This window comes from Cyanobium sp. NIES-981 (assembly GCF_900088535.1).
Classification (GTDB): domain Bacteria; phylum Cyanobacteriota; class Cyanobacteriia; order PCC-6307; family Cyanobiaceae; genus NIES-981.
In genome coordinates this window covers 1,153,424-1,207,830 of sequence record NZ_LT578417.1, presented here as the reverse complement: position 1 = coordinate 1,207,830, position 54,407 = coordinate 1,153,424, and the positions used below count along the sequence as shown (strand labels likewise).

At 70.7% G+C, this 54,407-nt stretch carries 57 protein-coding genes and 1 tRNA gene (2 of these 58 running past the window's edge); 30 read left to right on the top strand and 28 right to left on the bottom strand.

Going from position 1 to position 54,407, the window contains the following annotated elements; translation table 11 throughout:
• The 5 genes from CBM981_RS06090 to CBM981_RS06070 form a co-directional block, all read left to right on the top strand.
• On the top strand, positions 1-611 hold the 3' portion of the coding sequence (locus CBM981_RS06090; RefSeq protein WP_087067692.1) for a PspA/IM30 family protein. It extends 169 nt beyond the left edge of the window; 611 of the gene's 780 nt are visible here — the last part of the coding sequence; its start codon lies off the left edge, out of view; it ends in the stop codon at positions 609-611.
• A gap of 61 nt (positions 612-672) precedes the next feature.
• Positions 673-993 carry a thioredoxin gene (gene trxA / locus CBM981_RS06085; RefSeq protein ID WP_087067691.1) on the top strand — a complete coding sequence of 107 codons (321 nt, stop codon included), beginning with the start codon at positions 673-675 and terminating at the stop codon, positions 991-993.
• Positions 980-2,176, top strand: coding sequence for an aminotransferase class I/II-fold pyridoxal phosphate-dependent enzyme (locus CBM981_RS06080; RefSeq protein WP_087067690.1), 1,197 nt, complete (start codon positions 980-982; stop codon positions 2,174-2,176). The genes trxA and CBM981_RS06080 overlap by 14 nt, the downstream gene beginning before the upstream one ends.
• Positions 2,173-2,895, top strand: a complete 723-nt coding sequence (locus tag CBM981_RS06075; RefSeq protein WP_157665348.1) for a biotin--[acetyl-CoA-carboxylase] ligase — start codon at positions 2,173-2,175, stop codon at positions 2,893-2,895. Before CBM981_RS06080 ends, CBM981_RS06075 begins: the two co-directional genes overlap by 4 nt.
• A gap of 59 nt (positions 2,896-2,954) precedes the next feature.
• On the top strand, positions 2,955-4,151 hold the full coding sequence (locus tag CBM981_RS06070) for a M23 family metallopeptidase (RefSeq protein WP_225867557.1): 1,197 nt from the start codon (positions 2,955-2,957) through the stop codon (positions 4,149-4,151).
• Positions 4,152-4,184: 33 nt separating this feature from the next.
• Here CBM981_RS06070 and CBM981_RS06065 read toward each other — a convergent pair whose 3' ends face one another.
• Together CBM981_RS06065 and CBM981_RS06060 are read right to left on the bottom strand one after the other, a co-directional pair.
• Positions 4,185-4,865: an ABC transporter ATP-binding protein gene (locus tag CBM981_RS06065; protein ID WP_087069237.1), complete on the bottom strand. Its 681-nt coding sequence runs from the start codon at positions 4,863-4,865 to the stop codon at positions 4,185-4,187.
• 5 nt (positions 4,866-4,870) lie between these two features.
• The gene (locus CBM981_RS06060) at positions 4,871-6,454 is read right to left on the bottom strand and encodes an NAD(P)H-quinone oxidoreductase subunit N (RefSeq protein ID WP_369801672.1); all 1,584 of its coding nucleotides are present in this window, start codon (positions 6,452-6,454) and stop codon (positions 4,871-4,873) included.
• A 125-nt stretch (positions 6,455-6,579) separates the two neighbouring features.
• On the opposite strand from CBM981_RS06060, the gene topA reads away from it, so the two are divergent.
• From topA to CBM981_RS06035, 5 genes are read left to right on the top strand one after another with little or no spacing between them, the layout of a single operon-like run.
• A complete protein-coding gene (gene topA / locus CBM981_RS06055; protein WP_087067686.1) occupies positions 6,580-9,303 on the top strand; it encodes a type I DNA topoisomerase in 2,724 nt (907 codons plus the stop codon).
• Positions 9,304-9,311: 8 nt separating this feature from the next.
• Positions 9,312-9,815, top strand: a complete 504-nt coding sequence (locus CBM981_RS06050; RefSeq protein ID WP_197686671.1) for a hypothetical protein — start codon at positions 9,312-9,314, stop codon at positions 9,813-9,815.
• Positions 9,815-10,471, top strand: a complete 657-nt coding sequence (locus CBM981_RS06045; RefSeq protein WP_087067685.1) for a DUF2232 domain-containing protein — start codon at positions 9,815-9,817, stop codon at positions 10,469-10,471. The genes CBM981_RS06050 and CBM981_RS06045 overlap by 1 nt, the downstream gene beginning before the upstream one ends.
• 1 nt (position 10,472) lies before the next feature.
• Entirely contained in the window at positions 10,473-11,591 is a 1,119-nt protein-coding gene (gene cobT, locus CBM981_RS06040) for a nicotinate mononucleotide-dependent phosphoribosyltransferase CobT (RefSeq protein WP_087069236.1), read from the top strand.
• 9 nt (positions 11,592-11,600) lie between these two features.
• Entirely contained in the window at positions 11,601-12,629 is a 1,029-nt protein-coding gene (locus tag CBM981_RS06035; protein ID WP_087067684.1) for a twin-arginine translocation pathway signal, read from the top strand.
• 3 nt (positions 12,630-12,632) lie between these two features.
• On the opposite strand, the gene CBM981_RS06030 is transcribed toward CBM981_RS06035, so the two are convergent.
• Together CBM981_RS06030 and CBM981_RS06025 are read right to left on the bottom strand one after the other, a co-directional pair.
• Positions 12,633-13,781, bottom strand: coding sequence for an aldo/keto reductase (locus CBM981_RS06030; RefSeq protein WP_087069235.1), 1,149 nt, complete (start codon positions 13,779-13,781; stop codon positions 12,633-12,635).
• A complete protein-coding gene (locus CBM981_RS06025) occupies positions 13,768-14,349 on the bottom strand; it encodes a bifunctional nuclease family protein (protein ID WP_087067683.1) in 582 nt (193 codons plus the stop codon). The genes CBM981_RS06030 and CBM981_RS06025 overlap by 14 nt, the downstream gene beginning before the upstream one ends.
• Positions 14,350-14,416: 67 nt before the next feature.
• Here CBM981_RS06025 and CBM981_RS06020 point away from each other — a divergent pair, with 67 nt between their 5' ends.
• Together CBM981_RS06020 and CBM981_RS06015 are read left to right on the top strand one after the other, a co-directional pair.
• Positions 14,417-15,073 carry a riboflavin synthase gene (locus CBM981_RS06020; RefSeq protein ID WP_087067682.1) on the top strand — a complete coding sequence of 219 codons (657 nt, stop codon included), beginning with the start codon at positions 14,417-14,419 and terminating at the stop codon, positions 15,071-15,073.
• A gap of 26 nt (positions 15,074-15,099) precedes the next feature.
• Positions 15,100-15,696, top strand: a complete 597-nt coding sequence (locus CBM981_RS06015; RefSeq protein ID WP_087067681.1) for a DUF308 domain-containing protein — start codon at positions 15,100-15,102, stop codon at positions 15,694-15,696.
• Here CBM981_RS06015 and CBM981_RS06010 read toward each other — a convergent pair.
• The 4 genes from CBM981_RS06010 to CBM981_RS05995 form a co-directional block, all read right to left on the bottom strand.
• Positions 15,693-16,172 carry an AbrB family transcriptional regulator gene (locus CBM981_RS06010; protein WP_225867632.1) on the bottom strand — a complete coding sequence of 160 codons (480 nt, stop codon included), beginning with the start codon at positions 16,170-16,172 and terminating at the stop codon, positions 15,693-15,695. The two genes, CBM981_RS06015 and CBM981_RS06010, sit on opposite strands and share 4 nt — an antisense overlap.
• 141 nt (positions 16,173-16,313) lie before the next feature.
• Positions 16,314-16,937, bottom strand: coding sequence for a cytochrome c oxidase subunit 3 (locus tag CBM981_RS06005; RefSeq protein ID WP_087067680.1), 624 nt, complete (start codon positions 16,935-16,937; stop codon positions 16,314-16,316).
• On the bottom strand, positions 16,934-18,556 hold the full coding sequence (gene ctaD, locus CBM981_RS06000) for a cytochrome c oxidase subunit I (RefSeq protein ID WP_087067679.1): 1,623 nt from the start codon (positions 18,554-18,556) through the stop codon (positions 16,934-16,936). Before ctaD ends, CBM981_RS06005 begins: the two co-directional genes overlap by 4 nt.
• Positions 18,557-18,607: 51 nt before the next feature.
• Positions 18,608-19,486: a cytochrome c oxidase subunit II gene (locus CBM981_RS05995; protein WP_087067678.1), complete on the bottom strand. Its 879-nt coding sequence runs from the start codon at positions 19,484-19,486 to the stop codon at positions 18,608-18,610.
• Between the two features lie 322 nt (positions 19,487-19,808).
• Here CBM981_RS05995 and CBM981_RS05990 point away from each other — a divergent pair, with 322 nt between their 5' ends.
• Genes CBM981_RS05990 through CBM981_RS05965 form a run of 6 tightly spaced genes read left to right on the top strand, consistent with a single transcriptional unit; the run spans position 19,809 to position 25,229 of the window.
• Positions 19,809-20,771 carry a heme A synthase gene (locus tag CBM981_RS05990; protein ID WP_225867556.1) on the top strand — a complete coding sequence of 321 codons (963 nt, stop codon included), beginning with the start codon at positions 19,809-19,811 and terminating at the stop codon, positions 20,769-20,771.
• On the top strand, positions 20,765-21,724 hold the full coding sequence (locus CBM981_RS05985) for a heme o synthase (protein ID WP_087067676.1): 960 nt from the start codon (positions 20,765-20,767) through the stop codon (positions 21,722-21,724). Before CBM981_RS05990 ends, CBM981_RS05985 begins: the two co-directional genes overlap by 7 nt.
• Before the next feature lie 39 nt (positions 21,725-21,763).
• The gene (locus tag CBM981_RS05980; RefSeq protein WP_369801689.1) at positions 21,764-22,780 is read left to right on the top strand and encodes an ATP-binding cassette domain-containing protein; all 1,017 of its coding nucleotides are present in this window, start codon (positions 21,764-21,766) and stop codon (positions 22,778-22,780) included.
• Positions 22,781-22,786: 6 nt separating this feature from the next.
• Positions 22,787-23,665, top strand: a complete 879-nt coding sequence (locus CBM981_RS05975; protein WP_172820835.1) for an ABC transporter permease — start codon at positions 22,787-22,789, stop codon at positions 23,663-23,665.
• Between the two features lie 14 nt (positions 23,666-23,679).
• Positions 23,680-24,543, top strand: coding sequence for a hypothetical protein (locus CBM981_RS05970; protein WP_087067674.1), 864 nt, complete (start codon positions 23,680-23,682; stop codon positions 24,541-24,543).
• Between the two features lie 2 nt (positions 24,544-24,545).
• On the top strand, positions 24,546-25,229 hold the full coding sequence (locus CBM981_RS05965) for an N-acetylmannosamine-6-phosphate 2-epimerase (protein WP_087067673.1): 684 nt from the start codon (positions 24,546-24,548) through the stop codon (positions 25,227-25,229).
• Between the two features lie 13 nt (positions 25,230-25,242).
• On the opposite strand, the gene groL is transcribed toward CBM981_RS05965, so the two are convergent.
• Positions 25,243-26,898: a chaperonin GroEL gene (gene groL, locus CBM981_RS05960; protein ID WP_087067672.1), complete on the bottom strand. Its 1,656-nt coding sequence runs from the start codon at positions 26,896-26,898 to the stop codon at positions 25,243-25,245.
• A 137-nt stretch (positions 26,899-27,035) separates the two neighbouring features.
• Here groL and CBM981_RS05955 point away from each other — a divergent pair, with 137 nt between their 5' ends.
• Complete coding sequence (locus tag CBM981_RS05955; RefSeq protein WP_087067671.1) at positions 27,036-27,275, top strand: hypothetical protein; 240 nt, start codon at positions 27,036-27,038, stop codon at positions 27,273-27,275.
• 33 nt (positions 27,276-27,308) lie between these two features.
• Here the strand turns inward: CBM981_RS05955 and fabG are convergent, their stop codons facing one another.
• Together fabG and CBM981_RS05945 are read right to left on the bottom strand one after the other, a co-directional pair.
• Complete coding sequence (gene fabG / locus CBM981_RS05950; protein WP_087067670.1) at positions 27,309-28,061, bottom strand: 3-oxoacyl-[acyl-carrier-protein] reductase; 753 nt, start codon at positions 28,059-28,061, stop codon at positions 27,309-27,311.
• 52 nt (positions 28,062-28,113) lie between these two features.
• A complete protein-coding gene (locus tag CBM981_RS05945; protein ID WP_087067669.1) occupies positions 28,114-28,947 on the bottom strand; it encodes a glycosyltransferase family 9 protein in 834 nt (277 codons plus the stop codon).
• A 70-nt stretch (positions 28,948-29,017) separates the two neighbouring features.
• Here CBM981_RS05945 and ispD point away from each other — a divergent pair, with 70 nt between their 5' ends.
• Positions 29,018-29,725: a 2-C-methyl-D-erythritol 4-phosphate cytidylyltransferase gene (ispD, locus tag CBM981_RS05940; protein WP_087067668.1), complete on the top strand. Its 708-nt coding sequence runs from the start codon at positions 29,018-29,020 to the stop codon at positions 29,723-29,725.
• On the opposite strand, the gene CBM981_RS05935 is transcribed toward ispD, so the two are convergent.
• The gene (locus tag CBM981_RS05935) at positions 29,709-30,638 is read right to left on the bottom strand and encodes an LD-carboxypeptidase (protein WP_087067667.1); all 930 of its coding nucleotides are present in this window, start codon (positions 30,636-30,638) and stop codon (positions 29,709-29,711) included. The two genes, ispD and CBM981_RS05935, sit on opposite strands and share 17 nt — an antisense overlap.
• The gene (locus CBM981_RS05930) at positions 30,635-31,567 is read right to left on the bottom strand and encodes a 4-hydroxybenzoate polyprenyltransferase (RefSeq protein ID WP_087069233.1); all 933 of its coding nucleotides are present in this window, start codon (positions 31,565-31,567) and stop codon (positions 30,635-30,637) included. The genes CBM981_RS05935 and CBM981_RS05930 overlap by 4 nt, the downstream gene beginning before the upstream one ends.
• A gap of 79 nt (positions 31,568-31,646) precedes the next feature.
• On the opposite strand from CBM981_RS05930, the gene CBM981_RS05925 reads away from it, so the two are divergent.
• A complete protein-coding gene (locus tag CBM981_RS05925; RefSeq protein ID WP_225867555.1) occupies positions 31,647-33,260 on the top strand; it encodes a Ppx/GppA phosphatase family protein in 1,614 nt (537 codons plus the stop codon).
• Here CBM981_RS05925 and CBM981_RS05920 read toward each other — a convergent pair.
• Together CBM981_RS05920 and CBM981_RS05915 are read right to left on the bottom strand one after the other, a co-directional pair.
• Positions 33,241-34,044, bottom strand: coding sequence for a helix-turn-helix domain-containing protein (locus tag CBM981_RS05920; protein WP_087067665.1), 804 nt, complete (start codon positions 34,042-34,044; stop codon positions 33,241-33,243). The two genes, CBM981_RS05925 and CBM981_RS05920, sit on opposite strands and share 20 nt — an antisense overlap.
• Before the next feature lie 187 nt (positions 34,045-34,231).
• Positions 34,232-34,303: transfer RNA gene (locus CBM981_RS05915), tRNA-Val, on the bottom strand.
• 140 nt (positions 34,304-34,443) lie between these two features.
• Between CBM981_RS05915 and CBM981_RS05910 the strand changes: the two genes are divergently transcribed.
• Complete coding sequence (locus CBM981_RS05910; protein WP_087067664.1) at positions 34,444-35,946, top strand: FAD-dependent oxidoreductase; 1,503 nt, start codon at positions 34,444-34,446, stop codon at positions 35,944-35,946.
• Here the strand turns inward: CBM981_RS05910 and cobM are convergent.
• The 4 genes from cobM to petC form a co-directional block, all read right to left on the bottom strand.
• Positions 35,908-36,678 (bottom strand): precorrin-4 C(11)-methyltransferase, encoded by a 771-nt coding sequence (gene cobM / locus CBM981_RS05905; protein WP_225867554.1) that lies wholly within the window; start codon positions 36,676-36,678, stop codon positions 35,908-35,910. The genes CBM981_RS05910 and cobM overlap by 39 nt on opposite strands.
• Entirely contained in the window at positions 36,675-37,532 is an 858-nt protein-coding gene (gene lgt, locus CBM981_RS05900) for a prolipoprotein diacylglyceryl transferase (RefSeq protein ID WP_087067663.1), read from the bottom strand. The genes cobM and lgt overlap by 4 nt, the downstream gene beginning before the upstream one ends.
• 83 nt (positions 37,533-37,615) lie before the next feature.
• The gene (gene petA, locus CBM981_RS05895; protein WP_087067662.1) at positions 37,616-38,551 is read right to left on the bottom strand and encodes a cytochrome f; all 936 of its coding nucleotides are present in this window, start codon (positions 38,549-38,551) and stop codon (positions 37,616-37,618) included.
• A 37-nt stretch (positions 38,552-38,588) separates the two neighbouring features.
• Entirely contained in the window at positions 38,589-39,137 is a 549-nt protein-coding gene (gene petC / locus CBM981_RS05890; protein ID WP_087067661.1) for a cytochrome b6-f complex iron-sulfur subunit, read from the bottom strand.
• A gap of 171 nt (positions 39,138-39,308) precedes the next feature.
• Here petC and CBM981_RS05885 point away from each other — a divergent pair, with 171 nt between their 5' ends.
• Complete coding sequence (locus tag CBM981_RS05885; RefSeq protein ID WP_369801671.1) at positions 39,309-39,638, top strand: DUF3067 family protein; 330 nt, start codon at positions 39,309-39,311, stop codon at positions 39,636-39,638.
• On the opposite strand, the gene tatC is transcribed toward CBM981_RS05885, so the two are convergent.
• Both tatC and CBM981_RS05875 read right to left on the bottom strand, forming a co-directional pair.
• Positions 39,635-40,456 carry a twin-arginine translocase subunit TatC gene (gene tatC / locus CBM981_RS05880; RefSeq protein WP_197686670.1) on the bottom strand — a complete coding sequence of 274 codons (822 nt, stop codon included), beginning with the start codon at positions 40,454-40,456 and terminating at the stop codon, positions 39,635-39,637. The genes CBM981_RS05885 and tatC overlap by 4 nt on opposite strands.
• Positions 40,453-42,177, bottom strand: a complete 1,725-nt coding sequence (locus tag CBM981_RS05875) for an NFACT family protein (protein WP_172820834.1) — start codon at positions 42,175-42,177, stop codon at positions 40,453-40,455. The genes tatC and CBM981_RS05875 overlap by 4 nt, the downstream gene beginning before the upstream one ends.
• Before the next feature lie 60 nt (positions 42,178-42,237).
• Here CBM981_RS05875 and gmk point away from each other — a divergent pair, with 60 nt between their 5' ends.
• Positions 42,238-42,786 (top strand): guanylate kinase, encoded by a 549-nt coding sequence (gene gmk, locus CBM981_RS05870; RefSeq protein WP_087067658.1) that lies wholly within the window; start codon positions 42,238-42,240, stop codon positions 42,784-42,786.
• Between the two features lie 103 nt (positions 42,787-42,889).
• Here gmk and psaJ read toward each other — a convergent pair whose 3' ends face one another.
• Both psaJ and CBM981_RS05860 read right to left on the bottom strand, forming a co-directional pair.
• Positions 42,890-43,006 carry a photosystem I reaction center subunit IX gene (psaJ, locus tag CBM981_RS05865; RefSeq protein WP_087067657.1) on the bottom strand — a complete coding sequence of 39 codons (117 nt, stop codon included), beginning with the start codon at positions 43,004-43,006 and terminating at the stop codon, positions 42,890-42,892.
• A gap of 81 nt (positions 43,007-43,087) precedes the next feature.
• Entirely contained in the window at positions 43,088-43,585 is a 498-nt protein-coding gene (locus tag CBM981_RS05860) for a Photosystem I reaction center subunit III (RefSeq protein ID WP_087067656.1), read from the bottom strand.
• 108 nt (positions 43,586-43,693) lie between these two features.
• On the opposite strand from CBM981_RS05860, the gene tsaD reads away from it, so the two are divergent.
• Both tsaD and CBM981_RS05850 read left to right on the top strand, forming a co-directional pair.
• Positions 43,694-44,749, top strand: a complete 1,056-nt coding sequence (gene tsaD / locus CBM981_RS05855) for a tRNA (adenosine(37)-N6)-threonylcarbamoyltransferase complex transferase subunit TsaD (RefSeq protein ID WP_087067655.1) — start codon at positions 43,694-43,696, stop codon at positions 44,747-44,749.
• Between the two features lie 42 nt (positions 44,750-44,791).
• The gene (locus CBM981_RS05850) at positions 44,792-45,001 is read left to right on the top strand and encodes a high light inducible protein (protein WP_087067654.1); all 210 of its coding nucleotides are present in this window, start codon (positions 44,792-44,794) and stop codon (positions 44,999-45,001) included.
• 77 nt (positions 45,002-45,078) lie between these two features.
• Here the strand turns inward: CBM981_RS05850 and CBM981_RS05845 are convergent, their stop codons facing one another.
• Positions 45,079-46,149 (bottom strand): type IV pilus twitching motility protein PilT, encoded by a 1,071-nt coding sequence (locus tag CBM981_RS05845; RefSeq protein WP_087067653.1) that lies wholly within the window; start codon positions 46,147-46,149, stop codon positions 45,079-45,081.
• 195 nt (positions 46,150-46,344) lie between these two features.
• On the opposite strand from CBM981_RS05845, the gene wecB reads away from it, so the two are divergent.
• Complete coding sequence (wecB, locus tag CBM981_RS05840; RefSeq protein ID WP_087067652.1) at positions 46,345-47,478, top strand: non-hydrolyzing UDP-N-acetylglucosamine 2-epimerase; 1,134 nt, start codon at positions 46,345-46,347, stop codon at positions 47,476-47,478.
• A 13-nt stretch (positions 47,479-47,491) separates the two neighbouring features.
• Here wecB and CBM981_RS05835 read toward each other — a convergent pair whose 3' ends face one another.
• Positions 47,492-48,601 (bottom strand): efflux RND transporter periplasmic adaptor subunit, encoded by a 1,110-nt coding sequence (locus CBM981_RS05835; RefSeq protein ID WP_225867631.1) that lies wholly within the window; start codon positions 48,599-48,601, stop codon positions 47,492-47,494.
• 173 nt (positions 48,602-48,774) lie between these two features.
• Here CBM981_RS05835 and ychF point away from each other — a divergent pair, with 173 nt between their 5' ends.
• Together ychF and CBM981_RS05825 are read left to right on the top strand one after the other, a co-directional pair.
• Entirely contained in the window at positions 48,775-49,866 is a 1,092-nt protein-coding gene (ychF, locus tag CBM981_RS05830) for a redox-regulated ATPase YchF (RefSeq protein WP_087067650.1), read from the top strand.
• A gap of 81 nt (positions 49,867-49,947) precedes the next feature.
• Positions 49,948-50,169, top strand: a complete 222-nt coding sequence (locus CBM981_RS05825; RefSeq protein WP_157665347.1) for a hypothetical protein — start codon at positions 49,948-49,950, stop codon at positions 50,167-50,169.
• Here the strand turns inward: CBM981_RS05825 and CBM981_RS05820 are convergent.
• On the bottom strand, positions 50,141-51,313 hold the full coding sequence (locus CBM981_RS05820) for an MFS transporter (protein WP_087067648.1): 1,173 nt from the start codon (positions 51,311-51,313) through the stop codon (positions 50,141-50,143). The genes CBM981_RS05825 and CBM981_RS05820 overlap by 29 nt on opposite strands.
• Positions 51,314-51,435: 122 nt before the next feature.
• Between CBM981_RS05820 and CBM981_RS05815 the strand changes: the two genes are divergently transcribed.
• Entirely contained in the window at positions 51,436-53,010 is a 1,575-nt protein-coding gene (locus tag CBM981_RS05815; RefSeq protein ID WP_225867553.1) for an alpha/beta hydrolase, read from the top strand.
• 37 nt (positions 53,011-53,047) lie between these two features.
• On the opposite strand, the gene CBM981_RS05810 is transcribed toward CBM981_RS05815, so the two are convergent.
• Together CBM981_RS05810 and CBM981_RS05805 are read right to left on the bottom strand one after the other, a co-directional pair.
• Positions 53,048-54,079, bottom strand: coding sequence for an ABC transporter permease (locus CBM981_RS05810; RefSeq protein ID WP_087067646.1), 1,032 nt, complete (start codon positions 54,077-54,079; stop codon positions 53,048-53,050).
• A protein-coding gene (locus CBM981_RS05805) for an ABC transporter substrate-binding protein (protein ID WP_172820934.1) crosses the window boundary here: on the bottom strand, positions 54,076-54,407 show its final stretch. The gene runs 1,258 nt beyond the window's last position; only the last 332 of its 1,590 coding nucleotides appear in the window; its start codon lies off the right edge, out of view; the stop codon is at positions 54,076-54,078. Before CBM981_RS05805 ends, CBM981_RS05810 begins: the two co-directional genes overlap by 4 nt.

The following is a 54,407-nucleotide window of genomic DNA, read 5'->3' as shown; positions in this document are numbered from 1 at the left end:
TCCAGAACCAGGCCGAGCAGGCCGAGAGCCAGTCGAAAACCTGGTACCAGCGCGCCGAGCGGGCCCTGCAGAAAGGCGAGGAGGACCTGGCCCGTGAGGCCCTCACCCGCCGCAAGACCTACGACGACACCGCCACGGCCCTCAACACCCAGCTGAAGAGCCAGGCCGGCCAGGTGGAGGCTCTCAAGAAGAGTCTGGTGGCCCTGGAGGCCAAGATCGCCGAGGCCAAGACCAAGAAGGACATGCTCAAGGCCCGGGCCCAGGCGGCCCAGGCCCAGGAGCAGCTGCAGAGCGCCGTGGGCAACCTCGGCACCAACTCCGCCATGGCCGCGTTCGAGCGGATGGAGGAGAAGGTGCAGACGCTCGAGGCCCGCAGCCAGGCCGCGGCCGAGCTGGCCGGGGCCGACCTCGAGAGCCAGTTCGCCGCCCTCGAGGGCAGCGATGTGGACGATGAACTCGCCGCCCTCAAGAACCGTCTGTCCGGCGCCGCTGGCCCGGCCCCGGTCGCCTTGCCCAAGGACAGCGATCCCGTGCCCCAGCTGGCGCCGGTCAAGGTGGCCGAGGTGGACGCCGAGCTCGAGGAGCTGAGGCGCTCGATCGACAAGCTCTGAACCGGGCGCCCTGCCGTTCACCCCCCCTTCCCAAACCCGCTCTCCCCTTTCCGCAGCCGCCGTGTCCGTCGCTGAGCTCACCGATGCCAACTTCCAGTCCGAGGTGCTGGAGTCCTCCGGCCCCGTGCTGGTGGACGTGTGGGCCCAGTGGTGCGGCCCCTGCCGCTTGATGGCGCCCCTGATGGACTGGGCCGCCACCACCTATGCCGGGCGCCTGGTGGTGGGCAAGCTCGAGGCCGATCCCAATCCCGCCAGCCGTGACCGGCTCCAGGTGCAGGGTCTCCCCACCCTCGTGCTGTTCAAGGCCGGGGCCGAGGTGGCCCGCCACGAGGGCGCCATGGCCCAGGCCCAGCTCAAGGCCTTCCTGGATGCCCATCTCTGAGCGGCTGGCGCAGCTCGGCAGCGGGGTCTTCGCCCGCAATGACGTCCGCAAGGCGGCCTACGCGGCCCGTGCCGCTGCCGCCGGCCTGCCGCCCCTCCTCGATCTCTCCCTGGGATCCACCGATCTGCAGCCGCCCCCGGCGGTGGTCAGCGCCATGCAGCGGGCGATGGAGCAGCCCGCCAGCGCGGCCTACTGCCTGCACGCCGCCACCGGGCCGTTTCGGGAGGCGGTGGCCGCCTGGGCCCAGCGCCGCTTCGGGGTGGCGGTGGATCCGGCCCGGGAGGTGCTGCTGCTGGTGGGATCCCAGGAAGGCACCGCCCATCTCCCCCTGGCGGTGCTCAACCCCGGCGATCGGGCCCTGCTGCTCGATCCCTATTACCCCTCCCACATGGGGGGGCTGCATCTGGCTTCCGCCCGCCCCCAGCTGCTGCCGCTCGATCCAGCCGAAGGCTGGCGGCCGGACTTCGGGCGTCTGGCCCCCTCGCAGTGGGATGCCCTCAAGCTGATGGTGCTGGGCTTTCCCCACAACCCCACCGCCACCACCGGTGAGCAGGCCTGGCTGGACGCGGCCATGGACAAGGCTCTGCGGCACGATCTCGTGCTCGCCCACGACAACCCCTACGTGGATCTGGCCCTGGAGGGCGAGGCCCCGGCCCTCCTGCGTCATCCCGGCTGGCGCAAGGGCGGCATCGAGTTCTTCTCCTTCTCCAAGAGCTGGTGCCTGGGGGGCTACCGCCTCGCCTTCGCGATCGGGGCGGAGTGGCTGATCACGGCGCTGCGGCAGCTCAAGGGCGTGGTGGACTTCAACCAGTCCCTGGCCCTGCAGGCCGGGGCGATCGCGGCGCTGGAGCAGGCTCCCGACTGGCCGGCGCGCCTGCGCGCCACCTACCGGCAGCGCCGCGACCGGATGGCCACGGCCCTGGAGGCCGTGGGCTGGCCCGTGCGGCGGCCCAGCATGGCGCTCTACCTCTGGCTCCGGCTGCCGCCGCCGTGGCGGGAGCAGGGCTCCGAGGCCTTCTGCGCCGCCCTGCTGGAGGGCACGGGAGTGGCCCTCACCCCCGGCAACGGGTTCGGGCCGGGTGGGGAGGGCTGGGCGCGGCTGGCGCTGGTGCATCCCGCCGGGGAGCTGGAGCAGGGGGCCGCCCGCATCGGCCCCTGGCTGGCTGCGGCACCGGAACCTTGAGCGGCTGGCGGATCCGCCGTCTGCCGGTCTGCGGCAGCACCGAATGGGAGCTCGAACGCTGGCTGGGCGGCCTGCTTCCCCCGCAGGAGCCGTTGCGGCACCGCCTGGCGGTGGTGGCCCGCCGCCAGTGCCATGGCCAGGGTCAGCGCGGCCGCCCCTGGGTGTCACCCGCCGGAGGGGTGTGGCTGACGGCGGCGTTTCCCTGGCCGTCTCTCGAGGGGGCCAACCTGGGCCTGGCCGTGGCGGTGGGACTGACGCGGCAGCTGGAGGAGCTGGGTCTGCCGGTGCAGATCAAGTGGCCGAATGATCTGCTCCTGCATGGCCGCAAGCTGGCCGGCCTGCTGCCACGGCTGCGGCTGCGTGGCGCGCAGGTGCGCTGGGCCCAGGTGGGGATCGGGCTGAATGGCCTCAATCGTGTGCCGCCTGGAGCCGTGTCCGTGGGCCAGGCGCTGGCGCGGCCGGGGCGGCACCGGAGCGGCCGGCATCCCTGGGCCTCTCCCCGGCGCCTCGAGCCAAGGGTGTGGGCGGCCCTGGACTGGGCCCGGCAGCAGGCCGGCGCCCCCGAGCTGGTGCTGGGCCAGGCCGAAGCGCGCCTGTGGCGCCCCCCGGACGGTCTGCGGCTCGGCCATGAGGTCTGGAAGGTGGCCGGTCTGGAGCGGGATGGCCGGCTGCGCCTCGAACGGGGCACGGCGCAGACCTGGCTGCCCAGCCGCTTCTGAGCAGACCGTCTTCTGGAGGGGCCCGATCCTTCCCCGCCGCCCTTCTTAAGATCCCCCGCATGGCTCGATCGTCCCTGCTCCGCGCGTTACCCCTGGCCCTGGCCGCTTCGGCGCCCCTGCTGGGGCTCGTGGGTCTTGGCGTCGCCCAGGAGCGCGCCGCCATCGATCCTCCTTCCCCCGCCCCGGCTCCGGTTCCCGCGGCAGCGCAGCCTGAGCCGGCCGATCCCCCCGCCCGTCCTGCCGCTCCGGCTCAGGTCCAGGCCCCTTCGCTCCGCCCCGGCGTCCCCCCCGTGGCCCCGGCCCGTAGCCAGCGCCCGGCTTCGCCTCCCCAGCCAGGCCCCGAGCCCACCCGCTTCGATCGCTCCCTCGATGCTCTCGTACGCGATGGCATCGTCACCCCGGCCGAACGTGATCGCGTCCGGGCTGGAGCCCGTTCCACCCCCTTCGACGTCCCGGCCCATGCCAAGGCCTGCAGCAACGGCGCTCTCTCGGCCCAGGAGTGCCGTAGCGGCGTGGTGGTGCGCTGGCGCGGCCGTCCGGGTCCGGATGCCGGCCTGGCGCCAGGAGGCATGGCGGGAAACGCAGGGCAGGGGCTGATCGCCGGCCGAGCGCTCGCCACCCCCCTCACCGTGCCGGTGTCGGCACTGCTGGCCGGAGCCGGTGGCGGCTTCCGCCTGGCTGATGTGTTTTCGGTCACGCCACGGCCGGCCCCGATCAGCGGCAACGGCAACCGCACCCTTCTGTTTCCCTTGATCGGCTCGGCGATCACCAGCAGCGGGTTCGGCTACCGGTTGCATCCGGTTCTGGGCAGCTGGCTGATGCATGCGGGCCGCGATTTGGCTGCTCCGGAGGGAACACCGGTGGTGGCCGCCCTCAGCGGAACCGTGATCAGCAGCGGCGCGGCCGGTGGTTACGGACTGGCGATCGAGCTTGAGCACCCACGCCCCCGGCGGCGCACCCTCTATGGCCACCTCAGCGAGTTGTATGTCAAGCCCGGTGATCGGGTGCTCCAGGGGGAAGTGATCGGACGGGTGGGCAGCACTGGCCTGAGCACGGGTCCCCACCTGCACTTCGAGTTGCGCGTGCCGGGTGAGGGCGGCTGGCTGGCGGTGGATCCCGGCGATCTCGATCCCGGCCAGGCCGCTGCCGGCAGCGATGCCATCGCTCTGCTGATGGGACAGCTGCTCCAGAGCCTCGAGCGTCCTGTTTCGCCGCTCCTCCGCCCGGCGCAGCCCGCCGCCGCGAGCGCCGGCTGACGTGACCGTGGTGGTGCGTTAGTCGGTGGTGCGCTAGTCGGTGGTGCGGCCGTCGCGGAAATGCACCACCTGATCCGCCCGGGCGGCCACATCGTCCTCGTGGGTCACCATCACCACCGTCATTCCGCCGCGGTGGAGTTCGTCGAAGATGGCCAGCACTTCTTCGGTGGTGCGTGAATCGAGGGCGCCGGTGGGCTCGTCGGCGAGCAACAGGGCGGGGCGGTTGATGATCGCCCGGGCGATGGCCACCCGCTGCTGCTGGCCGCCCGAGAGCTGGTTGGGCCTGTTGTGCAGGCGCTGGGCCAGCCCCACCCTGGCGAGCGCCTCCTCCGCCCGGCTCCGCCGTTCGGCCGCGGGCACACCGGCGTACACCATCGGCAGCATCACGTTCTCCAGGGCGGTGAGCTGCGGCAGCAGATGGAACTGTTGAAACACAAACCCCAATTCGCGGTTGCGCAGATCCGCCAGCTGGTCGTCGTCGAGTTCATTCACCAGCGTGCCGTTCAGCCGATAGCTGCCGCTGCTGGGGCGATCCAGGCAGCCGATGATGTTCATGGCGGTGCTCTTGCCGGAGCCCGAGGCCCCCATCACGGCCAGGTAATCCCCCCGGTGCACCGTGAGGCTGAGGCCATCGAGGGCACGGACTTCGGTGTCCCCCGAGCCGTAGATCTTCTCGATGGCGTGCAGTTCGGCAACCGGTTCCGCTGAGACCATCAGCGTCAACCCACCGGGGGAATGGCCGCGCTGGCGATGGCCTGCTGGAGGATGGGCGTGCCTGCGACGGCCTCACTGGCCCACGTGAACAGGGGGCTGGAGAGAATGCCGCCCACGGCCGTCACGATCACACAGCCCACCAGGGCGGTGCGCAGGGCCGGCAGGCCGGTCACGGCCCAGGTGATGGGGGGGTAGGCCTTCACCACGTCGGAGGCCTCCTGAGGCTCCTTCACCACCATCATCTTGATCACCGAGATGTAGTAATAGATCGACACCACCGAGGTGATCAGGCCCACCACCACCAGCAGGTACTGGTGGTCGGCCCAGCCGGCGAAGAAGAGGTAGATCTTGCCGAAGAACCCCAGCATCGGAGGAATGCCTCCTAGCGACAGCAGGCAGAGGCTCAGGCCCAGGGTGATCAGCGGATCCTTCTGATACAGACCGGCGTAGTCGGCGATACGGTCGCTGCCGGTGCGGAGCGAGAAGAGGATGATGCAGGCGAACGCCCCGAGGTTCATGAACAGGTAGGCCGCCATGTACAGCACCATGGCGGCGAAGCCCTCCTCGGTGCCGCACACCAGGCCGATCATCACGAAACCGGCCTGGCCGATCGAGCTGTAGGCCAGCATCCGCTTCATGGAGGTCTGGGCCAGGGCCACCACGTTGCCCAGCACCATGCTCAGCACCGCCAGCACGGTGAACAGCAGCTTCCACTGGGCGTCGAAGCTGTCGAAGCAGCCCACCAGAATCCGCACCGCCAGGGCGAAACCGGCCGCCTTGGAGCCCACCGAGAGGAAGGCCACCACAGGGGTGGGAGAACCTTCGTAGACGTCCGGGGTCCACTGGTGGAAGGGCACGGCGGCGATCTTGAAGGCCACCGTGGCCAGCACGAACACCAGGGCCAGGGCTGTCACGGGAGAAGCGCTCGTCTGGAGGGCCACCGCCACGGCGTCCAGGCCGGTGGCTCCGCCGGTGAGGCCATAGAGCAGGGAGGCGCCGTAGAGAAACACCGCCGCGGCCGCCGAGCCCACGAGCAGATACTTGAGTGCCGCTTCCGAACTGCGGGCATCCCGCTTCATGTAGCCCGCGAGCAGGTAGCTCGACACCGAGAGCGTTTCCAGGGAGATGAAAATGCTCACCAGATCGGTGGCGCCGCAGAGGAACATGGCGCCCAGGGTGGCGGCCAGCAGGATGGCGGCGTACTCCCCCACCGGCGTGCCGCTGCGCTCCACGTAGCGCCAGCTGAGCAGGAGAGAGATCAGGGTGGAGGCCGCCACCACGCCACGGAAGGCGATGGCCAGGTTGTCGGCGAGGAAGGAGCCGAGGAAGGAGGGCTCCAGCAGGGGGGTGTTCCACTGCAGCGCCAGCAGCACCAGGGCCCCTCCCAGGCCGGCGTAACAGAGCGGCGGCACCCAGCGGCTGGCGGCCCGCTCCCCGGCCAGATCCACCAGCAGGCAGGCCACCAGCGCCAGCAGCACCGACACCTCGGGGGCGATGGCGCCGGCATTCAGCTGGAGAGCCAGACCCGCTGGAGCGAGCGCTGCCTCCTGGGCATGGACCGCCATGGGAAGTGCAGTGGGCAGAACCATCACAGCGGCACTGGAGCCAGATTTGCTGGCGCGACTGTAGCGGTGATGAACCCGGGTTCTTCGCCACGGAATGTGCGCTGGTGACCGCCGATGCGATAAAGAGGGAACCGGTCGTTCGCCTGTCTGTGGGTCACACCCTGGTCATCGTCGAGAGCCCCACCAAGGCCCGCACCATCCGTGGATTCCTTCCCAGGGACTTCCGGGTGGAGGCCTCCATGGGCCATGTGCGCGACCTCCCCAACAACGCCAGTGAGATCCCCGCCGCCCACAAGGGCGAGAAGTGGGCCAATCTCGGCGTGAACACCGCCAGTGCCTTCGAGCCCCTCTACGTGGTGCCGAAGGACAAGAAGAAGGTGGTGAAGGAACTCAAGGACGCCCTCAAGGGTGCCGACCAGCTGCTGCTGGCCACGGACGAGGACCGGGAGGGGGAGAGCATCAGCTGGCACCTGCTGCAGCTGCTGCAGCCGAAGGTGCCCGTCAAGCGGATGGTGTTCCACGAGATCACCAAGGAGGCCATCGGCCGGGCCCTGGACCAGACCCGGGATCTCGACATGGAGCTGGTGCACGCCCAGGAGACCCGGCGCATCCTCGATCGCCTGGTGGGCTACACCCTCTCGCCGCTGCTGTGGAAGAAGGTGGCCTGGGGCCTCTCCGCCGGGCGGGTGCAGTCGGTGGCGGTGCGGCTGCTGGTGCAGCGCGAACGGGCCCGCCGGGCCTTCCGCAGTGGCAGCTACTGGGATCTCAAGGCCCAGCTGGAGCACGCGGGCAGTGGCTTCGAGGCGAAGCTCAGCCATCTGAAGGGCGAGCGCATCGCCGGCGGCTCCGACTTCGACGAGACCACCGGCGGCCTCAAGAGCGGCAGTCGGGTGAAGCTGCTGGCGGAGGAGGAGGCCCGCCACCTCCAGGCCGCTGTCCAGGCGGCCCCCTGGACCGTGGCGGAGGTGGAAGCCAAGCCCACCACGCGCCGCCCGGTGGCTCCCTTCACCACCAGCACGCTCCAGCAGGAGGCCAACCGCAAGCTGCGCCTCTCCGCCCGCGAGACGATGCGGGCGGCCCAGGGCCTCTACGAGCGCGGCTTCATCACCTACATGCGCACCGACTCGGTGCACCTCAGCGACCAGGCCATCCAGGCGGCCCGCAGCTGCGTGGCCCAGAAATACGGGCAGGACTACCTGAGCCCCTCGCCGCGCCAGTTCTCCACCAAGGCCCGCAACGCCCAGGAGGCCCACGAGGCGATCCGCCCGGCGGGGGAGAGCTTCCGCGCCCCGGCCGACACCGGCCTGGAGGGCCGGGACCTGGCGCTCTATGAGCTGATCTGGAAGCGCACGGTGGCCAGCCAGATGGCCGAGGCCAGGCTCACGATGCTGGCGGTGGATCTGGATGTGGACGGCGGCGCCCTGGGCACCGCCCGCTTCCGGGCCACCGGCAAGCGGATCGACTTCCCCGGTTTCTTCCGCGCCTACGTGGAGGGCAGCGACGATCCGGAGGCGGCCCTCGAGGGCCAGGAGGTGCTGCTGCCCTCCCTGGCGGTGGGGGATGGCCCGGCCTGCCGGGGGGTGGAGGCCCTCGGCCACCAGACCCAGCCCCCGGCCCGCTACAGCGAGGCCGCCCTGGTGAAGATGCTGGAGAAGGAGGGCATCGGCCGCCCCTCCACCTACGCCTCGATCATCGGCACGATCGTGGACCGGGGCTACGCCACGCTCCAGAACAACTCCCTCACCCCGAGCTTCACGGCCTTCGCCGTGACGGCGCTGCTGGAGGAGCACTTCCCCGACCTGGTGGACACCGGCTTCACCGCGCGGATGGAGCAGACCCTCGACGAGATCTCCCACGGCCAGGTGGAGTGGCTGCCCTACCTGGAAACCTTCTACAAGGGCGAGGAGGGCCTGGAAACCCAGGTGCTGCAGCGCGAGGGCGACATCGATCCGGGCGTGTCCCGCACGGTGGAACTGGAGGGCCTGCCCTGCGTGGTGCGGATCGGCCGCTTCGGGGCCTACCTGGAGACCAAGCGGGTGGCCGATGACGGCAGCGAGGAACTGCTCAAGGCCACCCTGCCCCAGGAGATCACCCCCGCCGACCTCGATGCCGCCAAGGCCGAGCTGCTGCTGCGCCAGAAGGCGGAGGGTCCGGAGTCGATCGGGGAGGACCCGGAGACCGGCGAGCAGGTGTACCTCCTGTTCGGCCAGTACGGCCCCTACGTGCAGCGGGGCCAGGTGAGTGACGACAACCCCAAGCCCAAGCGGGCCTCGCTGCCCAAGGGCCAGAAGCCCGAGGAGCTCACGCTCGAGGATGCCCTGGGGCTGCTCCGCCTGCCCCGGGCCCTGGGCGACCACCCCGACGGCGGACGGGTGGAGGCGGGCCTCGGCCGCTTCGGCCCCTACGTGGTGCACCACAAGGGCAAGGGCGAGAAGGACTACCGCTCGCTGAAGGCCGAGGACGACGTGCTCACCGTGCCGCTCTCCCGGGCGCTGGAGCTCCTGGCCATGCCCAAGCGGGGCCGCGGCGGCCGCACGGCCCTCAAGCATCTGGGCGTGCCCGAGGGGGCGGACGAGCCCGTGCAGCTCTTCGACGGGCCCTACGGCCTCTACGTGAAGCAGGGCAAGGTGAACGCCTCCCTGCCGGAGGGCACGACCGCCGACACCATCACCCTGGAGCAGGCGATCGAGCTGCTGGCGGCCAAGGCCGCCACGGGCAAGGGCAAGGCGGGCTCTCGGGCCACCGGTGCGAAGTCCTCCGCCAGCAAGACACCTGCGGCCAAGAAGCCCGCGGCCAAGAAGCCCCCCACCACCACCAAGACCGGCCGGTTGCGGGCCAGCGCCGTGCGGGTCATCAAGGCGGCCGACAGTTGAATCCCGCCGTGCGTGCCGCTGGCTGGCTCCGCGCCCCCGCGCTGCTGGTGCTGCTCGTGGTGGCAGGCCCGCTGGCCGGCTGCAGCGGCACGCCCTTCGGCGACCAGCTGTCCCGCAGCTTCTCCAGCCCCACCACCGCCGAGCCCGCCCCTGCCCCCGCCGGCCAGTCCACCGGCGGGGCGGCCGCTCCCGGGGTGCCGCCGGGAGCGCCGGCACCGGCCCAGACGGCTCCCCAGACCCCGGCCCAGGCAGCCCAGCGCCCGCCGCGGGCGCCGGTGCTCTCGCCGGCCCCCTACCGCATCACGATCAAGCTGGTGGGCGCCGATCCCGCCGCGCCCGCGGAGGCCGTCACCGAGGCGCTGCGTGCGGCCGGGGTGCCGTTCGAAGTGGAGATGATCGAGCGTGTGCAGGGGGCGGTGGTCACGCCGCCGGCCACCCCGGCTCCCGCCCCTGGCGCTTCGCAGGCTCCGGCGTCGGCACCGGCTGCCACCCCAGCTCCGGAGCCCCGCTGATGGGGCCGCAGGCGAACCGAACCCTCAGCCGCCGCCAGGCGCGCCAGCTGATGGACACCGCCTACCTGGCGGCCGCCACGGGGCTGCTCTGGCTGGCGCTCTACTACCTGCCGGTGGGCAGCCCCCTCTTCCGCCTGGCCTTGCCCCTCCCCCTGGCGTTGCTGCAGCTGCGGCATGGCTGGCGCTGCGCCGTGGAAGGTCTGATCGTCGCCTCGCTGCTGGGCGTGGCGCTGATGGGACCGATCCGCGGCCCCCTGCTGCTGTTCCCCTACGGATTGCTGTCGCTGTGGCTCGGCTGGTGCTGGCGGCGGCGCCTCAACTGGTGGCTCAGCTGGTCGGTGGGCAGCGTGATCGGCGCGGCGGGGTTCCTGGTGAGGGTTGCGGTGCTCTCGGTGCTGGTGGGGGAGAACCTCTGGGTGGTGATCACCACGGCGGCAGCCGGCCTGCTGGAGCGGTTCGCCGGGCTGGTGGGCCTGGGGGCCGGCATCGAACTCAGCCAGGTGCAGGTGGCCGCCGTGCTGCTGGTGTGGGTGCAGAACGTGATCGTGGTGCTGGCCCTCCACGCCGCGGCCTACTGGATCTTCCCCCGGCTCCAGGCGCCGATCGGTGAACCACCCGCCGCCCTGCGGGCCCTGGTGGCCCTCGACCCGCTCTGAGGTGTCCGGGCCGTCCGCCGTGGAGCCGCTCTGGCAGGCGGTGCGACCCGTGCTGCTGCTGGCCGCCACGGCCACGGCGGCGGTGGAGGGCATCTCCGCTGCCGGGTCCACGCCGGCGTCCCGCCGGTCCACGGCGGCGGCCGACGCCGAACTGCTGGTCCAGGGTCCGCTGGGGCCCCGTCCCCATGCCCTGCCGCCGCTGCCCGCCGGGGTGAGCCCGGCTCTGATCAGCCGGGTGGTGCTGGAGTCCCTCGGGCTGCTCGAGCGCCTGCTGGTGGTGGATCTGGGTTGCCCGATCGCACCGGCGGTGCCCCACCTGCGCCTGCCGGCCGCGGAAGGCGCCGGAGCGGCCCATTGCCTCAGCAGCGGCCGCGCCCTGCCGCCCCAGAGGGTCCGGGCGCTGCTGGCGCGGGGCGCGCTGTGGGGATCGCGGCTGCCGCCGGCCCAGCCGCTGCTGCTGGCCGAATGTGTGCCCGGGGGAACCACCACGGCCCTCGGGGTGCTGCGGGGCCTCGGTGTGGAGGCCGACGGCCTGGTCAGCGGGAGTCTCCGCCTCAGTGCCCACGGCCTCAAGGCCAGGCTGGTGCGCCAGGGCCTGGCCGCCGCGGGCCTCGCCGCGGGCTGCCCTGGCCCCGGGCATGAGGGCAAGCGGGATCCGATCCCGGTGCTGGCCGCTGTGGGCGATCCGATGCAGCCGCTGGCCGCCGGCCTGGCCCTGGCGCTGGCCCGCCGCGGCGGCACGGTGCTGCTGGCCGGCGGCAGCCAGATGGCGGCGGTGCTGGCCCTGGCGCTGGCCCTGGCAGCGCCGGAGGAGCGAGCCGGCCTGGCCGCCCGGATCGTGCTGGCCACCACGGCCTGGGTGGCGGAGGAAGCGGAGAGTGATCTGGCCCTCCTGCTGCAGCGCATCGGTGCCCACTGGGGCGTGACGCCGCGGCTGGAGGTGGCGGGGCTGCGGTTCACGGCCTGCCGCAGTGAAGCCCTGCGGGACTACGAGCGGGGCTACGTGAAGGAGGGCGTGGGGGCGGGGGGGTTCGCCCTGCTGTGGCAGCGCCTGGGCCACAGCCCGGAGGCCCTGGCCCGGGCCTGCGATGCAGCATGCCGGCAGCTGCTCGGTGCCTAGGGTCGCGCCATGGTCATCCCCCCCGTGACGCTCTCCCGTCGCCGGCTCCTGCGGCTGGGCCTCACCGCCGGCATGGCTGTGGGGCTTCCGCCGCTGCTCGGAGGCTGCGGGACCTCCTCCAGGGCCAGCCTCGCCTTCACCAGCGGCTCCCTCCCCTCCCGCTGGTTCAAGGCCCTGCCGGCCGGCTGGCGGGCCCGTCAGTTCGAGCAGCCGTCCGCCGTGCTCGCGGCGGCATCGGCACCGATTCCCCCCGCCCTGGTCAGTCTCAGTGACGGTTGGGCCGGTGCCGCCGCCCCCACGCTCTGGCAGCCCCTGGAGGCCCCCCGGCTGCTCGACCGGCTGGCCGAGGCCGCCGGGCCGGCCAGCCGCCTGTTCGCTGCCGCGGGCTCTCCCCGCGTGGCCTTTCCCTGGGCCTTCTCCCCGTGGGTGATCCTGCTGCGTTCCCGGCCCGATCTGCTCAGGCGGGCGGCGGAGGGTTGGTCGCTGCTGCTCGATCCCAGCCTGCGCCGCCGCCTCGTGCTTCCCTCCAGCCCGCGGGTCTGCATGGCCCTGGTGGGAGACGACGTCGCCAAGCTCCGGGCTCTGCGCCTGCAGGCCCTGGCCCATGACGATCGCGATGGGCTCAATCTGGTGCTGAGCGGCAGCGCCGAGGCTGCCGTGCTGCCCCTGCGCCGCCTGATCCCCCTGCTGCGTCGCGACCAGCGCCTGGCGGTGGTGCTTCCCCAGACCGGGGCTCCGCTCAGCTGGCAGATGCTGCTGCGGCCGACCGGGTCGCGGGAGCCTCTGCCGCTCGACTGGGTGGCCGAGGCGCTCGAGGGGCCTGTGCTGGCGGCGTTGCTGGGGGCTGGCTGGGTGCCGCCACTGCCGCGAACGGTGCTGCAGCCGCTCGTGGCGCGCTTCCCGGCGCCTGTGGCCCGCCTGCTCCTGCCGGAGCCGGGGGTGCTGGAGCGCTGCTGGAGCCTGCCACCCCTGGATGGCGCGGCCCGCCTGGCGCTGCAGAGCCGCTGGGACGCGGCGGCACCCCGCACCGGCGCCTGAGGCTCAGCCCCAGAGCCGGCGGCGGGGCGCCGCGGCCAGTCGACGGTGGGTGTCGGCAAGCAGGGTGGGAATCGGCAGACCGTGTGGACAACGCGGCAGGCAGGCCCCGCAGGCCTGGCAGGCCTCCGCATTGAGCGTTTCCCACCAGTGGCCGGCGCGACCGATCAGGTTGTAGCGCTCCTGGGCGAAGGCCTCCATGCCATGGCCCACCGCCAGATTGCGCAGCCGCAGCAGCTCGGGAATCGGTACGCCGTTGGGGCAGGGCAGGCAGGCACGGCACTGGCCGCAGCGGTCGGCGCCGAGCCGCTCGGCCCCGGCCCTGCCCAGCCGTTCCAGGGCAGCCGCCAGCCTGGGGCGGCTGGCGCCGTCGCCCGCCAGGGCGCCGCGCCACCACCGCTCCGCCCAGACCAGATCCGCCGGCTGGGCCGCCCCCAGGCTCAGGGTGGAGATCCCCTGGTCGAGCAGAAACCGGTAGGCCAGTTCCAGCGGGTGGAACGGGGCGCAGTCCGCCAGCAGCTGGGGGGGCGGGTCATAGAGACGGCCGCCCTTGTCGGCGGGCGAGATGGCCAGAACACCGATGCCGGCATCCAGGGCGGCGCGGGCCAGGGGCAGGCGGGTCTGGTCGAAGAGGTGCACGTGCAGGGAGCAGAAGCGGAAGCGCCCCGTGGCCAGAGCCTCGGCGATCAGGGCGGGACTGCCGTGGCTCGTGAAGCCCACCTGGGTGGCCAGACCCGTGTCCAGGGCCCACTGCAGCAGATCGGCCCCTGGGCCGCGGTCCGCCCAGATCAGGTGCTCCGGGGTGTTCAGTCCATGCACCGCCAGCCCATCCAGCCGGGCCACGCCCAGCCGCCGCAGGCTGGAGCGCAGCTGCTCCTGCCCCGCGGCCAGATCGCAGCCGGGGAGGATCTTGCTGGTGATCAGCCAGCCGCCCTCCGGTGCCAGCCCCTGGCTCTGCAGCTGCCGCAGGGCCTGGCCCAGGAAGGGTTCCGCCGGGCCGTAGGCGGGTGCGGTCTCCAGGTGGTTGATGCCGGCGCCCATGGCCGCGCCCAGCACCGCCGCCATGTGGTCCGGGCTCTCCAGGGCCCGCATCGTGCCCAGGGTGAAGGCCGACACCGGCGGACCGGAGCCGAAGGGCCGCCTAGCCGGGCGCACGGGGAGGGTCGGCATCCGGGTCCGCCCTGTCCTCCTCCTCCGGAGCCGCCGCCGGGCTCTCGGCCCGGGCTTCGGAGAGATGGCGCACCAGCTCGGCTGGGCTCACCTTGTCGAGAAAGCGGCGGAAGTGCTCCTGGTCGGCGGCATCCGCCTCGGCGTCGACGGGGATCGAGGCATCGGCCACCACTTCCTCCAGCATCCAGATCGGGCTGTCGGTGCGCACCGCCAGGGCGATGGCATCACTGGGGCGGGCATCCACTTCCAGGCTGCGTTCCTTGCCGTTCTCGCCGCTGCGCAGTTTCAGGGCGGCGCGGAAGGTGTTGTCCTCGATCGCATGGATCACCACCCGCTCGAGCCGCAGGCCGCCGGCCTCCAGCAGCGCCACCATCAGGTCGTGGCTGAGCGGACGCGGCGGGATGTCCTGCCCCAGGCCGGCCAGGATGTTCTGGGCCTGGGCCTGATCGATCCAGATCGGCACCTGACGCCGTCCGGAGGGATCGCGCAGCAGCACGATCGGGCTACGGCTGGCTGCATCCAGCGCGATGCCGGCGACACGCATTTCCACCATGGTCAGCTCCGCCCTTCGGCAGGTGTGCGCCTGTGCACGATTATGGCCAGCAGGCCGAGGCGCGCGGATGTTCACCGGACTGGTGCAGGCCATCGGAACCATCGAGCGCTCACCGGGAGGGGTGCGGCTGCGCTGGCGGGCCGGAACCGGCGGCTGGGGGCCAGACAGCCTGGAGCTGGGGGAGAGCGTGGCCGTGGATGGCGTGTGTCTCACGGTGGCGGAACGGCTGCACGACGGCTTCCGCGCCGCCGTGAGCGACGAGACCCTGCGCCGCAGCACCCTGGCCGGCCGGGCGGACCGCCGCGCCGCCGTGAATCTGGAACCCGCCCTGCGGCTGGCCGACCGCCTGGGGGGGCATCTGGTGAGCGGCCATGTCGATGGCCTGGGCACCGTGCAGGCCATCACGCGGGAGAGCGGTTCCTGGCGGCTGGAGGTGGCCTGGATGGATTCCACCTACGGCCGCTACGTCTGCGACAAGGCCAGCGTGGCGGTGAACGGCATCAGCCTCACCGTGGCTGGCTGCAGCCCTGATGGCGCCTGCTTCTGGGTGGCCGTGATCCCCCACACCTGGGAGGAAACCACCCTGCAGAGCCTGCGGGCCGGAGATGGGGTGAATCTGGAGGCCGATCTGCTGGCCAAATACACCGAGCGGCTGCTGGGATCCGCCCGGCACTCCCAACCGCTCGATGGAGCCTGGCTGGCGGAACACGGTTGGCAGGCCTAGGGTCCGATCAGCAACGCAAGGGCGTGATGGGCCCGCCTGGCCTGGCCAACGACGCGGGTTCCCTGCGGACCCTGACGCTGTTCGAAGGCGTCTTGATGCTGGTGCTGGGCGTGCTGGCGCTGCTCTTCCCCCTGGCGGCCTCGGTGTGGGTCACGGCCATGGTGGCGGTGCTCTTCCTGGTGGGCGGGCTGTTCGGCTGGATCAACAACCTCACGCGCGCCCGCCTGCTGGGCCGCTGGCTCGCCTTCTGGCGTCTGGTGGTTTCCACCCTCTTCCTGGTGGCCGGCCTGTCGATGCTGCTGCAGCTGGGGGCGGGTCCGAGCCAGGCGGCGGCACCGATTGCGGCCCTGGCTCTGGCCATCGGCCTGGTGTTCCTGGTGGAGGGTGGGGTGGCGCTGGTGGTCTCCCTGGCCCACCGGCACATCCGCGGCTGGGGCTGGGGTCTGGTGAACGGGGCGGTGACGCTGCTGCTGGGCGCCCTGATCCTCACCCTCCCCGCCGCCGTGCTGTTGCGCGTGCTCGGACTGCTGGTGGGAATCAGCTTCCTGTTCAGCGGGCTGGATCTGCTCAGCTTCAGCGCCAGTTTTCACGGGCCGGCCCCCGCATCCGAGTCCGACCGCTAGCAGTCGCCGGCCTCCTGTCCGCCGGCCTCCTCCCCGCCGGTCTGCTCGTCTGCGGACTGGTGGCGCGGGGCTTCGCCGCTGCCGGCCTCTGCTGAAGCGGGTTCCTGGTTGGAGGATTCCTCGAGGGGCAGCAGCCAGATCGCCCCCGTTTCCCGATGCAGCTCGATCCGGAACTCCTGCCCGGGTTCCAGTCCGAGCCGGCGGGTGTAGGCGTGGCCGATGAGCAGATTGCCGTTGCCGTGCACCCGGGTGCGGAACTCCGCCTGGCGTCCCTTGGCCTGGCCGCCGCTTCGATCGCTGCGCCCGGCGGCGGATTCCGGCACGGCATAGCCCTTGGCTGCCACCAGAGCCCGGTAGAAGCTCTTGCGCAGCACCCGGCCACTGGGGCCCACGTAGCCGCAGGCTCTGGCGATCTGATCCTCGGGCTGATTGCTGAGGGCCCGCGCCTTGTCGAGCAGGGCCTGTCCCTCCAGCATCACGCCGGGACCACCGCCACTACTGGGAGCCATGGCAGGAGATCCACGAAATACAGCACACCTGTGATTGTGCCCAGTGGTGCTGGCCATCGGCAAGCAGCCGCTGGTGGGCGGCGGCGGCTCGGGGATCCGCTGCAGGGCTCAGAGCACGTAGAGGAGGCCATAGAGCACCACCCAGATGCCGTCCACGAAGTGCCAGTAGAGCTCGGCGGCTTCCAGGCCGAAGTGGTTCTGGGCGCTGATTCTGCCCCCGGGCCTGCACTGCAGGGCAACGATCGCGATGCAGATCACACCGAGCGTGACGTGCAGACCGTGGAAGCCGGTGAGGGCATAGAAGGTGCTGGCGAACAGATTTTCCGTGAGGCCGAACGGCAGGGTGAAGTACTCCACCATCTGACTGGCCAGGAAGGTGGCTCCGAGGGCTGCGGTGAGCAGCAGCCAGTTGCGGCAGGAGGGCAGACGGTTGGCACGGATCTCACGCCCGGCCCGGTGGAAGGTGAAACTGCTCACCAGCAGCAGCACCGTGTTGATGCTGGGGAGCAGGAGTTCAAGTTCGTAATTGCTGCCCTCAGGCAGGGGGTTGACCGACCGGAAGGTGAGGTAGGCGGCGAAGAAGCCGGCAAAGGTCATGCCATCGGCCACCAGAAACGTGGTGAGGCCGAACATCCGCAGGTCGGCATGTTCAGTGCCGCTGCTGGCGTGGTGGGCTGAATCGGGCTGGGGGGCGGCCTGTACAGCCGCCTCACTGGGATTGGTGAGGGTCATGACTTGGTTGCCGCTGCATGGCCGTAGCCATAGGGCTCTGTGACCAGAGGAGCCTCACCCAGCCAGTTCTCCACCGGCGGAGGAGAGCTGGTGAGCCACTCGGGAGTGAGGGCGTTCCAGGGGTTGTCGCCGGCAGCCGGTCCGCGCAGGGCCGTCACCACCACGTTGATCAGCAGGGGCAGGGTGCTGATCGCCATGATCAGGGCGCCGACACTGCTCACCTGGTTCAGGGTGGTGAAGGTGGGGTCATATTCGGCCACCCGGCGGGGCATGCCATTGAGACCCAGCCAGTGCTGTGGCAGGAAGCAGAGCTGGAAGCCGATCAGGGTGAGCACGAAGTGCAGCCGGCCCAGATCTTCGTTCAACATCCGGCCGGTGAATTTCGGGTACCAATGATAGAGCGAGGCGAAAATCACGAACACGGTGCCGCCGTAGACGATGTAGTGGAAGTGGCCCACCACATAATAGGTATCGTGCACGTGAATGTCGAAGGGCACCTGGGCCAAGGTGATGCCGGTGATGCCGCCGAAGACAAAATTAAGGATGAATCCGCAGGAGAAAAGCATGGCCGAGTTCAGGGCAATCTTGCCACCCCATAGGGTTGCGATCCAGTTGAAGAATTTGATGCCGGTGGGAACGGCAATGAAGGAGGTGGCGATTGTGAAGAAGAGGCGCATCCAGGGGGGCGTGCCACTGGTGAACATGTGGTGAGCCCACACGATCAGGCCGAGGAACACAATGGCCATGATCGAATACACCATGGTGGTGTAGCCGAACAGGGGCTTGCGGGCATGCACCGGCAGGATCTCACTCACCAGACCGAAAGCCGGCAACACCATGATGTAGACAGCGGGGTGGGAGTAGAACCAGAACAAGTGCTGGTACACCACCACATTGCCCCCCATCGAAGGGTTGAAGAAGCCGGTGTGAGCCACGATGTCAAAGCTGAGCAGAATCAGCACACCCGCCAGCACCGGCGTCGAGAGCACCACCAGCAGGCTCGTGCCCAGCATGGCCCAGCAGTACATCGGCAGCTGCATCAGCTTCAATCCGGGCCGACGCAGTTTCAGGATGGTGGCGATGAAGTTGACAGCCCCGAAGATCGAGCTCCCTCCGAGCAGGAGCACACTGAGAATCCACACCACCTGGCCCGCGGCGGGCGTCGTGAGGCTGAGTGGGGGGTAGGCGGTCCAGCCGGACTGGGCAGCGGCGCCGGCCAGGAAGTAGCTGCTGATCAGGAGGATGCCGGCAGGTGGAATCATCCAGAACGCCACCGCGTTCAGGCGTGGGAACGCCATGTCACGGGCACCCACGTAGAACGGGATGAGGTAGTTGCCGAAGGCACCATTCACCACCGGCACGATCCAAAGAAAGATCATCACCGTGCCGTGCAAGGTGAGCACTTCGTTGTAGGTATCGCGGCTGACGAAGTCGGCCATCGGGCTGACCAGCTCGGTGCGGATGATGCCGGCCAGCAGACCCCCGATCAGGTAGAACACAAAACCACACACGAGATACTGCAGGCCGATCACCTTGTGATCGAGGCTGAAGCTGAAGTAGCGCAACCAGCCGGTTGGCTGCAGGCCCTCGGGAAATGGACTGGGACTGGCGACGGTCATGGCTCAGAGATGGCGGCGAAGGACTGGAGAAGGGAGAAGCAGAGGTGCCACTCAGGTGCTGGTGAGGGGAGTGTTCTGCTGCCGCCAGGCGTCGAAGGACTCCGGTTCGTGCACCACCACGTTGGAGCGCATGCCTCCGTGGTACGCGCCGCAGAGCTCGGCGCAGACGATGGGGTAGGTGCCTGCCCGGGTGGCCGTGAAGGAAAGCCGGGTGGTCTGGCCGGGAATCACGTCCTGTTTCAGCCGGAACTGGGGCACCCAGAAGGCATGGATCACATCGCGGGCCTCCATCCGCAACTCCACGGGTTGCCCCAGGGGCACGTGCAGCTCGCCGCTGGTGATGTCTCCCTCCGGGTAGTGGAAGATGAAGGCGAACTGCATGGCGGTGACATCCACCGGCAGGGGAGGGGTTGCCGACGCCCCGCCATCGCGGTCAGCCACAGCGGCCGGCCCGATCCCGCCCCAGATTCGACCGGTGCTGGCCGCGGCCTGGACTGCTCCCCCAGCGGACATCCCCCCGGGGGCTGGGGCCTGCATGCCGGCCCCATGCATGGAAGCGTGGTCCATCAGCGGAGCCATCCCGCCCATGCGCTCGTAGATGTCGTAGCTGTAGATACCGACAAACAAAATCACGACGGCTGGTATCGCTGTCCACACGATCTCCAGGGGCAGATTGCCTTCGATCGCCGCACCATCCGTGCTGTCGCCGGCGGGGCGGCGGAACCGCACCAGGCTGTAGATCACCACGATCAGGATGCCCAGGAAGAGCATCGTGCCAATGCTGAATAAAACCTTAAAGAGTGAATCGTAGGTGGAAGCGTTGCTGCTGGCCTGCGCAGGCAGCAGGTTCACCCGATTTCCCACCAGAAGGCCTGTGAGCACAAGCCCTGTGGTGGCCAGAGCCGTGGTGATGGCGGCGCGGATCTGCACGGGTCAGTGAGTACTTCCGGTCAGCCTATGGGCCGGGCCGGGCGATTGCGAGGGATCGTCGCAGCTTGATGGCGTTTCCACGAATCGTGACGCGTTCCGTTGAGTCGGCCGGAGTGAATGTTCTGAATTGCCGACGTGTGCAAATCCTGATCCATGGCTGCAGCCACCATCGCTACCGTGCACCCACCCTGGGACCTCTGGCCCGATGCGAGCAGGCTTCCGGCCATCCCCGCCGCCCCGATCCCTGCGGTCCATCGCGCTTGAGACCGCTGCCCCGGAGACCCCATTCCCGGAGACCCCTGCCCCGGAACCCTCCGACCCGATGCCGGCCACCCCGCAGCTTCGCCGGATCCGCCGACTCACCGGCCACCTGGTGATCGCCCTGGTGATTCTCGTGGTGATCGGCGGGGCCACCCGCGTCATGCAGGCCGGACTGGCCTGTCCGGACTGGCCGCTCTGCTATGGGGTCCTGCTGCCGGGCCGGCAGATGAACCTGCAGGTGTTCCTCGAGTGGTTTCACCGGCTCGATGCCTTCGTGGTGGGGGTTGCGCTGCTGGTGCTGGCCGGCGCCAGCCTGCTCGGACGGCGCCGACTGCCTGTCTGGCTGCCCGGACTGGCCTGCATCGCGCTGCTGCTGGTGGCCGTCCAGGGTGGTCTCGGTGCCCTCACGGTCACCCGTCTGCTGGCTTCCAGCCTGGTGACGGCCCACCTCGCGGCTGCCCTCACCCTGCTGGCCCTGCTCAGTGCGGCCCATCAGATGCTGGAGGCCCCGCCGGCCAGCCTGGAGGCCTTCTCCAGCCCCGTTGCCCACTCCCCGTCACCCTGGCGCGGGATGTGGACCCTGGCCCTGTTGCTGGGGCTCGCCGGGGTGATGGTCCAGAGCCTGGTGGGGGGCTGGATGGCCAGCCACTGGGCGGCGGAGCGCTGTCTGGCCTCCGGCGAGTGGTGCAACCTGCTGGGTTGGCATCGTCAGCTTGCCTCGGGTGTCGGTGCCGGGGTGCTGCTGCTTACGGTCGCGGGAACCGCCATGCCGGCCCGGAGCCGCCGGCAGCGGGCCATGGCCGTGGCCTCCGGCGCCGTGGTGATGGTGCAGATCGCTCTCGGGATCTGCACCCTGCGCCTGGGTCTCGCCGTGCCGGCGGTCACGATCGCCCACCAGCTGGGTGCCGCCCTGCTGGTGGCCCTGCTCGCCGGCCAGCTCGGCCTCTCCCTGGCGCCAGCAGCGCCACCCCTGTCTGTGGCGGATCCGTCCGCTGTTCTTCCTTCCGGAGCTGAACCATGGTGAGCCTCACCGCCCTGCCGATCACCAAACCGGCAGTGCCCCGCTCCGTGACCCTGCCGGCCTGGCTCGAAGTGGCCAAGCCCCGCCTGATCCCTCTGCTACTGGCCACCACCCTGGCGGGGATGGCCATCACCGGCGGTGCCGTCAGCCTGTCCGTGATCTGCTGCACCCTGCTGGGCGGTGCGCTGGCATCGGCCGCCGCCGGTGTTCTGAACTGTCTCTGGGAGCATGACCTGGACGGCCGCATGCAGCGCACCAGCCGCCGCGCCCTGCCGTCCGGACGCCTGGCCCAGCAGCAGGCCTTCGGCATGGCCGTGGCCCTCACCCTCGGGGCTGTGGTGGTGCTGGTGGTGGGGGTCAACGCCCTGGCCGCGAGCCTGGCCCTGCTGGGGCTCTGCAGCTACGTGCTGCTCTACACCGCCCTGCTCAAGCCGCGCACGCCCCAGAACATCGTGATCGGCGGGGTGGCCGGCGCCATTCCCCCCCTGGTGGGGGCCGCGGCCTCCAGCGGTGGGCTCTCCCTCTCCAGCTGGTGGCTGTTCGCCCTGGTCATGGTCTGGACTCCCGCCCACTTCTGGGCCCTGGCCCTCCTGCTCAAGGATGACTACCGCTCGGTGGGCATCCCCATGCTTCCCGTGGTGAAGGGCGTGGCGGTGACCGCCCGAGCCATCCGCACCTATGCCTGGATCACCGTGGCGCTGAGCCTCGGTGGCGTGTGGATGCTCCCCAGCGGTGGTCTGCTCTACGGCCTGATGGTGCTCCCCTTCAACGGCCGCCTGCTCCAGCTCGTGCAGGCCCTGGTGGCCCACCCCGACGACCCCGGCCGCGCCAGGGCACTGTTCCGCTGGTCGATTTTCTATCTCTTCGGCATCAGCCTGCTTCTGCTGATGGCCCGTCTGCCCCAGGCCGACGCCTTCTCCATGCCGCTGGCTCTGCTGCCTACATTGGGCGGCTGATCAGCGGGAACGGTCTGGGATGGGGGTCGGGAGGTGGTGATCGCGCTCAGGGAGCTGCGCAAGACCTACAGCAGCGGCGGCAAGCAGGTGCAGGCCCTCAACGGTCTCAGTCTCACGGTGCCGGAGGGCACGCTCTACGGCCTGCTGGGGCCCAACGGCGCCGGCAAGACCACGGCCCTGCGCATCCTGTGCACCCTGCTGGCACCCGATCAGGGCTCGGTGGAGGTGGCCGGCGTCGATGCGCTCAGCGCTCCACGGCAGGTGCGGCGTCTGCTGGGCTACGTGGCCCAGGAGGTGGCGATCGACAAGATCCTCACGGGCCGGGAGCTGCTCCGCCTCCAGGGCGACCTCTATCACCTCCGCCGTGACGCCAGGGACGGGCGCATCGAGGAGCTGGTGGCCCTGCTGGGCATGGCCGACTGGATCGACCGGCGCTGCGGGTCCTACTCCGGAGGGATGCGTCGCCGGCTCGATCTGGCCTCAGGCCTGCTGCACTCCCCCCGGGTGCTGGTGCTCGATGAGCCCACGGTGGGCCTGGACATCGAGAGCCGTGCGGCGATCTGGGAGGTGCTGCGGCGGCTGCGCGACGGCGGCACCACGGTGGTGCTGAGCAGCCACTACCTCGAGGAGGTGGATGCGCTGGCGGACCGGCTGGCCATTCTCGAGCATGGCCGGGTGATTGCCGAGGGCACCCCGTCCGAGCTCAAGGATGCCCTCGGGGGCGACCGCGTCACCCTGCGTGTCAGGGAATTCAGCGATGCCGAGGAGGCCGGCCAGGTACAGACCCTGCTCAGCGCCTGCCAGGGGGTGCGCCAGGTGGTGGTGAACCGGTCCCAGGGCTATTCCCTCAACCTCGTGGTGGAGGACGCCTCGGTGGTGGAGCGGTTGCGGCAGCAGCTGGCGGCCGCCGACCTGCCGGTGTTCGCCCTCGCCCAGAGCCGCCCCAGCCTCGATGATGTGTACCTCCAGGCCACTGGCCGCACCCTGATGGATGCGGAACTGGCCGTGGCCGGCAGCCGTGATGCCAAGGCCGAACGCAAACAGAGCATGCGCTGATCCCCGATGACCTCCGCCTCCACCGCCGCGTCCTCCTCTGCCCGCCCCCGGGCGGTCGCGCCTCCTCCCGAGGCCTCGGCCCTGGCCGAGATCAGCCAGGAGACACTGGCCCTCACCCGGCGGCTGTTCGTGCAGCTGCAGCGTCGCCCCTCCACCCTCATCGCCGGAGTGCTCCAGCCCCTGATCTGGTTGATCCTGTTCGGGGCCCTGTTCGCCAAGGCGCCGGCCGGCCTGCTGCCTGACGGCATGAGCTACGGCCGCTTCCTCGGTGCCGGCGTGATCGTGTTCACCGCCTTCAGTGGCGCCCTCAATGCGGGCCTGCCGGTGATGTTCGACCGGGAGTTCGGCTTCCTGAACCGGCTGCTCGTGGCCCCGCTGCGCTCGCGCAGCTCGATCGTGCTGGCCTCGGTGCTGTACATCACGGCTCTGAGCCTGGTGCAGAGCGTGGCGATCATGGCCACGGCCGCCCTCCTCGGCTACGGCTGGCCCGGCATGGCCGGCCTGGCCCTGGTGCTGCTCACGCTGCTGCTGCTGGTGTTCGCCGTCACCGCCCTGAGCCTGGGGCTTGCCTTCGCCCTGCCGGGGCACATCGAGCTGATCGCGGTGATCTTCGTGGCCAACCTGCCCCTGCTGTTCGCGAGCACCGCCCTGGCACCGATTTCCTTCATGCCTGCCTGGCTGGGCTGGCTCGCAGCCCTCAATCCCCTTACCTTCGCCATAGAACCGATCCGCGCCGCCTACGCCGGCCACCTCACGCTCTACGCCATCGTGCTGGAGGCTCCCTACGGAGACCTTTCGGCAGGTCAGTGCCTGGGGGTGCTCGCGGTGCTGGCCATCGGCCTGTTCGCTCTGATCCGGCCGCTGCTGGATCGCAAGCTCACCTGATCCTCCTGGTCACCGTGCCCCGTCCACCCCGCTTCCCCGCTCCAGACCGCCCTGACCCGGAGGCACTTCTGCTGGCGGCGGTGGCGGAGCGGGACACCCTCCAGGCCCTGAAACTGGCCGACCGGCTCACCCATCGTCGCGGCCTGGCGGCCTTCCAGAGTCTGGTGGCCACGAAGCTGGCGGCCGGCCAGGGCCAGGAGGCCGTCCTCTGGCTCGCCGCGCTGGTGCGGTTCGAGCTGTCCCCGATCCAGGTGGAGCCCCTGGCCGATGGTGCCAAGACGGTTCAGGCAGTGGAGGCCGAAGCCCCCTTCACCGATCCGTGGCAGCTGCCCGCGGTGCACCTCGACCCCGTGGTGATCCAGGAGCCCGCTCCAGCGGCTGCCGCCAGCAGCCTGGACCCCACCTGGCTCGACGATCTGGCCCGAGAACAGCAGGCCCTGGCCGACTTCAGCAGGGAGTCGCAGCCCCAGACGTTCTCCGATCCATCACCGGCCGATCCATCACCGGCCGATCCATCATCGCCTGAGCCATTGCCAGCTGATCCATTGCCAGCCGGTGCCCCCCTGCCGGCGGAGGCATCCGAGCACGTGTGGGTGTTCGGTCAGCCCGCCCACAACGGGATGGCCGATCCGGGCGAATCCCCCGACTCCCTGGCCATGGCAGGCTGCGACAACCCGTTCCCCTCCAGCCCAGGCGAGGCCGCCGGCACCACGGCGGCCTCCATGCCGGAGCCTTCGCACCCGCTGGCCCTGATTCCCCGGCTGATGGCCGTGTCGCCGCCGGCCCGCTCCCCCCGGCAGGGGCCCGCCCCGGCGCCGGCTTCCCTGGCGCGCCTGCGGTCCTGGCTTCATGACGACGCCCTGCCGGAGGCGAGCTGAGCGTGATCCAGGCTCCCTGGCCCCGCGGCCTGATCGTGTCGGTGCAGGCCCCGGAGGGCTCCCCGCTCCGGGATCCCGAGGTGATCGCGGCCATGGCCGAAGCCAGCCTGCAGCAGGGGGCGCGGGGGGTGAGGCTGGAGAGCCCGGAGCACATCGGCGCTGTGCGTCGGCGCTGTCCGGCGGCCCTGATCGTGGGGCTGTGGAAGCGCAGCCACGCTGACAGCTCTGTCTACATCACCCCCACCTGGGAGGACATTCAGGCCGTCTGGGCCGCGGGTGCGGATGTGGTGGCCCTCGATGCCACCAGCCGCCGGCGGCCGGGAGGTGTTCAGCTCGCCGAGCTGGTCGAGCGCGCCACCCAGGAACTCGGCGCCCCGCTCATGGCCGATGTGGCCACGCTGGAGGAAGGGCTGCAGGCGGCCCTCCTGGGCTGTGCCTGGGTGGGAACCACGCTCTATGGCTACACCGAAGCCACCGCGGATGCCCGGCCACCGGCCTGGGATCTGCTGTCTCCGCTCCGGCGGGACCTGCCTGCCCAGGTGCCCCTGATCTGCGAGGGGGGAATCGGATCGGTTCAGCAGGCCCGCGAGGCGCTGGATCGCGGCGCCGATGCCGTCGTGGTCGGCACCGCGATCACGGGAATCGACCTGCAGGTGGCGGCCTACAGCCGCGCCCTGCAGGACTGATCGGCGCGGCCGATCACATCATTCCGGGCATCCCCATGCCGCCCATGCCGCCCATGCCACCCATGTCCCCCATGCCGCCGCCAGCCGGGGCAGCCGGCGGTTCCGGTTTGTCGGCGATCACCGCCTCGGTGGTGATCAGCAGAGCCGCGATCGACACCGCATCCTGCAGGGCGAGGCGGGTCACCTTGGCGGCATCGAGGATGCCCGCCGCCAGCAGGTCCTCGTAGTGACCCGTCTGGGCGTTGTAGCCCAGACCACTCCGCAGGATCTGGGCGCTGACCACGTCGCCATCGATGCCGGCGTTGCCGGCGATCTGCTTGACCGGTTCGGCCAGGGCGCGCTGCACGATTTCGACCCCGGTGCGTTCGTCACCCTGGCAGCCGGCCGCCAGCGTGGTGAGCCCCTGGGCGAGCTCCAGCAGGGTGGTGCCGCCGCCGGCCACGATGCCCTCCTCCACGGCGGCCCGGGTGGCGTTGAGGGCATCCTCGATGCGCAGTTTGCGGTTGCGCAGCTCGGTTTCGGTGGGCGCTCCCACCTTGATCACCGCCACACCGCCGGCCAGCTTGGCGATCCGCTCCATCAGCTTCTCGCGGTCGTAGTCCGAGTCGGTGTTGTCGAGTTCCCTGCGGATGGCGGCGATCCGGTCGGTCACGGCCGCCTGGTGGTCGCCGCTGGCCACGATGGTGGTGCTGTCCTTGGTGATGGTGATCCGGCGGGCCTGGCCCAGATCCTGCAGGCCGGCCTTCTCCAGGGTCATGGCCTGGTCTTCGCTGATCACCGTGGCGCCGGTGAGGATGGCGATGTCCTGGAGATAGGCCTTGCGCCGGTCGCCGAAGGACGGCGCCCGCACGGCCGCCACCTGCAGCACGCCCCGGTTCTTGTTCACCACCAGGGTGGCCAGGGCCTCACCCTCCACCTCCTCGGCAAGGATCAGCAGCGGCCGGCCGCTCTTGGACACGGCCTCGAGCACCGGCACCAGATCGGTGATGGCGCTGATCTTGCGGTCGGTGATCAGCACCAGCGGGTTCTCGAACACGCACTCGCGCCGGTCCTGATCGGTGACGAAATAGGGGGAGCTGTAGCCGCGATCGAAGGCCATGCCCTCGGTGATCTCCAGCTCGGTGGCCAGGGAGTTCGACTCCTCCACAGTGATCACGCCGTCGGCGGTGACCTTGGCCATGGCCTCGGCGATCATCTGGCCGATCTCCTCGTCGTTGCCGGCACTCACGGTGGCCACCTGGCGGATGGCGTCGCCCTCCACCGCCTGGGCCCGGGCGGCGATGCCCTCCACCACCTGGGCGGCGGCCCGCTCCATGCCGCGACGCAGCACCACCGGGCTGGCGCCGGCGGCCACGTTGCGGAGCCCTTCCCGCACCAGGGCCTGGGCCAGCACGGTGGCGGTGGTGGTGCCGTCACCGGCCTGGTCCTTGGTTTTGGTGGCCACCTGCTGCATCAGCTTGGCGCCCAGGTTTTCGAACGGATCGTCGAGTTCGATCTCCTTGGCGATGGTCACGCCGTCATTGACGATGTCGGGTGCCCCGAACTTCTTCTCCAGCACCACATTGCGGCCTTTCGGACCGATGGTCACCCGGACGGCATCGGCGAGGGCGTTGACACCCTTTTCGAGGGAGGCGCGGGAGGCGTCGGAAAAGCTGACCAGCTTGGCCATCGGGAAAAGCACGGGCTTGACGCTTCAGATTCCCACGGGGCTGGGGGGGCAGTCTGGTGGGGAAAGCCGAATCCACCTGGGCGCCGGGGTTCAGCGCCGGTAGGGTCCTGGCAGGGAGCCGGAGCCGTGCAGGCGCTTTGGAAGAGCTGCTTCAGACCGCCCTCGACAACGCGGCCGGGGAGGCCATCGCCATGGACCCCGGCACCACGCCCAGTGCGATGGTGTTCGTGCTGGTCACGACCCTCGGCCTGCTGATGGCGCTGATCTATGTGCCGCTGAGGCTCTACTTCACCATCACCGAACGCAGCCGGCGCCTGCGGCTGCTGCAGCGGATCCGGCGGCTGCGGGAGCAGCTGGGCCAGCCGATCAACAGCTAGACGGATCGAGCTGGACGGGCAGGACCTGGGGCGTCAGCGCATCACCATGCCGCCATCCACCTGCAGAACCTGGCCCGTCATGTAGGCCGCCGCAGGATCTGCGGCCAGGAAGCGCACAGCCCCGGCCACCTCCTCGGGCCGTCCCATGCGGCCCAGGGGAATGGCCTTGAGGATCGGCTCCTGGTCGAGCTCGGCGGTCATGTCGCTTTCGATGAAGCCGGGGGCCACCGCGTTCACGGTGACGCCCCGGCCGGCAAACTCGGCGGCGTTGCTGCGGGTGAGGCCGATCACCCCGGCCTTGGCGGCGCTGTAGTTGGCCTGGCCGGCGTTGCCGAACAGCCCCACCACCGACGTGATGTTGATGATCCGGCCCTGGCGGGCCCGGAGCATGGCCCGGCTCGCCGCACGGGTGCAGAGAAACACGCCGGTGAGGTTCAGGTCGATCACGCTCTGCCAGTCGGCTGTCTTCATGCGCATCACCAGGCCGTCGCGGGTGATGCCGGCATTGTTCACCAGCACGTCGAGCCGGCCATCGCGCTCGAGCACCGCCTTCACCATGCTGTCCACCTGGGCTTCATCGGCCACATCGGCCTGGAGGGCCCAGGCGCTGCCTCCGGCGGCCTCAATCCTGTTCACCACGGCCGCCGCGGCCTCGGCAGAACTGGCGTAGTTCACCACCACCGTGGCCCCGGCCTGGCCCAGTTCGCAGGCGATGGCGGCGCCGATGCCCCGGCTGGCGCCGGTGACCAGGGCAACCTGACCTGCAAGGGGAGCGGCGACGGCCATGGCGGTGGGGGAACTGGGGCCGATCGTATGGCGACGGGAGACGACCGCCGGATCAGCCGAGCCCGAGGGCCGTGAGCACCTCGGTGCTGCCCAGGTCAGCGAGCTGGCCTGGCTGCCCCAGGGCCCTCACCCCTTCGCGGCTGGGAAGTTGCCAGCCAGGCCGGCCGAGCGCCACCAGGGGCACCCCCAGCAGCACCGCCAGGTCGATGCTGGCCGGATCGCTGGCCAGCACCACATCGGCGCTGGCCAGGCTGGCGGCCCGCTGCAGCCAGGAACCGCCCCCCAGGCGGCCGCTGCGGAGGTTGGGGAGGCGGGCTCGGATCAGCTCGGGCAGCTCCTGCCAGTGTTCGGCCGGCCAGTCGGCGGCGCCGCCGGTCGGCGCCTGCAGCAGCAGGGGGCCATCGCCCGCCGGCAGCGCCGCCGCCGCCTCCTGCAAGGCTGCCGGCGGCACCTGTAGGCGGAAGCCCTGGGCATCGAGTTGCACCCCGATCGGCTGCAGCCAGGCCTGCCAGGCCTGGCAGGGCCAGAGGCCCTGGGGCTCCTGCACCCGCTCGGTGGCGGAGAAGCCTGCGGTGGCCAGACGGGTGGGGATGTGGCTCATCGCCAGCATCAGGTCCACCTGCCGGCCGCTGGCACGGTTGATGCAGAGCTGGAAGTCCGGCTCCCGCACGGAGCCCAGCAGGTTGGCCCAGTCGGCCAGGGTGGCGTTGGCCCAGTTGAACGGGATCGCCCGGCCCACCCCCGGGTGGAGGCCCCAGAGCGTCACGGCCTCGGCGGGACAGACCACCTGAACCTCAGCCCGAAGCTGGTTCGCCACGGCCGCCACGGCGGGGAAGGCCTGGAGCTGCCGGCTGCTGTCGCCCGGGATCAGGAACAGGGCGCGCATCGGAGGGGGCAGGCACGGCGGCCTGATTGTATGGAGCCAGCCTGGAGAGCCCCCGCCTGGGGAGACGCCTTTGCATCTGTTGATCGCCGCCGCCGGCACCGGTCGCCGCATGGGCACCGCCGGCAACAAGCTCCTGCTGGAGGTGGCGGGCCGTCCCGTGCTCGCCTGGACCCTCGATGCCGCGCTGGCCTGCCCCGCCATCACCTGGATCGGCATCGTGGGCCAGCCTGTGGACGAGGCCCCCATCAGGGCCATCGTGGCCGCGGCCCGGCCGGATCGCCCGGTGACGTGGATCCTGGGGGGCGACACCCGTCAGGAGTCCGTGAGCCGCGGGCTGGCGGCGCTGCCCCCGGAGGCCGCCGGCGTGCTGATTCACGATGGGGCCCGCTGTCTGGTGGAGCCGGCGCTGCTGGCCCGCTGTGCCGCCGCCGTGGAGGCCGGAGCGGCCGTGATCGCCGCCACGCCGGTGACCGACACCATCAAGCAGGTGGATGAACGGGGCGCCATTGAGGCGACACCGGACCGCCGCCGCCTCTGGGCGGCCCAGACACCGCAGGGGTTTCCCGTGGCAGACCTGCGGGCCGCCCATGCGGTGGCCGCGCGCGAGGGATGGAGCGTCACGGACGACGCCGCCCTGTTCGAGCGGCTGGGGCGCAGCGTGCAGGTGATGCAATCCCCGCCCTCGAACATCAAGCTCACCACGCCCTTCGATCTGATCGTGGCCGAGGCGGTGCTGGCCGCGCAGCGGCCTGCCCGACAGCTCACTCCAGAAGGGTGAGCAGGCCCGTCGTCCCGTCCAGCCGTGCCCAGCGGCCGAGAGGCAGGGCCGCATTCCCTACCCCATGCCCCACGGGCAGGTCGGCCAGGATGGGCACACCCAGATCGGCCGTGCGCTCGCGCAGCACCTGCTCCACGTTGAACCGGGGGGCTGCATCGGCCTCCCGGGTGGCACCGGGCTGCTCCTCAGGTTCGTCGCAAGCCGTGAACTGGCCGAATCCGATGCCAGCCAGCTGGCGCAGGGCCCCGCTCAGGCGCCACTGGGTGAGCATGCGGTCGATGCGGTAAGGGGCTTCGCCCACATCCTCCAGCACCAGGATGGCCCCCCTGAGTTCGGGCAGGTGGGGGGTGCCCAGCAGGTGCGTGGCCACCGTGAGGTTGGCCGCGATCAGGGGGCCCTCCGCCCTGCCCCCTTGCCAGGCCACCCCCTCCAGGGCAGGAACCGGGGCGCCGAACAGCAGTGCCCGCAGGCGTTCCTGGCTCCAGGCCGGCTCGGCGGCCAGGGTGCTGAGCAGCGGGCCATGGATGCCGCCACCCTTCCCCTGGCCCAGCTGGGACCACAGCAGGGCGGTCACGTCACTGAAGCCGAGCAGCCAGCGGGTCTGCAGCGGCAGGGGCGTTTCCAGCAACCGTGCGGCGCCCCAGCCGCCCCGCAGGCAGGCCAGCAGTCCGGCGCCCACCTGATCGGCCCGCAGCAGATCCTGGCGCCGTTCCTCATCGCGGCCCGCCAGGTAGCCCCAGCCCCGCTGCTGCAGCGGTCGCCGCTCCACCTCCAGCCCCCAGGCCTCCAGCACGGCGATCCCCGCCTCCAGCCGCTCCAGGACTCCAGGACCCACCAGGGCTGAGCTCGCCGCCACCAGGGCCACCCTGTCGCCCGGCTGGAGAGCGCTGGGCAGGGGGAGCGCCGGCTTCATGGCAGCCGCCCCAGCACCAGGGCCAGCAGCAGCAGCCCACCCAGCCACACCTGCCGGCTGAAGTGGCGGCCGAAGAAGCCGGCGGATCCCGGGGGGCGGCGCAGGGCGAGACCCTCGCGCACCATGCCGAGGGCCGCCACCGCCCCCACGGCCCAGCCCAGGGGCTGGAGGGCAGCGGGCCCAGGGGGCAGGTGCAGGGCTGCCAGGGCCAGGCAGGCGGCGGTGCCCCCGTAGCAGAGGGTCACCACGGCCGGAGCCCGGGCCCCCAGGCTGAGGGCGCTGCTGCGCACTCCGATGCGGCGGTCGTCGTCCCGGTCAGCCATGGCATACACGGTGTCGAAGCCGAAGGTCCACAGCACGGTGGCCAGCCAGGCCATGGCCAGGGGCCATCCCTGCAGGGAGCCGCTGGCGGCGGCCCAGGGGATCAGCACCGCGAAGCCCCAGCAGATGGCGAGCACGAGCTGGGGGAAGGCGAACCAGCGCTTGGCCGAGGGGTACAGCAGCACCGGTGGCAGGGTGGCGAGCGCCAGCAGCAGGCAGAGGCCGCGGTTGGCGGCGGGCAGGCCCCACAGCACCACGGCCAGGGCCAGCAGCAGGAAGAGCAGCAGCAGCCCCAGGGCTTCCGCCACCCCCACCCGCCCCGCGGCGAGCGGCCGGCGGCGGGTGCGGTCCACCTGGGTATCGATGCGCCGGTCCCACAGGTCGTTGGCGATGCAGCCCGCCGCACTCACCGCCAGGCCCCCCACCACCACGGCCAGCACCAGGGGAACGGGGGGCGGCGCCTGGGGCAGCAGCCAGAGGCTCCAGCCCGCCGGGATCAGCAGGATCAGACGGCCGCTGGGCTTGTGCCAGCGGACCAGTTCCAGCCAGGCCCGCAGGGTCGTGGCTGTCCTGGCGGCGAAAGGCCTCCGGTGTGCGGCGCTTCCCATGCCTCCCCATCGCTGGGTCGAACGGTAGGGCGGCAGCACCCGGTGCAAGAGTGGGCGAGCCATGGCTGTGATCAGTTCGATGGCTGAGCCCTCCAGCGCCCCGGGTTCCGATCGCCGCCGGGTGGCCGCCATCGACATCGGCACCAACTCGATTCACCTGCTGATCGCCGAGGTGGATGAAGCCCTGCGCAGCTTCTCGGTGCTGCTGGCCGAGAAGGCCACCACGCGCCTGGGGGAACGGGACCCGGAGACGGGGGACCTGAGCCCCGCCTCGATCGAGCGGGCCTTCCGCACCCTCCGCCACGACAAGGCCCTGGCCGAGAGCCATGGTGTCGAGCAGATCGTCACGGCCGCCACCAGCGCCGTGCGGGAAGCGCCCAACGGCCGTGATTTCCTCCAGGCCCTCGACGACCAGCTCGGCCTCACGGTGGATCTGGTGAGTGGTCCGGAAGAGGCCCGGCTGATCTATCTCGGCGTGCTCTCCGGCATGAGCTTCGGCGAGCAGCCCCACCTGATCCTCGACATCGGCGGCGGCTCCACGGAACTGGTGCTGGGGGACGGGCGGGATGCCCGGGCACTCACCAGCACCCGCATCGGGGCCGTGCGGCTGCAGCGGGAGTTCTGCCAGCAGGAGCCGCTGCCGGAGGGGCGGCGCCGCTTCCTGCAGGCCTACATCCAGGGTGCCCTGGATCCTGCGGTGGCGGAGGTGAAGCGCGCCCTGCAGCCCGGGGAGCAGCCGCGCCTGGTGGGCACCAGCGGCACGGCCATGGCGATGGCCTCCCTGGCCTCTGCCGAGGATGCCAAGCCACCGCTGAAACTCCAGGGCTACTGCCTGCCCCGGGCCCGGCTCGATCAGCTGGTGGAGCGCCTGCTGGCCATGACGCCGGAGCAGCGCCGGGGCCTGTCCGCCATCAACGAACGCCGCGCCGAGATCATCGTGCCCGGGGCCCTGATCCTGCAGACCGCCATGGACCTGCTCGGCAGCCCTGAACTGGTGGTGTGCGACCGGGCGCTGCGGGAAGGGCTGATCGTGGACTGGATGCTGCGCAACCAGTTGCTGGGCGATCGCTTCTCCTTCCAGAGCAGCATCCGCGAGCGCACGGTGCTGCACCTGGCCCAGAGCTACGGCATCGAGCGGGAGCGGGCCGACCGCGTGGCCGCCTACGCCCTCAGCCTCTACGACCAGACCCGGGGGGTGCTGCACCACGACGCCGGCGAGGGGCGGACCCTGCTCTGGGCGGCGGCCCAGCTGCACACCTGCGGCAAGAGCATCAACATCTCGGCGTACCACAAGCACACCTGGTACCTGATCCGGCATGGCGAGCTGCTCGGGTACTCCCAGGCGGAGCACCTGATGGTGGCGGCCATCGCCCGCTATCACCGCCGCAGCCTGCCCAAGAAGCGGCATGAGTCGTGGCAGCTGATCGAGGAGCGGGACCAGCGGCGCACGGTGTTCTCCATGGCCCTGCTGCTGCGGCTGGCGGCGGCGCTGGACCGCCGCCCGGCCCGCCTGATCGCCAGCCTGACGGTGCATCAGCCCGCCGACGGCGTGCTGGAGCTGGAGCTGGTACCCCTCCCCGCCGAGCCGGGGGATCCCCCCCATGACCTCGGACTCGAGCGCTGGAGCCTGCGCTCCTGTGCGGAGGTGGTGGCGGAAGCCAGTGGCCTAGAGCTCAGGGTGCGGGAGCCTTGAACCGCTGCCAGCGCACCTGATCAATGCGGCCGAGCGGCCGTGGGCCGGCACCGGGTTCCGCCACTTCCACCAGGTCGGGACGGCCTGCCAGCACCAGCAGATCTCCCCGGTAGGGGAAGCTCCGCTCACCTTCGAGGGTGCCCCGGAACAGGCTGGTGCCGGTGGCGGTGCGCACCTCCAGCCAGCTGGCCTGACCGGCTTTGAGGGTCAGGGCGTCGGATTGGGGAGTGGGGGCCGGCCGGGCGGCAGGAGACCGGGAAGGAGAAGGGGAGGCAGCGTTCTTCGGCGTGGTCGTGGCCGCCTGGGGGGAGGGCGGCATGGTCGTGGGCAGGATGCGCCACGCCGCCAGGCCAGCCGCCCCCACCAGGGCGGCCAGCCCCACGAGCTTGAGGGGTGTGGGGATGGCACCGCCACGGGACCGGCCCGTGCCGCCCGGCCGAGGTGGGAGATCCCGTGGCGGTGCCTTGATCACGACCGGCTCTGCCGGAGCCGCGGCCGTCCCCCCCGCGGGGGCCTGGCTGCGTCGCAGGGCCTGGATTTCCGAATCGATGTTCACCCCGAGGGCGCAGGCGACCCGCCGGGCCTGGGCGATCACGAACACCTGCTCCGGCAGGGCTGCGGTGTCCGCCTGCTCCAGGGAGTGCAATTGTTCCCGGCCCATGTGGAGCCGTCGGGCCAGATCATCGAGGCTGATGCCCTCCCGCAGCCGCGCTTCGTGCAGGCAGGTGCTCAGGCGCTGCAGATCGGGATTGGGCGGCAGATCGGGACTGGGGTCTCCACTCATGGGATCCGGCTGATCCTGGGTTGGCGATGGACGCAGGCACCGGGTCGTGGGGGACCACCCGGACACTGCCGTCAGGCAGGCCAGCTGCAACAAGGGTTGCAGCTCTGGTCGGGAGATGCAAGCGCATCACGCCGGCAAGGGCGGCAGGACCCGGGCACGGGAGCTGGGCTGTGGGACCCGTTTGAGATGGGCGATACTGGATTCGAACCAGTGACCCCTTCCGTGTGAAGGAAGTGCGCTACCGCTGTGCTAATCGCCCTGACAGCCGAGGCTCCGCGAGGAAGACCCCAACGGATCAGAGCTTAAAACACCGCCCGCTGCGACTCCCCCTGCTGCGACTCCCCCTGCTGCGACGCCCGTGACCCGATCGGCGAACATGGCTGCAGCTCGAGCGAATCCGTGAGCACGGCCACCGACTCCTGCCCTGCCGGCTCAGCCGCGGCGGCGGCGCCCTTGGATGTGCTGATCGTGGGCGGTGGGGTGTGCGGTACCGCCCTCCTGTTCGAGCTGGCCCGTTACACCGACCTCAGACGGGTGGCCCTGGTGGAGCGCTACGACCGCCTGGCCCTGGTGAATTCGCGGGCCACCAACAACAGCCAGACCATCCACTGCGGTGACATCGAGACCAACTACACCCTGGAGAAGGCCCTGCGGGTGAAGCGCACGGCCGAGATGATCGTGCGCTACGCCGAGTTGCTCGACCCAGCCACCCGGGAGCGTTGCGTGTTCCGTACCCCGAAGATGGTGCTCGGCGTGGGGCCCGCCGAATGCGCCTTCCTGCGGGAGCGCTTCGCCCGCTTCTCCCCCCATTTCCCGGCCATGGAGCTGCTGGACAAGCAGGCCATCGCCGAGTGGGAGCCCAGCGTGGCCCTGGTGGACGGCAGCCCGCGGCCCGAGGATCTCGTGGCGATCGGCATCCGCCGCACCTACACCGCCGTGGATTACGAGGCCCTCGCCGCCTCGTTCGTGGATCAGGCCCGTGCCGCTGTGGAGCACACCGACAGGGAGATCCTGCTCAAGCTCGGCACCAGCGTGTGCCGCATCACCCCGGAGGGTGAGGGTTACCGGGTGAGCCTGATGCCCACGCCCGGCGGCCAGGGTGCCGGCCTGGGTTCCCCTGAGCAGGCCTGCCGGGAGGTGTGGGCACGCCACGTGGTGGTGAACGCAGGGGCCCACAGCCTGCTGATGGCCCAGGCGATGGGCTACGGCCTGGAGTACTCGTGCCTGCCTGTGGCCGGGAGCTTCTACTTCACGCCGGACCTGCTCCGGGGCAAGGTGTACACCGTGCAGAACGACAAGCTGCCGTTCGCGGCCATCCACGGCGACCCCGACGTGAGAGCGCCGGGCAAGACCCGCTTCGGGCCCACAGCCCTGCTGCTGCCGCAGCTGGAGCGCTACAGGCCGGCCTCGTTCTGGGAGTTTCTGAAGGTGCTCCGGCTCGACTGGGCGGTGCTGGCGGTGTTCTGGCAGCTGCTGCGCATCGCGGACATCCGCAACTACATCCTCAAGAACCTGCTGTTCGAGGTGCCCTGGCTGCGCAGGCGCCTGTTCCTGGCGGATGTCCGCAAGATCGTGCCCGGCATGAAGCTGCAGGATCTCAGCTTCGCCGAAGGGTATGGAGGGGTGCGCCCCCAGCTGATCGACAAGCGCCAGCGCCGGCTGATGCTCGGGGAAGCCAGCATTGAGGCCGAGCCGGGCCTGGTGTTCAATGTGACCCCCTCGCCCGGCGGCACCTGCTGTCTGGGGAACGCCGCCCGCGACCTCGAACGGATCGTGGCGCGGCTGGGCTGCCGCTTCGATCGCGAGCGCCTGGAGCGGGAGCTCCATGGCGACGCTGGGGACGAGCCTGGATCTGCCGGCGGTTCAGGCCCCACCGCGGAACAGGTGGGAGTGGCTGGCTGAGTAGAGCCTGGAGCGGGCCTGGGTGGTGCCCGCCAGGGCGGGGCTCACCACATAGAGCGTGGTGCGGATCAGGCCCCGTTCGCGGCTGAGGCGTGCCATGTCCGTGAGGGGAACCACCTGAATCCACTGGTCGGGCCAGCTCACCCGGTATCCGATCGCCACCGGTGTCTCGGCCGGATAGTGCTGCAGCAGCTCCTGCTGCACCTCCTCCACGTGGCGGGCACTGAGGTAGAGGCAGAGGGAGGCCTGCAGGGCCGCCAGTCGGCCCAGGGACTCCCGCTCGGGAACCCCGGTGCGTCCGCCGGCCCGTCCGAGCACGATCGTCTGCACCAGTCCCGGGATCGTGAGCTCCTGCTGCAGGGCGGACGCTGCGGCCTGATAGGCGCTGAGCCCGGGCACCACCTCCACCGCCACGCCGGCGTCGGCCAGACGGCAGATCTGCTCGTTGAGGGCCCCGTAGAGGCACGGATCGCCATCGTGGAGGCGCACCACGCGTTGGCCGGCCTTGGCCCGCTCGAGCACCACCGCCATCACCTCCTCCAGGGTGAGGCTGCTGGTGCGGATGCGTTCACAGGGCTCCGGGGCGAGGGCCGCGACCTGGGGATTCACCAGGGAATCGGTCCACACCAGCACCTCGGCCTGCTCCAGGGCCCGCAGCGCCCGCAGGGTGAGCAGATCGGGAGCGCCGGGGCCGGCCCCCACGATCTTCACCACGGGATCCTGCTGGCTCAAGGGGTCACCCCACTGGGGTCGGGCAGGGGCCGATGGCGGCCGTAGAGCCACCAGAGACCCAGACCCCCCAGGGCGATCAGCAGCAGGCTGATCACCTGGGCCATGCGCAGGCCGCCCTCACAGAACGGGGGCTCGGAGAACAGGCAGAGGGGGTCGAGGCGCAGTCCCTCAATCCAGATGCGCCCGGCGCTGTAGGCCATCAGATACACACAGCTCAGGCTGCCCGGCGGCAGCGCAAGCCGTCCGCGCTGGCCCTGGCGAAACAGCACCAGCAACAGCACGCACACCCCCACATTCCAGAGCGATTCGTAGAGAAAGGTGGGGTGGAAATCCATCTGATCGAGGAACTCGGCCGGACGGTTGGCCAGGGGGATCCGCAGCTTCCAGGGCAGCTGGGTGGGCAGGCCGAAGGCCTCGGAATTGAAGAAGTTGCCCCAGCGGCCGATCGCCTGGCCCAGGGCCACGGCCGGCATCAGCACATCCAGCAGGGGCCAGAAGCGCTGGCGCCGCCAGCGGCAATAGAGGATCGTGGTGATGGCACCGCCGATCAGGGCACCGTGGATGGCGATGCCACCCCGCCAGATGGCCAGGGCGTCGGTCCAGTTGTCGGCGTACTGGCGCCACTCCAGCAGCACGTAGTAGAGGCGGGCGCCGATCACCGCCCCCAGCACCAGCAGGGGCAGCAGATCGGCGATCAGGGCCGGATCGATCCCCCGGGCCCGGCCGAGGCGGGTGGCCAGCATCAGGCCGGCGAGCACCGCCAGGGCGATCAGCAGCCCATACCAGCGCAGGCTGAGCGGGCCCAGCTGGAACACCAGGGGCCCGGGGGAGGTGAAGGTGAGGAGAACGCTCAACGGGAAGGAAGGCGATGTTGAGGCAACGGCCAGCCCAGCCGGAGAGACCATGGGACCGGTCAGAAGGTCGCTCAGGAGGGGCCTCAGACGATGCCTTCGGCGGCCTGCACCTTCTCGACCTGACGCTTCTTGAGCACCAGGAAGATCTGGGCCACGGCGATGGCCGCGAAGAAGGCGAGCAGGCCGTAGATCCGCACGGGGTTCTGCAGCACCACCTCGGCATCCACCTGGCCGAAGCCACCCACGTTCGGGTCGTTGGTGAGTGCAGCACCGGCGGCCACCACATCCCCCACCGCGGCGGTGACGGTGGGGCCCGCCGGGATGGTTTCGCTCACGCTGGAGCCATCGGCGGTGCTGATCTCCACCACGGTGCCGCCGCCGTCAGCCGGGGTGATCGACGCCACGGTGCCGGCTGCGGAAGCTGTGAACACGGCGTTGTTGGACTTCTCGCCGGTGGGGTACACCTGTCCGCGGCCGCGGTTGCCGCCGATGTGGAGCTGGTACTTGCCGAAGTGGATGCTGCTGTCGGTGGCCGGGTCCGGCGCCAGCACCGGGAACACGATCTCCTGGTGCTGGTCGCCGGGCAGGGGGCCCACCAGCAGGATGTTCGGCTGGTCGTCGGAATACTGCGAGTAGAAGACGCCGGCCGTCTCCTCCTTGAGTTCCTCGCTCATCCGATCCTGCGGGGCCAGGGTGAATCCATCGGGCAGCATCACCACGGCGCCCACGTTGAGGCCGGTGCCGCTGCCGTCACCGGACACCTGCTGCACGGACGTGTCGTAGGGGATTTCCACCACCGCCTTGAACACCGTGTCGGGGAAGACGGCCTGGGGCACTTCCACCCGGGTGGCCTTCTTGGCCAGGTGGCAGTTGGCACAGACGATCTTGCCGGTGGCTTCGCGGGGGCTGGCGTAGTTCTGCTGGGCCCAGAAGGGGTAGGCCCAGCTCGGGGCCGCGGCCCCGAGGAGAACGAGGAAACCGAGCAGGGAGCCGAGCAGCAGGGAGAAGGGGCGGCGCATCACAGAAGGGGCGACAGGAGCGGAGAGGGAAAGCGGATCAGACCCACCAGGGCTTGTCGCCGTTGCGGAAGTCGGTTTCGGTCCACTGGCTCAGAAACACGTTGTCGTTCTCGACCGACACGTGGGCCAGGGCCAGGGACAGCGGCGCCGGGCCGCGCACCACCTTGCCGGTGGCGTCGTACTGGGAGCCATGGCAGGGGCAGATGAACTTGTTCTGGCCGCTGTTCCAGGGCACCACGCAGCCCAGGTGGGTGCAGATGGCATTGATGCCGTAGCTGCCGATGGCGTCATCCCCCTCGACGATCAGGTAGGTGGGGTCGCCCTTGAGACCCTGCACCAGGCTGCGGTCTCCCTCCTTGTGGCCGCCGAGCCAGCCGCTGGCGGTGACGGGATTGCCCAGCTCGTCCTTCGCCGCGGTGCCGCCGCCGCTGCCCGCGGCCTTGGGGGGGATGAAGTAGTTCACCACCGGGTAGAGCGCACCGAGCGCCACGCCGGTGACCGACCCGAAGGTCAGCAGGTTCATGAACTGCCGACGACCCATTCCGGGCACATCACCGCTCGAAGCGCTCGCTGGCATCTGGGTCATACGGGGCGGCTCGGAAGGCACAGCAACGTGGCGGCCACATTAGGGCCTGCTCCTCCCGCTCAGGGCCGCTGGTGCGGGCTCCGCCAGGCTCTGCAACAACCCGTTGCGGAGATGGGGTGTGCCAGGGTTTCCCTGGTACGGGGAGGTGGCTCCCTGCCCAAGGGCCTGGCCGTGGATTCCTCCCCCCCGCTCACTGCCGAGGAGTTGCTCTCCCTGCTGCGCAGCCGCTGGCAGGCCAGCTACGACCTCCAGCTGGTGCAGCGCCGTGGTCGCCTGTATCTGCAGGTGATGTGGGCCTACCTCGAGCAGCAGTCGTTCCCGCTTTCCGCGGACGTCTACACCGCCAAGCTGGACCAGATGGCCGGGCTGCTCAACGGCCTCGGCGTGGCTGCCCAGGTGCGCCGCTGGCTGCAGACCACCGCCGACAAGCCGCGGCTGGGCCGGGCGCTGGGCCTGCCGCTGGAACTGCCGCCGGAGCGGGCCAGCGAGTTCCTGCTCTAGCCGCGCAGGCGCTCCGCCAGGGCCACCAGGCCCACCCCCGCCAGGTAGAGCCCCGTGATCGCTCCGGTGAGCAGCAGCATGGTCACCGGGTCGGTGGAGGGCGTGAGCACCGCTCCCCCCAGGGCCGCGAGCAGCACCACCCAGCGCCAGGCCGCGAGCATGGCCCTGGCCCGCACCAGGCCGAGAGCTCCCAGCAGCAGCTGCAGCACCGGCAGCTGGAAAGCCAGGGCAGTGGCCACCATCAGCAGCAGCACGAAATCGAGGTAGCGCTCGATCGACCAGCTCGGCTCCACCACATCGGCGCCGTAGCTCACCAGGAAGCGCAGGGCCGCCGGCACCAGGGCCCACCAGGCGAAGGCCAGCCCCGCGGCAAAGAGCACGGCCGAGCCCGCCACGGCTGGGGCCACCAGGCGTCGCTCCCGCCGGGTCAGCCCCGGCAGCACGAAGGCCAGCCCCTCGTAGAGGATGTAGGGCAGGGCCAGGGTGAGACCGGCGTAGCCGGCCACCTTCAGCGACACGAACAGAAACTCCCCGGGGGCGAGCTGCAGGAAGCGGATGCCATCGGCCGGCACCTCCAGCAACCGCACCAGCGGCTTCACGAAGGCCAGGCACAGGGCCGCCCCCACCAACAGGGCCAGCAGGCTGCGCAGGATCCGCCGGCGCAGCTCCTCGAGATGGTCCACCAGGCTCATCTCCACCTCGCCGGGGAAGTCACCCCCCGCTTCGGAATGACGTTCCTCCACAGCGGGGGGCCGGTCGATCCGGATCGGCGGCGGTGGCTCCAGGCCTGAAGGATCCTCGCGGGCGCTGTCGGTCATGGCTGCTGTGCTGCCAGCAGGGTAAGAGCCCGTTCGGGGTTGCCCCACATCACCTCGGCACTCCGGTGCCGCACGGTGCCGGGGGCCGCCCCTGGAATCCGTTGCAGCTGGTCGGTGGGCGCCATCACCACCGGCACCCTGCGGTTGCCGCGGCCGCGGCTGAAATGGGCAGCCAGATCGGCCGCGGCCTGGAGATCGGCCTCCTCGGCCACCTGCTCCGAGCTGCGCAGCACCACGTGGCTGCCCGGCAGTTCCTGGGCGTGGAACCACAGGTCGCCGCGCCGTGCCTGCCGGAACACGACCCATTCGTTCTGGCGGTGGTTGCGCCCCACCTGCAGGCAGAGCCCGTTGGGGCTGCGCAGTTCCAGAGGTCTGGGCTCGCCGCTCCGGCCCGATGGCGGCGAGCGCCGGGCAGCCGCGCCGGGGCCGCCGGGGGGATGGAGGTGGTCGTCGAGGTCCTGGCCCAGGGCCGCGAGCTCCTCGAGGCTGCCGGCCTGCTCCAGAAACGTGAGGCTGGCTTCGAGCCAGGCCAGGCGATGGCGATGGTGCTCCAGCCGTGCGCTGATGGAGGCCACCGAGCGGCGGCGCTTGCGGGCCTGCTGGTACAGCTTCTGGGCTGCGGCGATGCAGGCGCGGCTGGGCTGGCGCTGGCTCAGCAGGGCATCGGCCTGGCGCTGCAGGGCCTCGCTTTCCGGCACGGCATCCAGCAGCGCCTGCTGGGCGCTGGCCTGCCCTGTTTCCCTCTCCAGCAGCCGTTGCAGCTGCTGCTGGAGCTGGTGCTGCTGCCGCTGGAACGCCTGGCTGGCCAGCCAGTTGCCGTAGTAGCGGGCGAGAGCGGTGTTGATCGGCATGGGGGACGGGCCTGCTGACTCCCCATCCCGCGACGCCACCGCCGGCCCGGGGGCGCCGACCTCCTCGCGGAGGCACCAGCACCGGTAACCGTCGCCCTCCCGGCGCCAGCCGAAGCGCTCGCTCTCCACGGCTTCCAGCCACGCCTGCCACCGCTGCCACAGGCTCTCCCACTGCCGGGGCTCCAGATCCCCCACCGGCTGCCGCAGCCAGGGGCCCGGCGCCAGCTGGCGGGCCAGGGCCGGACTGATGCCCTGGTAGGCCGCACGCAGGGCCTGCTCCAGGGGCAGGGGCAGCAGGGCCACCTGCTGCTGCCAGCGCGCCATGGAGGTCTGGCGGTCCGGGGGATCGCCAGCCAGCGGTGGCGGGGCCTGGTAAGGATCGCCGGTGGCGATTGGTCGAAGCCGCGACTGCCGGCCGCGCACCTGCCGGCCCAGGGCCACCACCTGGCGGCCGCCGCGGCCATCCGGCTCCAGCAGGAGCAGGTTGCTGTGGCGGCCCATGAGCTCGGCCACCAGCCAGCGCCGGGGCGGCTCGCCGGGGCGGCGCGCGAACCCCAGCTCCACCACCCGCTCCCAGCCGGGCTGATGGATCTCGACGAGGGCGAGGCCTCCCAGGCCGTGCTGCAGCTGCTGGGCCAGGGTGCTGCCGGCGCCCTGCCGCGGCGGCGGATCGATGGCGTGCACCCGCGCGGCCTCGGCCTGCCAGCTCAGGGCCAGCCACTGGACACCCTGCAGGTGGCGCAGGGCCAGCTGGATCGTGCACGGATCGGCCTGTTGCGCCTTCTCCAGCCGGCTCGGCAGCAGCAGCGGCCGCCACTCGGCAAGCACGGCCTTGAGGCTGGTGACATCCAGGGTCTGCAGGCTCGCCATGGCCGCGCTGGAGCCCAGCCGCACACGCTTCTACTCTGCAGCCCTGCGTTCAGGTGCCGGATGGCCCGTCTCACCGTGATCACCGGACCGAGCGGGGTTGGCAAGGGCACCCTGGTGGCCGGCCTGCTGCGCCGTCACCCCGAGATCTGGCTGTCCGTGTCGGCCACCACGCGGGCACCGCGACCCGGTGAAACCGAGGGGGAGACCTATTTCTTCCTCAGTCGGGAGCTGTTCGAGCAGCAGGTGGCGGCCGGGGGGTTCCTGGAGTGGGCCGAATTCGCCGGAAATCTCTATGGCACGCCCCGGCAGCCCGTCGAGGAGCGGCTGGCGGCGGGCTGTCCGGTTCTCCTGGAGATCGAGCTCGAGGGAGCGCGGCAGGTGCGCCACACCTTTCCCGCCGGGTTTCAGCTGTTCATCAAGCCGCCTTCCTTTGCGGAGCTGGAACGCCGCATCCGTGGGCGGGGCACCGACAGTGAGGAGGCGATCCAGCGGCGGCTGCAGCGGGCCCGGGTGGAATTGGCGGCTGAAGCGGAGTTCGACGCCACCTTGATCAACGATGACCTGGCGGTGTCCTTGGAGCAGCTGGAGCAGCAGCTGGGCCTGCGCTGATCAGCAGCACTTCAAGGATCAGCATCTCAAGAATCGGCAGGGCAGCAGCATGAAAAAGCGGCCCATGGGGCCGCTTGCTTGGGTGTGAACGCCGGAGCTGATCTCAAAGGGGATGGAACAGCAGGTCGGGGAAGAAGCGGTTGAATTCGATCATGATGCCGGCGGTGATGGTGAACCAGATGGCGGTGAACACCGGCGCCGTGGTGAGGAACTTCTTCATCGGGGTGGAGAGGTGGGGTGGAGAGGTGGAGTTGCGGGGCTGAGGACTGTGGAGCGCTGTTGATCTGCCGAGGCAGAGCGATCAGCGGGGTGACACCGTGATCTTGTTGTCGGCTTCGGTGAGCTTCTTGCCCGAGAACTCGCTGAAGGCGGCCAGCGGCCAGCTTGCTGCGGCGAGGGTGCTCTTGAAGGCGAGGGGCAGATCAATCTGGATCTCCTTCATGGTGGCGTCCTTGCTGCCACGGATCGCCATCAGGTAGCCGCGGCCGGCCCAGCCGATGCAACCGGCGATGTACAGGAAGGCGATGCCCGGGATGATGAAGTCACCGGCGTGGCTCCAGCGGCCATCCACGATCAGGTGGGGCAGGCCGTCGGTGCCGCAGAGGGCCTGGCCGTACATCTCGAAGCGGGCCTTGGCCTGGTCGGTCTTGGCGCCGGCGGCCCGCTGTTGGAAGCGTGGACTCTCGGCGCAGGGAGTGAGGCCGGCCACCGAGGCGTCAGCCTTGGCCACGGGCGCGAAGCCGAACAGCAGGAAGGCCGAGAGCAGAACCGCGCACAGGCGGGGGAAAAGACGTCGCATGGGATGTCTGGGTAGAAGCCGGAGGAAGTGCCTTGCGGAAACCTGCGGTCGCGCTGGGCCGCGGGGCAGGATGTCACTCGCGGACAGTAGGGGAGCTCTCCGGACACCATGCCGACGGTTCTGGCCCTCGAAACAAGTTGTGACGAGTCAGCGGCTGCGATTGTGCGCGATCGCACCGTGCTCGCCAGTGCCGTGGCGTCCCAGGTGGAGGAGCACGCCCGCTGGGGCGGGGTGGTGCCTGAGATCGCCTCCCGGCGCCATGTGGAGGCCCTGCCCGGCCTGATTGCGCGCGTCAGTGGCGACTGCGGCCTCGGGGCCGGCGACGTGGACGCCATCGCCGCCACGGCGGCGCCCGGTCTGCTCGGTGCCCTGCTGGTGGCTTCCGTGACCGGCCGCACCCTGGCCCGTCTGCATGGCAAGCCCTTCCTGGGCATCCACCACCTGGAGGGGCATCTCTGCTCGGTGCAGCTGGGCGAGCCCCTGCCGCCGGGCCCCTATCTGGTGCTGCTGGTGAGCGGCGGCCATACCGAGCTGATCCGGGTGGATGGCCCCGGGGCCTACACGCGGCTCGGCCGCAGCCATGACGATGCGGCCGGCGAGGCGTTCGACAAGGTCGCTCGCCTCCTGAACCTCGGCTACCCCGGGGGGCCGGCGATCCAGGCCGTGTCCGCCGCGGGGGATCCCCAGCGCTTTCCCCTGCCCAAGGGCCGGGTGTCACGGCCGGAGGGGGGATTCCATCCCTACGACTTCAGCTTCAGCGGCCTGAAGACCGCGATGCTGCGCCTGGTGCGCCAGCTGGAGCAGCGCGGGGAGCCCCTGCCCCTGGCCGATCTGGCCGCGAGCTTCGAGCAGGTGGTGGCGGAGGTGCTGGTGGAGCGCAGCTGCCGCTGCGCCGTGGATCAGCAGCTGCGCACTCTGGTGCTGGTGGGCGGGGTGGCGGCGAACCGGCGCCTGCGGGAGCTGCTGGCGGAGCGCGCCGACCGCGATGGCCTGGCCTGGCGCGTCGCCCCCCTGCCCTACTGCACCGACAACGCCGCGATGATCGCCGTGGCGGCCTGCGAGCGACTGGTCGCCGGGCAGAGGAGTCCCGGGGCTCTGGGCGTGGCCGCCCGCTGGCCGCTGGAGCGGGCCGGTGAGCTCTACGGCCCCGCGCCTTGCTTCTAACGGGTGCCCTTAGGCTGGCTTCAGCGCTGCCGGCTTCCCACCATGGCCTCTGCAGATCCGGACACCGCCAGCGACTCGGCCGCAGAGCCGGCCGCCGGGAGCCCCAGCCACGAACCCGTCAGTCCTGACGAGCTCAATGCCTGGAGGCGGGGCTTCACGCCCCAGGCCGAGATCTGGAACGGCCGCCTGGCCATGCTGGGCCTCTCCGTGGGCCTCACCGTGCTGGTGCTGGCCCGCCTGGCGTTCCACTGACAATGGGTGGACAGGGCCGGGCCTGCCTGGGCTGACCCCGAGCCGCATGCCCCGATGCCGCACGTTGTTCCGGTACTTCAGGTACGTCCCCGCAGCGCCTGAGCCAGTTCATTCGGCTTGAGGCTGTGGGAGATGGCGTCCTCCGCGCTCACTCTGCCGGCCTCCACCAGATCCTGCAGGGACTGGTTGGTGGTGACCATCCCGTCGAAGCGGCTGCGCCGCATGATTTCCTCGATCTCATCGAGTTCCGCCCTCTGGATGTAGTCCCTGCAGGCATCGGTGTTGATCAGGATGTCCTGGTAGGCCGTCCTTTCGCCATCCGTGGTCTTGATCAGCCCCTGGGCGATCACCCCGAGCAGCGATTCTGAAAGGGCACGCCGTATCTGGTCCTGTTCATTGGGGGGATACATCCCCAGCACGCGTTCCACTGACTTGATGGCCGAATTGGTGTGAAGGGTGCCAAGCACCAGATGGCCGGTCTGGGAGGCTTCGATGGCGGTGGCCAGGGTTTCGCGGTCGCGGATCTCGCCGATCAGGATCACATCGGGATCCTCCCGCAGGGAGGCTCTCAGGGCATTGTGGAAAAGCTTGGTGTGGTGGCCGACTTCGCGCTGGCGGATCAGTGACTGATCACTTTCATGGACGAACTCCACAGGATCCTCGATGGTGAGGATGTGGCGTCTCATGGTTTTGTTGATCCAGTCCACCATGGCCGCCAAGGTGGTGCTCTTGCCGCAGCCGGTCGGCCCGGTGACCAGGATCAGGCCCTTCGGTCTGGCACACAGATCCCGCAGCACCCGCGGCATTTCCAGATCGTCGAGGCTGGCAATCGTCTTCGGAATCAGCCGCAGCACCATGGCGGGGCCCCGCATGGAATCCATCAGGTTGATCCGAACGCGTGCGAACGGAAACGTATGGGACGCGTCGTACTCCTTGTCCTGAAGAAATCGATCGATTTCCGCTGGGGTGAGCATTTCGCGGAGCCAGGCGGTGAAGGTGGCCTGGTCGGTCACCGGCCAGCCGGTGCGGAGCATGTCGCCCCGGGAGCGGTAGCGAGGTGCTTCTCCCACGCCCGCGTGCACATCGGAGTAGTTGCGGGCGTAGGCCAGCCGCACGATGCCCTCCAGGTTGGGAGGGATCGGTCCCATCTCCTCTGGCTGCCCTGCCCCGGCGTCGCCCGGGGGCGGGGGGGATCCGGTATGGCGCCGGCCTGGGGCCGGGGCGAGGGGGGAAACGGTGAGGTGGTCATCGGTGGCCGGCTCCTGCTAGCAAGCTTCGCGGCTTTGCTGGGATCTGTCAGCTCCTGGGGCAGTTCCTAGGATCCGCCGGTTTGCAGGCCTGTGTTGACCGAGCCTCCTGGGCGCAAGCCCCTCGTGAGCATCGTGCTGGGCACCCGGCCTGAGGCGATCAAGCTGGCGCCGGTGATCCTGGCCTTCCAGCAGGCCGCCGACTTCCACACCCGGGTGGTGCTCACGGGGCAGCACCGCGAGATGGTGAGCCAGGTGATGGAGCTGTTCGGCCTTCGTGCCGATCACGATCTGGCCCTGATGGCGCCGCAGCAGACCCTCACCCACATCACCTGTGCGGCCCTGGAGGGGCTCCGGCTGGAATTTGCTCAGCACCGGCCCGACCTGGTGCTCGTGCAGGGGGACACCACCACGGCCTTTGCCTCGGCCCTGGCCGCCTTCTATGAACAGATCCCGGTGGGACACGTGGAGGCGGGCCTGCGCACCGACAACATCTTCGATCCCTTCCCGGAGGAGGCCAACCGGCGCCTGATCTCCCAGCTGGCCCTGCTCCACTTCGCGCCGACCGAACAGTCCGCCGCCAACTGCCGGACCTCGGGCGTGATGGGCCGCATCCTCACCACGGGCAACACCGTGATCGATGCCCTGCTGCGCATGGCGGAGCGGGCGCCCTCCCTGGCCCTGGAGGGTCTGGACTGGCAGCGCCAGCGGGTGATCCTCGCCACGGTGCACCGGCGCGAGAACTGGGGGGAGCGCCTCCAGGAGATCGGCCGGGGCTTCCTGGCCGTGCTGGAGCGCTTTCCCGACACCGCCCTGCTGCTGCCCCTGCACCGCAATCCCACGGTGCGGGAGCCGCTGCAGGCGCTGCTGGGCGATCATCCCCGGGCCTTCCTCACCGAGCCCCTCGACTACGACCAGCTGGTGGCGGCGATGCGGGGCTGCACCCTGGTGCTCAGTGATTCCGGTGGTCTGCAGGAGGAGGCACCGGCCCTCGGCAAGCCGGTGCTGGTGCTGCGCCGCACCACGGAACGGCCGGAGGCCATCGAAGCCGGCACGGCCAAGCTGATCGGCACCGCCAGCGCCGACATCCTCGCCGAGGCGTCGACCCTGCTCACCGATGCCGCCGCCTATGAGGCGATGGCCCGGGCCCACAACCCGTTCGGGGATGGCCTGGCCAGCGGGCGCATCGTGGAGGCCGCGCGGGAGTTCCTCTCCGCTTCAGCAGGCTGAGACCCGCGGGCCCTCAGCGCTTCTTCTTCGACCAGGGGGGCAGGTCGATGAAGACCCGGGTGCCTGGCTCCAGACCCGAGAGGATCTGGGTGTCCTTGCCGCCGCTGATGCCCAGCTCCACCGGCTGGAAGGTGGGCTGACGGTCCTTGCCCACCAGCAGCACGCCCGGACGCCCCTCCTCGGTCACGATCGCCACGGTGGGCACCAGGGTCTTGGCCTGCACCCGCCCCGTGCTGAAGTCCACGTCGGCCGTCATGCCGATGCGCAGATCCGGCTGCTCGCTGCTGAAGCGCAGGATCACATCGAAGGAGGTCACGTTGTTGACCTTCACGGCCCTGGGGGTGATGCGCTTCACCACGGCCGCGAAGCGGCGATCGGGAAAGGCGTCCACCCGCACCACGGCCTCCTGGCCCAGGCGGATGCGGCCGATGTCGCTCTCCGGCACCTTGGCCACCACCTCCAGGCCCTGGGCCAGCTCCACGATCGAGGAGCTGGTGGCGCCCGCCGTCGCCGAGGCGGTGGTGGTGGGGGTCACGAAGGCGCCGGGGTCGGCGTAGCGCTGGGTGATCACCCCGGAGAACGGTGCCCGCACGATCAGATCGGCCTGCTCCACCCGGCGGGCGGCGAGCCGCTGGCGGGCGGCCTCGACCGCCGCCTGGTCCACCAGGAAGGTGCTGCGCACGGTGTTGTAGTCGCTGAGGCTGATGGCCTTCTGCTCATAGAGCTTCTCGTTGCGCTCCAGCTCGCTGCGGCTGCGAACCAGCTCCGCCTGTGCCGACTGCAGCTGGGCCTGGAGCTCGCTGATGCGGTCACCGAGGTCGCCGCTGTCCATCCTGGCCAGGGGCTGACCGGCCTGCACCCGGTCGCCCTCTTCCACGAGCAGCTGTTCGAGCAGGCCCTGCCGCTTCGGGCTCACGTTCACCCGTTTCTCGGCGTCGAGTTCGCCCGAGGCGCTCACCACCCCCGGCAGGTCTCCCGAGTTCGCCAGCACGGTGTAGGGCTCGAGGTTCCTGGAGCCGGCGCCCCGCTGGCGCTGCCACAGAACCACGCCGGCCACGATCAGCAGCGCCGCAGCCGCTCCGGCGCCGACGCGCCGGCGCCAGCGGGGCTGGCGGGGAGGCAGGGGGGTCACGGCGGGACTGGCGCTGCTGGGTTCGCTGCCGGGCTGGCTGGCGGGACGGTCGGGATCGGCCGTACGCCGGGGCCGGCGTGGGGAGAGGGTAGGAATGGACCTGACCGGAGCTCACCCCAGTTTCGCGGCTGAGGCCACCGGTCGGCGGCCCGTAGATTCGCCCCATGCTCAAAGCCGGAATCGTCGGGCTGCCCAACGTGGGCAAGTCGACCCTGTTCAACGCCCTGGTGGCCAATGCCCAGGCCGAGGCCGCCAACTATCCCTTCTGCACGATCGAGCCCAATTCCGGGGTGGTGGCCGTGCCGGATCCGCGCCTGCAGGAGCTGGCCACGCTCAGCCGCAGCAGGGAGATCATCCCCACCCGCGTGGAGTTCGTGGACATCGCGGGTCTTGTGAAGGGTGCCAGCCAGGGTGAGGGCCTGGGCAACAAGTTTCTGGCCAACATCCGCGAGGTGGACGCGATCGTGCATGTGGTGCGCTGCTTCGACGACGACGACGTGATCCATGTGGCCGGTTCGGTGGATCCCGTGCGGGATGCCGAGGTGATCAATCTGGAGCTGGCTCTGGCGGATCTGGCCCAGGTGGAGAAGCGGCGCGAGCGGCTCAAGAAGCAGGTGCGCACCAGCAAGGAGGCCCAGCAGGAGGATGCGGTGCTGGAGCGCCTCCAGGCGGTGCTGGAGGCGGGTGGAGCCGTCCGCACGGTGGCCCTTAGCCCGGAGGAGCAGGCCCTGATCCGGCCGCTCGGACTGCTCACCGCCAAGCCGATCATCTACGCCAGCAACGTGAGCGAGGACGATCTGGCGGCGGGCAATGCCCACGTGGAGGCCGTGCAGACCCTGGCGGCCCAGGAAGGTGCGGAAACCGTGAGGATCTCCGCCCAGGTGGAGGCCGAGCTGATCGAACTGCCGGAGGAGGACCGCGCCGAGTTCCTCGAGGGGCTGGGCGTGAGCGAGGGGGGACTGCAGGGCCTGATCCGGGCCACCTACGCCCTGCTGGGTCTGCGCACCTACTTCACCACCGGCGAGAAGGAAACCCGTGCCTGGACCATCACCGCCGGCATGACGGCTCCCCAGGCGGCCGGTGTGATCCACACCGATTTCGAGCGGGGCTTCATCCGGGCCCAGACCATCGGCCATCGGCAGCTGGTGGAGGCCGGCTCGCTGGCGGAGGCCCGCAACCGCGGCTGGTTGCGCAGCGAGGGCAAGGAGTACGTGGTGGCGGAAGGGGATGTGATGGAGTTTCTGTTCAACGTGTGAGTCCTCGGCAGGCCCGGGCAGCAGCGGTTCCGCCACAGGTCCGGGGGATCGGCAAGAATCGGCTCAGTTGCAGTGGACACCATGCGCCAGCAGGACCCGGGTGCCCCCAATGCCCCCCACACCCCCAGCCGCCCCGACGTCCCCCGGACGGCGGCCGCCGATCACCCCCACAACTTCGACGTGCAGAAGGAGCTGCATCAGCAGATCCGCAACGATCCCGACTACGACGACTGGGAATACGGCACCGAGCCCCTGCCCCATGAGGCCTGGGCCCTCAGGCAGCCGCCGCAGGCCTCGGCCTGATCCGCTGCACCAGCAGCAGGCCCCCGACGCAGAGTCCGGCGGCCGTCCACCACACCCCCAGGCCGTGGCCCTGCCGGTCCAGGGCCATTCCGGCCAGCAGCGGCGCCCCCAGGGCGCTCAGGGCAAAGCACTGGGAGAAGAGGGCCATCGCCACTCCCCGATGGTCCACCGGGGTGAGTTCCACCACCGCCTCACTCGCCACCGGCAGAAAGGCGGCTTCCCCGAGGGCCAGGGGAACCTGGGCCAGCACCACCAGGGCCACCCCGTTGCTGCTGAGCGCTGAGCCCCCCAGCAGGGCTGTGCCCACCGCGAAGCTGCCCAGGCTGAGGCCGAGCCCGATCCGCACCGGATGCCGGGCCAGCGCCCTGCCGACCGGCCACTGAATCAGCACCAGCAGCCCCAGCTTGAGGGCGATCAGGGCCGCCCCCAGGCTCTCGGGCAACGCCTGGCGTGCCAGGCCCCCCCGCACCAGGTCGAGCGGCAGGGCGCTCTGCATCAGGGCGGGCAGGGCCGTGGCCAGCAGAGCGACGGCCAGCACCGGCAGCAGCGGACCCAGCCAGGCTCCCCCCAGGCGGCCGCTCGCACCACTGCCGGCACGCCTGTCCGGATCCGGCAGCCGCCGGAGCAGCAACAGGAGCACCATGGCGCTGAGGCACAGCATGTCCACCAGGTAGATGCCCCGCAGCAGCCCCATGCCCGCCAGCAGCGTGCCGATCAGTGCTCCAGCGGCAATGCCGGTGGCATCGGCACTGCGCACCAGGGCGTAGCCCCGGCCAGAGCTCACCGGGGCGGGCCCCTGCCGGCAGCTCAGCGGTACGGCCAGTTCGATCGCGGGCCAGTAGAGCCCCATGGCGATGCCGAACAGCAGCTGTCCCTGGAGGTAGGCCCCGAAGTCCCGGGCCTGGAACAGGAGGCTGTCCCCCACCAGGGCGGCCAGGGCCGCCAGCAGGACGGGCACGGAGCAGTTCACGCCCCGATCCAGCATCCAGCCGCTCAGGAAGCGGCTCACGGTGCCAGCCAGGGCGGCGAGGGCCACCCCCTGGGTCACGCTGGCGGCGCTCAGGGCCTCCTGGTGGAACACCATCGGGGTGAGGTACAGCACCCCGCCGGCCCCGATCGATCCCACCAGCCGCAAGGTGGCCACTTCGCGCAGTGGCGCGGGAAACTGGAACCACCAGCCTCGGCGCTGCGGCGTCCTCCCCGTTGCCAGTTCGGCTTCTGCCAACACCTTCTCCTCGCCTGCTCGGAGTTCTCGCCAGTCTGCTGGTGTTCTTTCCGCCGCTGGCGGCCCAACCGGCCCGGGCGGCCTCCGAGCTGGTGGTGGAGCTGGATGGCCTTCAGCTGCCCCTCGATCTCGACGATCTGGAGGCCTGGACCCTGGACCCCCAGGGCGCCACGAGCAGCCTGGCGCTGTGGCTGGATCTGCTGGATCCCGGATCCCGCCGGGGACTGATCCGGTTGCTCCGCGCCCCCCTGCTGCGGGATCGCGGCTTCGGGGTTCAGATGCTGAGCAGCTGGACCGGGGAGCCGTTGCTGCGCGAGGTGGGGGGCCTGATCACCACCCCCGCCGGAGACAACACCGGCGTGCTGCTGCTGGCGACCCTGAGCCAGCTGCTGGAGCGCCAGAGCACCATCACCTCGCTGGACCTGCTGCGGGCCCTCCCGCCGGAACGGCTGCACCTGCGCGTCGATGGTCTGCTGGAGCTGGCAGGCGACTGGCGCCGGCAGCTGCAGCTCCAGGAGAGGGCGATGGCCGAACTGCGCGCCCTGCCCCTGCCGCGGCGCAGCTCACGCACGCTGCTGCTCGGGCGGCAGGACCACGGCAGGAGTCCCCAGCGGCTGCAGCTCGCCGTTGCCCACCGCTCCTCTCCCCTGCCCCTGGAGCTCTGGCCGGCCCGTCAGGCCAAGCGCGGACCCTGGCTGCTGCTGATGCCGGGGCTGGGGGGCAACACCGAGCAGCTCAGCTGGCTGGCGGCCGCCCTGGCCGAACGGGGCTGGCCGGTGCTGCTGATCGAGCATCCCGGCAGTGATGAGCGGGCTGTGAAGGCCTCACTGGAGGGGGAGGGGCCTCCGCCCGGAGCCGAGTCGCTGCCGGCGCGGCTGGCCGATCTGCAGGCGGTGCTGGCGGCCCAGCGGGATGGCGGCCTGCCGGCCTTCGGGCCTTCGCCGGCCGGTGAGGACGGCATGGTGCTGTTTGGCCATTCCCTCGGAGGGCTGGCGGCGCTGATGGCCGCCGGCCTTGTGCCGGAACAGGGCCTGGCGCAGCGTTGCGAGCAGGCCCTCTCCTCGTTGCCGGTCACCAACCTCTCCCGCCTGCTCCAGTGCCAGCTGCCCCAAGTGATGGGGGATGGCGCCCGGCAGACCTTCCCCGTGAGCGGCTCAGCGCTGCAGGATGCGATTCCGCTGCGCGGCGTGATCACCTTCAACGGGTTCGGGAGCCTGCTCTGGCCTGCCCGCGGTCTTGCGGACCTCAACCTGCCTGTGATGGTGGTGGGGGGCAGCCTGGATCTGGTCACCCCGCCGGTCACCGAGCAGCTGGATCTGTTCCTCGGGAACCGGCACCCCCGCAGCCGTCTGGTGGTGGTGGACGGCGGCAGCCACTTCTCGCCGGTGCGCATGACCTCCCAGGGGGAGCCGCTTTTCCGGCTGGGGAATCAGCTGGTGGGCGAAGACCCCCGCAGGGTGCAGGATCTGCTCCTGGCTGCCACGATCGAGTTCCTGGAGGGGTGGCAGCATCCCAGCCTCCTCTCGCCCCAGCGCCGGGTGCACAACGGCATCACCGCCTATGTGCTCGATCAGGGCCAGGCACGCCGTTGGCGCGACCGGCTGGGGCGCCCCTGAGGCGGATGGGGGGCCTGCGGCCCCGGCTCAGACGTGCTCAGAAGCGGATGCGGGGATCGAGCAGCGCCACCAGCACATCCACCGTGACCGTGACCAGCACCACCAGGGCGGCCACCACCACCACGATGCCCTGCACCAGGGGGTAGTCGCGCTGGCTGATCGCCTCCTGCAGCCGGTAGGCGATGCCCGGCCAGGAGTAGGTGACCTCGATCAGCAGGGCGCCCCCGATCAGCGAGGCCACGGTGATGCCCGTGATGGTGAGCACGGGCAGCAGCGCGTTGGGCAGGGCATGGCGCAGCACCACCCGTGCCTCGCCCAGGCCCCGGCTGCGGGCGGCCTCCACGTAGTCGCTGGCGAGGCTGCGGCGCAGGTTCAGCCGCAGGGCGTTGGCGAAGATGCCGCTCAGCAGCAGCGCCAGGGTGCCGGCCGGCAGCGTGAGGTGGCGCACGGTGCCGAGCAGAGCCTGCCAGTCGCCGCTGTGGAGGCCGCTGCGCAGGCTGTCAAGCAGATAGAAGCCGCTGCCCTCGGGCGGCAGCAGGGTGGGAGGGAACCGCCCGCCCACCGGCAGCCAGCCCAGCCATACGGCGAAGATCAGCTGCACCACCATGGCGGCCCAGAACGGGGGCAGGGCGTAGGTGCCGATGCCGTAGAGGCGGCCGGCCAGATCGAGCTTGCCCTCGGGCCGGGCGATCCCGGAGAAACCCACGGCCAGGCCCACCACGGCCGCCAGGATCAGGGCCACGCTGCCCAGCTCCAGGCTGGCGGGCAGGGTCTGGCCGATCACCGTGCTCACGGGATCCTGGTTGGTGAGGGACGTGCCCAGATCCCCCCGCAGCAGATCGCGCAGAAAGCCGCCGTACTGCTGCCAGAGGGGCTGATCCAGGCCGAGGCGGCTCCGCAGCGCCGCCCGGGCCGCCTCCGGGGCGCGGGTGCCGAGCAGGGCGTCGATCGGATCCCCCGGCGCCAGCCGCAGCAGCAGGAACACCAGCGTGGCGATCAGCCAGAGCATCAGGGGCGCCAGCGCCAGCCGTGCCGCCAGATACTGCGCCAGAGCCCGGCGCCGGCTCATGGCTGCACCGCTTCCGTGTTGGCCTCGACGCCCATTCCCGTGCGGGTGAGGGCCTGCAGCTGCAGCCGTCCGGATCCATCGAAGCGCGGCCGGCTGACGCCGGGCTGGGCCCAGGCCCGCGGGGCCACCAGCCAGAGGGGGATGTAGGGATTGGCGCCCGCCGTGATCCGCTGGATCCGCTGCAGGAGGCTGCGGCGCTCGGCACCGCTGCTGCTCTCGCTGCGCTGCAGCAGAGCCTGCAGGCCCGGCTGGGCCCAGAAGCTGCCGCTGGCGGCGCTGGCGCCCTCCAGGCAGCGGTGCTGCTCCTCCTTCTCGCAGGCCAGCAGGG

Excerpts from the sequence above, each read along its gene's own strand:
- CBM981_RS05945 (WP_087067669.1), bottom strand. The coding sequence starts at position 28,947 with ATGCGCGCCCTGTTCCTGATCCCGGGCGACAGCAGCCGGCAGCTCCAG.
- CBM981_RS06025 (WP_087067683.1), bottom strand. The coding sequence starts at position 14,349 with ATGGTGGAAATGCGTGTCGCCGGCATCGCGCTGGATGCAGCCAGCCGT.
- petA (WP_087067662.1), bottom strand. The coding sequence starts at position 38,551 with ATGCGCCGCCCCTTCTCCCTGCTGCTCGGCTCCCTGCTCGGTTTCCTC.
- CBM981_RS06070 (WP_225867557.1), top strand. The coding sequence starts at position 2,955 with ATGGCTCGATCGTCCCTGCTCCGCGCGTTACCCCTGGCCCTGGCCGCT.
- CBM981_RS05985 (WP_087067676.1), top strand. The coding sequence starts at position 20,765 with ATGGTGAGCCTCACCGCCCTGCCGATCACCAAACCGGCAGTGCCCCGC.
- CBM981_RS05990 (WP_225867556.1), top strand. The coding sequence starts at position 19,809 with ATGCCGGCCACCCCGCAGCTTCGCCGGATCCGCCGACTCACCGGCCAC.
- CBM981_RS06005 (WP_087067680.1), bottom strand. The coding sequence starts at position 16,937 with ATGACCCTCACCAATCCCAGTGAGGCGGCTGTACAGGCCGCCCCCCAG.
- CBM981_RS06065 (WP_087069237.1), bottom strand. The coding sequence starts at position 4,865 with ATGGTCTCAGCGGAACCGGTTGCCGAACTGCACGCCATCGAGAAGATC.
- gmk (WP_087067658.1), top strand. The coding sequence starts at position 42,238 with ATGGCCCGTCTCACCGTGATCACCGGACCGAGCGGGGTTGGCAAGGGC.
- fabG (WP_087067670.1), bottom strand. The coding sequence starts at position 28,061 with ATGGCCGTCGCCGCTCCCCTTGCAGGTCAGGTTGCCCTGGTCACCGGC.
- petC (WP_087067661.1), bottom strand. The coding sequence starts at position 39,137 with ATGACCCAGATGCCAGCGAGCGCTTCGAGCGGTGATGTGCCCGGAATG.
- CBM981_RS06010 (WP_225867632.1), bottom strand. The coding sequence starts at position 16,172 with ATGCTGGAGGGACAGGCCCTGCTCGACAAGGCGCGGGCCCTCAGCAAT.
- CBM981_RS06080 (WP_087067690.1), top strand. The coding sequence starts at position 980 with ATGCCCATCTCTGAGCGGCTGGCGCAGCTCGGCAGCGGGGTCTTCGCC.
- CBM981_RS05875 (WP_172820834.1), bottom strand. The coding sequence starts at position 42,177 with ATGGCGAGCCTGCAGACCCTGGATGTCACCAGCCTCAAGGCCGTGCTT.
- CBM981_RS05935 (WP_087067667.1), bottom strand. The coding sequence starts at position 30,638 with ATGAAGCCGGCGCTCCCCCTGCCCAGCGCTCTCCAGCCGGGCGACAGG.
- CBM981_RS05930 (WP_087069233.1), bottom strand. The coding sequence starts at position 31,567 with ATGGGAAGCGCCGCACACCGGAGGCCTTTCGCCGCCAGGACAGCCACG.
- CBM981_RS05975 (WP_172820835.1), top strand. The coding sequence starts at position 22,787 with ATGACCTCCGCCTCCACCGCCGCGTCCTCCTCTGCCCGCCCCCGGGCG.
- tsaD (WP_087067655.1), top strand. The coding sequence starts at position 43,694 with ATGCCGACGGTTCTGGCCCTCGAAACAAGTTGTGACGAGTCAGCGGCT.
- CBM981_RS05845 (WP_087067653.1), bottom strand. The coding sequence starts at position 46,149 with ATGGGACCGATCCCTCCCAACCTGGAGGGCATCGTGCGGCTGGCCTAC.
- CBM981_RS05925 (WP_225867555.1), top strand. The coding sequence starts at position 31,647 with ATGGCTGAGCCCTCCAGCGCCCCGGGTTCCGATCGCCGCCGGGTGGCC.
- CBM981_RS05825 (WP_157665347.1), top strand. The coding sequence starts at position 49,948 with ATGCGCCAGCAGGACCCGGGTGCCCCCAATGCCCCCCACACCCCCAGC.
- CBM981_RS05810 (WP_087067646.1), bottom strand. The coding sequence starts at position 54,079 with ATGAGCCGGCGCCGGGCTCTGGCGCAGTATCTGGCGGCACGGCTGGCG.
- tatC (WP_197686670.1), bottom strand. The coding sequence starts at position 40,456 with ATGACCGACAGCGCCCGCGAGGATCCTTCAGGCCTGGAGCCACCGCCG.
- CBM981_RS05920 (WP_087067665.1), bottom strand. The coding sequence starts at position 34,044 with ATGAGTGGAGACCCCAGTCCCGATCTGCCGCCCAATCCCGATCTGCAG.
- CBM981_RS05860 (WP_087067656.1), bottom strand. The coding sequence starts at position 43,585 with ATGCGACGTCTTTTCCCCCGCCTGTGCGCGGTTCTGCTCTCGGCCTTC.
- ctaD (WP_087067679.1), bottom strand. The coding sequence starts at position 18,556 with ATGACCGTCGCCAGTCCCAGTCCATTTCCCGAGGGCCTGCAGCCAACC.
- psaJ (WP_087067657.1), bottom strand. The coding sequence starts at position 43,006 with ATGAAGAAGTTCCTCACCACGGCGCCGGTGTTCACCGCCATCTGGTTC.
- groL (WP_087067672.1), bottom strand. The coding sequence starts at position 26,898 with ATGGCCAAGCTGGTCAGCTTTTCCGACGCCTCCCGCGCCTCCCTCGAA.
- CBM981_RS06015 (WP_087067681.1), top strand. The coding sequence starts at position 15,100 with ATGGGCCCGCCTGGCCTGGCCAACGACGCGGGTTCCCTGCGGACCCTG.
- ychF (WP_087067650.1), top strand. The coding sequence starts at position 48,775 with ATGCTCAAAGCCGGAATCGTCGGGCTGCCCAACGTGGGCAAGTCGACC.
- CBM981_RS05850 (WP_087067654.1), top strand. The coding sequence starts at position 44,792 with ATGGCCTCTGCAGATCCGGACACCGCCAGCGACTCGGCCGCAGAGCCG.
- CBM981_RS06060 (WP_369801672.1), bottom strand. The coding sequence starts at position 6,454 with ATGGTTCTGCCCACTGCACTTCCCATGGCGGTCCATGCCCAGGAGGCA.
- CBM981_RS06035 (WP_087067684.1), top strand. The coding sequence starts at position 11,601 with ATGGTCATCCCCCCCGTGACGCTCTCCCGTCGCCGGCTCCTGCGGCTG.
- CBM981_RS06045 (WP_087067685.1), top strand. The coding sequence starts at position 9,815 with ATGGGGCCGCAGGCGAACCGAACCCTCAGCCGCCGCCAGGCGCGCCAG.
- CBM981_RS06020 (WP_087067682.1), top strand. The coding sequence starts at position 14,417 with ATGTTCACCGGACTGGTGCAGGCCATCGGAACCATCGAGCGCTCACCG.